Here is a 56136-nt window from a genome sequence, read left to right as displayed (position 1 = left end):
AACGGGACAGCAGTGACCGCCGCTACCGTCGGCAGCTCAGCAGGGCTCGCCGACGGGCTCGACTGCACGATCTGGACTACGAGCGCTCGTCGGGGTGGGCGATCCGGCGCAAGTCGAGATCTGTGATGCCTTCGAAGTCCACCGGGTTAACGGTCTAGAGGGGCAGGCCGTTGGCGATGGCCGTAGCGGCGATCATGTTTCCTCGGGAAAGCCGTATCGCACTCCGGGACCGCCTCGAGCATCGCCAATCTTCGCGATGAGCCGGCGGGCGCGCATGTCCGCGAGCAGGTTGCGCGCTCTGTACACGTCGATGTCGAACATCCGCTGGACCGTCTTGTTGGTGATGAAGCCGTACTCGCGAATGTGCTCGAGAACCTTGTCGTCCGAAGCATCGATCTGACGTCGGCGGTACGCGAGTGCGCGGGCCAGCCCCGCTACGGCCTCTGAGCGAAGGCGATAGGTCGGAGTCGGATGTTGTGCAGTTCGCCGAGTTGGTTCCGTGATTCGAGCCTCGGTCATGCGCTGGAGGACGCGCTGCGCCTCTGCCGGCGAACGCTGGATCGTTTCAGCCAACGCCAGAGCATCGACCGTTCGTTTCCGCCTCAGGACAGATAGCGCGAGCAACACTTCGACGTCTCGAGCGAGCGCCTCGGGAAGCTCGGTGATGTAGCGCACGAAGGACTTGTTGCCCGTACCACCCGCCAGCGTGGCCTGCACGAGTAGTTGCTCCGTTCGGAAGGTGGGCGGTTCCTTCCCGTTGCGCAACATCTCGCGGTACGCCCGGTCGATTCCTTGGCCCGTCCGTTCAGCCAGCTGCAGGAGAGCGACCGTTTCCGTCAGCAAACGGTTTCTCGGGGTCGACGGGTACGTGAGAATGTTGTCCGGCGAGACACCTGCTACGAACCCTCCCGGACTTGAAATCGTCAGCTGATCGCCCGTGTGCTCGATGTCGACCGTGCCATGGGTTTCGTACGACCGGTGGATCAACCCGTTGACTATCAACTCACGAACGGCATCGATTGGATAGTCCGACAGCGACAGCTGCACCCCTCCGGGCAAGTTGAAAGGTTCGATATAGCTGCGTCGTCCAACGGCATCGATGAGGAGTTCAATCGCCGCCAACATTGGGTCACGTCCCCGGAGCCGGTAGCTTGCCTCGGCGCCCGAGGTCGCTCGGTACTGATATGAGTAGCCGTACTCGGGTAGTTCGATCGCCAGGCGTTCGGGAGGGGCGAGCAGCAGTGCTCCGGCTCGGTTCACCGTATCTTCACCAGCGACGAGCCGGAGATCCGTCAGCAGCTGCGTGGTGGCGAGGGATGCCAGATCCTGTCGACCCGCTCGGCGAAGTAGCTGGCGAAGACGCTCGATCTCGAGGGCCGCTAGCTCGTCGAACCGGACCGTCGTCGCCTCGGCAGTCCAGTCGATGAGTCCCCGGGATGCCAGCACCTCTCGCTGTTGGTCCGGGGTGAACGGCAGACACTCGGTACCCATTCTCCTCGTGGCGAGGCCCGCGGAGTTCGAGCACGTGCCGACGGCGGGGGGTACAGAGATGACCATCAGCCTTCGCCCGTGCTCTTGGCGCTCCACGACGAAGCACGTCAGGCTCGGCCGGGTTCGGTCGAAGATCCCCTTCCGGACGATGTCGACGCCGAGATCACGCGGGACGTCGACGAACGCATCGGGGCCGCTTGCTTTGTCGTCGACCCCGAGCACGATGTCGCCGCCCCGCGCGTTGGCGAAGCAAACGGCGGCATCGGCCAGGAGACGCAGCGTTTCCTTCGGGTCACGCACCGGCTGCTTGAACTCAAGCGCGTCGCCTTCGAGCTGACCTGCTCGGGCGCCCATGGCGATGCTGGCCAGCGCCGAGTCCACAGAGGTGACAGTGACCACGGACTGGATGCTAACTGATACAGTCTGCAGTCACACCAGTCCATCAGTTTCTCGTCAGTTCCACAGGTCCACTGCACGCCGTGACCAGCGCGTGTCGCCGCTCGGCGAGGCACTCCGACGTTCCCCTGGAGTTGGGGATCTATGTGGCGCGCTCGGAGGGATTCGAACCCCCAACCTTCTGATCCGTAGTCAGATGCTCTATCCGTTGAGCTACGAGCGCAGGTGGGCTCAGAGACGTTAGCAGGCGTGCCCTACCGCTTCGAAGGCCAGACGTAGGGCAGGTCGTCGGGCACGTCGTCGAAGAACCGGGCGTACCACTCGGGGTCCTTGCGCAGGAGCGCCGACCGGTGGCTGCGGTGCAGCGCCTCGTCGCCCAGCCACTCCGGCAGCGCCCCGGCCGCCGCCAACCCCGCCTGCGGCCGCGGCGGCACCGGCACCCCGGCCGTCCCCAGGTCGGCCGCCATGGTCGCCTCGCACGTGTCGCCGTGCCCACGACGCACCCACTCCTCGCACACGGCCACCCCGTACGCCCCGAGGGCCTCCTCGCACCCCTGCCACATGACGACTGCCGGGTGGTGCTTCCACCCGTACGTCGGCCACGTCAGTGCCCGGATGATCTGCAGCGCCTCCACCCGCTGCTTGCCCAGCCGCCGCGGATCGAGCACGCGGGCGGAGGCAACGAAGTCGGGGTACGGCAGGAACGTTTGCGTCCTGCCTCTCTTCCCTACGCCGCCGGCAGCAAATAGTCCCCGAACTGCACCGCCCCGTCGGCACCGACGAACCGCACCCGCAGCACCACCGCCCGGTGCTTGCCGAACTCCATCGTCAGGTCGACCCGCTGCCCCCGTCGCACCGTCATCTCCTCGAAGGCGTCGCCCGATCCGGCCACCCCGCTGTCGACCGACACCTGCAGCCGCCCCGCCGCCAGCGCCTCGGCCTCGCCGCCCGTCCACTGCCCGTCGTACGACGCCATGCGCACGGCCACGCTGTCGGCGGCGGAGCCCACGACGTACCAGAGCGACCGCAGCTTCCGCACCATCACCACGCCCGACCCGCTGCCGTCGCCCTCCGGCGGCGTGCGGTACGGCACCTCGCCGCTCATCGAGTCGCCCTGCTGGAACTCGGCCACCGAGTACGCCACGTCCGGCCCCAGCCGCTCTCGCACGTAGGCAGCGGCCACGGCCCGCGGGTCGCCCAAGTCGTCACGGGCCCCCTTGGCCACCTCCGCCTCCAGCGCCTCCAACTCCGGCATCGACAACGCCGGGTACAACGCCACCACCGGCTCGTCGCCGGCGGGTGCCACCCGGGCCGTCGTCGTCGTGGTCGTCGGCTCGGGCGTAACAGTGGTCGTCGGCTGAGGCGGCGTCACCACCTGCACCGCCGAGTCGTCCTCCCGGGGCAGCAGGACCGCAGCGCCCACCACCAGCAGCACCACGGCCGCGGCCGCCAGCACCCACACCGGCCGCACCCGCCGCGACCCGGCCACGCCGGTCTCGGCCTCCAGCCGCGACACCAGCCGCTGCCACTCGGCCTCGCCCACCGACACGTCGGCCGCCCGACGTACCAACATCGACCGCACCTCGTCCTCGATGCTCATGGCGTCACCTCCTTGCGCAGCGCCGCCAACCCGCGAAACACAGCCGTGCGCACCGTCGCCTCCCGGCATCCGAGGATCTCGGCGATCTCCCGATCGGGCAGGTCCTCGTAGAACCGCAGCACGATCGCCGCCCGCTGCCGCTCCGGCAGCGTCTGCAACAGGTCCCACATCTCGTCGGCCACCAGGAAGGCATGCTCGGCCGACGCCGGCCGTCGGTCACGCTCCAGCACCTGGCGCCGCCCCCACGAGCGGCAGGCGTTCACCACCGCCGTGCGCAGGTAGGCCGACGGTTGCGTCACCCGCCCCCACGAACGATGCACGGCGATGAAGGCGTCCTGCACCAGCTCCTCAGCAGCGGCCCGGTCGCCGGTCAACAGGTACGCCAAACGCACCATGGGCTCGTGGCGCTCCCGATAGAGCTCCACGAAGGGACCGGACCACGGTTCCGCTTCGGCCATCGCCATCGACACTGACATCGACAGGGAGACGCCCGGGTGACCCCCGGCGTTCCGCGCCGATTCAGTCCAGGGCGACCCCGCTCAACGCCACCACCCGCGACACCTGGCGGCTGGCCGACTCCAGGTGCAACGACCCGCCCACCTCACGCAGCCGACGGGCCACGCCGATGAGCACGCCGAGGCCAGCGGCGTCGAGGAACGACAGTGCCGCGGCCCGCACCCGCAGCACCTTCACGCCGTCGTCGACCAGCGACGCCAACGTCAACCGCAACGACCGGCTGCTCGCGGTGTCGAGCTCCCCCGCCAACGTCACCAGCGCTTCGTCCCCCGAGCGTTCCACGTCGACGTGCATGCCTCTTCAACGCTCGAGGCCCGCCGCAGGTTTCAGAAAACCTCGGTGGGCCGCCCCGGGAAGTCGAGCACGACCTCGGCCGACGTCACCTCGCCCTGCGCCAGCAACGGCCCCAAGGCATCGGCCTCCAGTGGCCGGGCGAAGTAGTAGCCCTGGCCCAGGTCGCAGTCGAGCGAGCGCAGTTGCTGCAGCTCCTCGGGTAGCTCGATGCCTTCGGCCACCGTCTCCAGGTTCAGCGTGCGGCCCAGCTCCACGATGGTGCGAAGCAGTGCCCGCTTCTGCGACCCGTCGGTCACGCCGTCCACGAACGAACGGTCGATCTTGAGCACGTCGATGGGGAAGCGCCGCAGGTACGACAACGACGAGTACCCGGTGCCGAAGTCGTCGACGGCGATGCGCACGCCCAGCGCCTTGAGGGCGTTGAGCCGCACGATGGTGGTGACGTGGTCGTTCATCACCGCGCTCTCGGTGATCTCCAGCGTCAGCGCGGCCGGGTCGAACCCGGTGTCGGCCAGCACCTGGGCCACCGTGGCCACGATGTCCTCCTGCTGCAACTGGCGCACCGACAGGTTGACCGCCATCTTCAACGGCGGCTCCGACTCGTGCTCCTCGTGCCAGCGCTGGGCCTGGGCGCATGCCTCGCGCAGCACCCACTCGCCCAGGGGCACGATGAGCCCGGTCTCCTCGGCGATGGGGATGAACTCCATGGGCGGGACGAGCCCCCGCGTCGGGTGCTGCCAGCGCACCAACGCCTCGACGCCTGCGATGCGCCCCGTCTGCAAGACCACAGTGGGCTGGTAGTGCAGGACGAACTCGCCGTTCTCCACGGCGCGGCGCAGGTCGGCTTCGATGTCGAGCCGTTCGAGCATGGCCGAGTGCATGCTCGGGTTGAACAGCTCGTAGCGGTTCTTGCCCTCGGCCTTGGCCATGTACATGGCGACGTCGGCGTTGCGCAGCAGCTCGTCGGACGTGTTGTCGCCCTCGCCCACCATGGCGATGCCGACGCTGCCCCGCACGAACACCTCCTTGCCGTGCAGGCAGAACGGCTCCCGCAGCGACTCCAGCATTCGCTCGGCCACCACCGTGTAGTCGCCCGGCGACGCCAGGTCTTCCACCAGCACGGCGAACTCGTCGCCGCCGAGGCGGGCCGCGGTGTCGGTCGGGCGGATGCACTCGCTGATGCGGTCGGCCACGGCCACCAGCAGCTCGTCGCCTGCGTCGTGGCCCAGGCTGTCGTTGACCGCCTTGAACCCGTCGAGGTCGAGCAGCATCACGGCCAACGGCCGGCCCCGCCGCGCCGCCCGCGCCAGCGCGTGGTCGATGCGGTCCTTGAGCAGGGCCCGGTTGGCCAGCTTGGTCAGCGAATCGTGAAAGGCCTGATGAGCGAGCTGCTCCTCCAGCACCTTGCGTTCGCTGACGTCACGGGTGTTGAGGATGACGCCGCACACCTCGGGGTCGTCGAGCAGGCTGCTGACCGCGGTCTCGGCGTACCGCCACGAGCCGTCGGCGTGGCGCACCCGGCACTCGACCAACGTGCTGGTGCGGCCTTCCTCGGCGGCGGTGAGGATGAGCCCGAAGACCCGCCGGGCGTCCTCGGGATGGAGCAGCTCCCGCAGTTCGGTGCCCACGTGGATGCCGGGCTGGTAGCCGAAGACCCGCTCCACCGACGGGCTCTGGTAGCGGATGACGCCGGTGGCGTCGACCACGGTGACCACGTCGGACGAATGCTGCACGAACGCTGCGAACCGGGCCTGGCTCGCCATCTCGGCCTTGGCCACGTGCTCGGACCAACGGCTGCGCTCGGTGGCCCGCAGCAGCAGCCACGTCACCCCGGCCCCCACCAGGATCATGAATCGCAGCTGCGTGGTGGACCGGGCCACGCCCGCCCCGATGCACGGGACAGCGACGAGCGCCAACCATCGCCACATGCGGTCATTCGACTTCGACACTCGCGCTCCTCGGCAGGACTAGTTCTCGGGGTCGGCAAAGAACTAGTCGCACTTGAGCGAAAAAAAAAGCGGCCGGTCCCGGAGGTCCGGCCGCTACGCGGAGAGGGGGGGATTTGAACCCCCGGACCCCGGTTAGAGGTCAACTCATTAGCAGTGAGTCCGATTCGGCCGCTCTCGCACCTCTCCTCGGCGCCGCCAGTGTACGCGCCATCGGTAAGGTGGTTCATTGGCTTCTGCTCGCAGACCTGAGCCGGCGGTCGAGTTGCCGGGGGAAGCGCTGGCGTCGATCGGACACGACGTCATCCTCGACGCGCTCAGTGACGCCATCGTTGCAGCCGACGACGGCAACCGCATCGTCTACTGCAACCCGGCCGCCGAGAACCTCCTCGGGTGGCCCGCGGGCGAGTTGCGCGGCCACGCCCTGGTCGAGATCGTGCCGCCCCAGTTGCGCGATGCCCACCTCGACGGCTTCGCCCGATTCCTCCGCACCGGCACAGCCCGGCTGATCGGCACCGCCGTGCGGGTGCCGGCCCTGCACCGCGACGGCCACGAGATCGAAGTCGAGCTCACCCTCAGCGCCTTCGAGGCGGGCGAGGGCCGCCGGGTCTTCGTCGCCTCACTGCGCGACCTGTCGGACCGGGTGCAACTCGAACGCCAGCAGGCCATGACGAGCTATTTCCGGGCCACCTCCGACGTGGCCGTGCTGCTCGGGCTGAGCGGCACGGTGCACACCCTCGAAGGGGCGGCGCCGTTGGTGCTCGAAGCCATCGGCACAAGCCTGGGCTGGCAACTGGGCGCCCTGTGGCTGGTGGCCGACGACGGCGAGACACTCTGCTGCCAAGAGGTGTGGTGCGCGCCCGGCGTCGATGCCGAGGAGTTCACCCGCCTCACCCGCGTCACCACCTTCGCCCGCGGCACAGGCTTGCCCGGCGAGGTGTGGGAACGGGAAGCGCCGGTGTGGGTCGAGGACTTGGCCCAGGACGAGCGCTACCCCCGCTCGACGTTGGCCAAGGCCCTGGGCCTCCACGCGGGCTTCGCTTTCCCGATCATGTCGGAGGGCCGCTTCCTCGGCGCCATCGACTTCTTCCACGGCGAACGCAAGCCGGTCGACGCCGACCTCGTCGGCGTGGTGGCCACCATCGGCGGGCAGTTGGCCCAGTTCCTCGAACGGCGCCGGGCCGAGCAGGAGGTGCGCGAATCGGGGGAACGCTTCGCCGCCTTGGCCCAGACGCTGCAGGCCAGCCTGCTACCTCCGCACCTTCCCGAGATCCCCGGCCTCGAAGTGGGCGGGCGCTACCGCCCCGCCGGTCGGGGCGCCGAGGTCGGCGGCGACTTCTACGACCTCTTCCCCGTGCGGGGCACGGCGTGGGGCGTGGTCATGGGCGACGTGTGCGGCAAGGGCGCCGAGGCGGCGACGGTCACCGCCTTCGCCCGCTACACGTTGCGGGCCGCCGTCATGCGCACCCGCCGGCCTCGCAACGTGCTCGCCGTGCTCAACGAGGCAATGAACCGCCACGAGGCGGCGGGCCGGTTCATCACCGTTGCCTTCGCCACTGTGCGGCCGGCCGACGGCCACGCCGACGTGGTGGTGTCGCTGGGCGGCCACCCACCGCCTGTCGTCCTGCGCGCCGACGGCTCGGCCCGCGTCGTCGGCCGGCCCGGCACCATCCTCGGCATCCTCGAGAACCCCGCCCTCTACGACCACGCCGTCCACCTGAACCCCGGCGACGCCCTCGTCTTCTACACCGACGGCGTGACCGAAGCCCGGCGGGGCGACGAGCAGTTCGGCGAGGAGCGGCTGTTGCAGGCGGTGCAGTCGGCCGCCGGGCTCGCCGCCGATGCGGTGGCAGCAACCGTGGAGGGCGCCGTCGACGAGTTCCGCACGGGCGAGGCCCGCGACGACCTCGCCATCCTGGTGGTGCGTGTACCGAGCGGAGGGAGTGGGATTTGAACCCACGGAGGGTTGCCCCTCAAGGCTTTTCAAGAGCCTCGCATTCGGCCGCTCTGCCATCCCTCCCGGGCTGACGAGGTTACCGGGCGACCCGGTCGCGCAGTGCCGTGATCCATTCGTCGGCCGCCCGCCACGCCTCGTCGGCCTCCCGCCGGATGGCGGCGCCGTGCTCGCCCGCCGCCGGGTAGGAGCCGAGGAACTTCACGCCCGCCAGTGACGCGTGCAGGTCGCGCAGGCAATCGGCCACCACCTCGTCGGCCACGTGGCCTTCGAGGTCGATGATGAAGCAGTAGTCGCCCAGCGCCGTCTTGGTCGGCCTCGACTCCAGCTTGGTGAGGTTGATGGCCCGGGCCGAGAACTGGCCGAGGATGGCGTGCAGGCTGCCTGGGTGGTCGGTGCGCTGGAAGCACACGATGCTCGTCTTGTCGTGGCCGGTGGGCTTGGGCACGCCGTCGCGGCTGACGAGGACGAAGCGGGTGGCGTTCTCGGGGTGGTCCTCGATGTCTTCGGCCAGCACGTCGAGGCCGTAGAGCTTGGCGGCCAGGGCCGTGCCGACCGCGGCAGTGCCGGGCGGCCGCTGTTCGCCCACTTCCCGCACCGCTTCCGCCGTCGACAGCGCGGCCACCGCTTCGGCGTGCGGCAACGACTCGGCCAGGAAGCGCCGGCACTGGGCGATGGCTTTGGGGAACGACAGCACCCGCCGGATGTCGGCCAGCGCGGTGCCGGGCGGGCCCACCAGGTTGAGGTGCACGCCGATGACGACCTCGCGTTGGATGAGCAGGTCGTCGTGCTCGAAGACCAACGAGTCGATCGACTCGTTGACCGTGCCGTCGATGGCGTTCTCCAGGGCCACGAAGCCGTAGTCGACGTCGCCCGCCGAGGTGGCGGCCAGCACGTCGGGCATGGTGCGCATGGACACGAGCTCGGCCGACGCCAGGTCGGGCTGGGTCAGCAGTGCCTCTTCGGTGAACGTCCCCGGCGGTCCGAGGAACGCGACGCGCGCCATCGCAGGCAGGATAGTGACGCCATGGACGAGCCCGCCCTGAGAAAACTGCTCGACGACGTGCGATCGGGGGCGCTGGCGCCCGACGACGCGGTGAGCCGCTTGCGGCGGCTGCCCTTCGCCGACCTCGGCTTCGCCCGCGTCGACCACCACCGGGTGCTGCGGCAAGGGCTGCCTGAGGCGGTGTACGGACCGGGCAAGACCCCCGAGCAGTGCGCGGCGATCGTGGCCGAGTTGCTGGCCGAGGCCGACGGCGGCCCCGTGCTGCTGACCCGAGCGTCGGCGGAACAAGCGGCCGCCGCCTTGGCGCGCAACCCCGGCGGGGTCGAGACAGGGTGGACGTTGGTGTGGCGGCCTGCAGCCGTTCGCCCCGGGCGAGTGCTGGTGATGACGGCGGGCACGGCCGACCTGCCGGTGGCCGACGAGTGCGTGGCCACCATGACCGCCTACGGGTTCCGCCCCACGCTGGTGGCCGACTGCGGGGTGGCGGGCGTTCACCGGTTGCTGTCGACAGTCGACGACCTGGCCGCCGCCGATGCCGTCGTCGTGGTGGCGGGCATGGAAGGCGCGCTGCCGTCGATCGTCGGGGGGATCACCGCCGCGCCGGTGGTGGCCGTGCCCACCTCGGCGGGCTACGGCGCCGCCTTGGAGGGGGTGACGGCGCTGCTCGGCATGTTGGCGTCGTGCGCGGCGGGCATCACCGTCGTGGGCATCGACAACGGCTTCGGCGCCGCCTGCGCCGTGGCGCGATTGCTTCCGGTCGGCGAATGAGCGGCGCCGGCTCACCGAACTGGTCCAAGAATCCCGCGCCAGGGCGCGGGATTCCCGGACCAGAACGGGTGGCGTGGTTCCACTGCTTCTCCGGCATTGCGGGCGACATGGCGTTGGGCGCGCTGGTCGACGCGGGGGCGCCGCTCGACGATGTCGTCGAGCTCGTCAAGCGCCTGCCGGTGACCGGGTGGTCGGTGGAAGCCCACCCCGTGCAACGCGGCGGCATCGCCGCCACCCGCCTCGAGGTGCACGCCCGGGAGACCGGCGTCGTGCGCACGCACACCCACATCGTCGCCCTCGTCGAAGAAGCCCGCCTGCCCAACCGGGTGCGTGAGCGGGTGCTGGCCGTGTTCAACGCGCTGGCCGAAGTGGAGGGCCGGCTGCACCGGCGGCACCCCTCGCAGGTCCACTTCCACGAGGTGGGCGGCCTCGACGCCATCGTCGACGTGGTGGGCACGTGCGCGGCGCTGGAGCTGCTCGACGTCGACCGGGTGGCGGCCTCGCCGGTGGCCACCGGCACAGGCATGGTGCGCTCGGCCCACGGCGTGCTGCCCAACCCGGCGCCCGCGGTCGTCGAGCTCTTGCGGGGTGCGCCGACCTATGGCCGGGAGGTGACGGTGGAGCTGACCACGCCGACCGGCGCCGCCCTGCTGGCGGCCATGGCCGTGGAGTACGGGCCGCTTCCCGCCATGACCATCGAGGCCACCGGCTTCGGCGCGGGCACCCGCGAGCTCGACGGCCTGCCTAACGCCACCCAGGTGGTGATCGGCGAGGCGGCTGCCGCGGATCGGCCTGCCCATCCCGTTGTCGAGCTGTCGGCCAACGTCGACGACGCCACCGGCGAGGTGCTGGCCCACACCGTGGCCGCCCTGCTGGAGGCGGGCGCCCACGACGCATGGGTGGCGCCGGTGGTGATGAAGAAAGGGCGGCCCGGCCACGTCGTGCACGCCTTGGTCGACCCGGCCTTGGCCGACCAGGTGGCGCGGGTCCTGGCCGCCGAGACGGGTTCGCTCGGGGTGCGCGGCCACGTCCTCCAGCGGTGGACCGCACCGCGGTCGATCGAAGAGGTCGAGGTCGACGGCATGCCGGTGCGCGTGAAGGTGAGCCCCGGCCGGGTCAAGGCCGAGCACGACGACGTGGCGCGTGTGGCCCGTCGCACCGGACGGCCCTTGCGGGAGGTGGCCTTCCGGGCCGAGGCCGCCTTCAACGACCCCGACGAAGCGGGCTGAGCCGGCAGTTCGGTCAGCGGAAGACGACGGGGACGGCCTTGGTGTTGTCGGCCGTGCTCGTCTCGCCCTCCACCGGCCCAGCGGTGACAGTGATGGTGACGTTGGCACCGGGCACCGGCTTGAGTCCGCCCAGTGTCACCGCAGCCCGCTGGCCCGGGGCGAGGTCGACGAAGTCGCGGGCGGTGTCGCTCACGCCGTCGGCGGTGATGGTGGCCACCACGGGCACGCGGCGCTCGGGCTCGTTGCCGGTGTTGACGACGACGATTTGCAGCCGCAGCGTCTTGACCGACGGGAGCACGGCGGTGGCTCCTTCTGTGCCCACTGCGGCAGGTTCGGTGGTCACCAGCAGCACGCCGATGTCGTGCACCGGGGCCAAGGCCGCCGTGCTGCGCAGTGAGCGCACGATGGCGCCGACCTCGGCCTCGCTCCATCCGGCGCCGTCGGCTACCCAGGCCGACGGGGGCACCGAGGCGGTGGGGGCGCCGTCGACGCGCGGCAGCGAGTCGACGAAGATCCGGTAGGTGCCGTCGGCCGTCATGAGGTCGGTGCCGGCGCGGGCCAGGTCGGTGATGGCGGGCTCCGGCGGGTCGGTGCCGAGGGCTCGTCCCAGGGCGTCACGCACCTGGGCGGCGCCGCGGGCGCGGATGGCCATGGTGGAGACGAGCAGGCTGTGCGAGGTCTCCATGGAGTCGGGCGGCTCGGCGGCGCGCACCGCCCGCACCACGGCCTCGGCGTCGCCCACCACCTTGTCGAGGCGCCTGCTCACACCAGCACGGCCCAGGCGGGCGGCCTCGTCGCGCGCCTTGATCAAGTCGGCGCCTTGTTCGGTGGAGCGTTCGATCTGGGGGCGCACGGCGTCGAGGTAGGCAAGCTGGGCCAAGCGAGTCGACGGTCCTTTGGAGCGCGCCGACATGGCGCCGTTGACGGCGACGACGAGGAGGCTCAGGAGCAGCGCCAGGAACACCCAGCGCGGACGCCTGCGGCGACGGCGGGGGGCGAGAGCCATCGCCGCCCGACCCTAGTGGCTTCGTTCAGGCCGACGACTTGCGACCACGTGGCGGGGGCGGCCACGGGCCGTCGCTGTGCAGGGGGAAGCTCAGGACGAACGAGGCGCCGCCGCCCGATCGGTCGGTCACCCAGATGTCGCCGCCCTGCTCGCGCATGAGGCGGGCGGCGACGTACAGGCCGAGGCCGCTGCCGGGGGCGCCGTCGGCGGTCGAGCCTCGCCTGGCCCGCTCGAAGATCGCCTTGCGCTCGGCGGCGGGCACCCCCGGTCCGCAGTCGTCGACCAGCAGCACGGCCCAGTCGTCGCGCCGCTCGCTGCGGATGGTGACGGGCGACCCCGGGGCGTAGGCGCGGGCGTTGTCGAGCAGGCTGCGCAGCACCTGGGCGGTTTCCTTGGGGCGGCCGACGACGGTGAGGCGTTCGTCGACCATGCAGGTGACGTCGAGCCCGTTCGACCGTTCCATGAGGAGGACGGGGCTGATGGCTTCGAGCAGTGAGAAAGGTGCCGGCTCCTCCCGTTCCTGTTCGGCTACCAGTTGCTGCAGCCGGCCCACCTCGGCGCCGAGGGCCTGGGTGAGCGCCTCCATGGTCCCGGCGTCGAGGTCGTCGTGCGCCCGGTTGAGCAGGTCGGCCACGCCCCCGATGGCAAAGAGGGCGGAGCGCACGTCGTGGCGGCTTTCCTCCAAGGCCTGCTGCTCGGCCGCTCGTTGCGCCTCCAGCCGCTCGACGGTGGCGGTGGAGCGGCGCACCTCGTACTGCTGGCGGGCGAAGCCTTCCTGGAGCTCGCGGTTGACGCCCATGAGGACGAACAGCAAGGACTCCATGCGCAGGATGCGGCTGGCGGCCAGCCACAAGGTGCCCGCCGGGAAGGTGAGGGCGAAGGCGACGCGGGACTGCACGATGCCGAAGACCATGAGCCCGAGCCAGGCATGGAGCGTGCGGTGGCGGGCGCGGCCGTCGCGCCAGTAGGCGACGGCGAGGGGGAGGAGGACGGCGGCGAGCACGACGTGGGCTGCCGCCTCGGCGCCGGAGGGGACGGCCCGGTCGCGGCGGCCGGCCAGGACGTGGGCGACGCCGGGGTAGGCGGAGGAGGCGACGGCGGCGAGCACGACGAGCCCTGCCACCGCGGCGAGGGTGCGCCGGACCTGCAGGCGATGGAGGACCAGCGGCGCGGTGAGTAGTGCTACGGCGAGGACGAAGCCGACGGGGGCCACCAGTGTCACGGCGTGGCTGCGTTGGAGGTCGTCGGCGAGGCGGGGGACGGCGAGGTCGTCGAAGCCGATGGTCAGCACGCCGAGGGCGACGAGGCCGAAGCCGACGAACAGGTCGGTGAGCTCGTCGGCCAGGCGCCAGTGCATCATGCAGAGGGCGGCGACGACCACGGCGACGACGGCGGTCGAGGTGTCGACGATGTCGTCGAGCGAGGCCATGTCGGCCGTCTCCTGGTAGCCCGCCACTTCGAGGGCGGCGAAGACGAGCCAGGTGAGCGCGCTGATGACGAGCGTGAATGTCAGTGCTCCCCGGTAACGCGGCCGCGCAGGCAGGGGAGACGCGCCCCCAGGGCCTCCGAGTGCCGACATCAACATCCTCCAGGCTTCGACCGCCGCACCAGGGAACGGACGTTTCATGACGAGTTTGTCGCAAACCACGCTCGGTGACCATGGACCGAACGTGTCATTCCGTTCGGGCTAGTCCTGTCCGCCGTGTCCTGGGCGGTCCGGACCCGTACCCTGAGCGACATGGCCAACCCCGCTCTCAACGACAAGACGTTCGCTCCGGAGCGGTTGCGGACCCTCGGCGCCCCCACGTCGCCGACGACGATCGTGGGCATGACCCTCGACGGGGTCGTCCTGCGCTGCCTCGTGCTGTTCCCGGTCCTGCTGTTCACCGGCTGGGTGGGATGGCAGTCGGTCGACCGCACGGAGTTCGGCGGGGAGTTGCCGGGGTGGCTGTTGCCCGCCGTGCTCGTCGCCCTGGCGGTTGCCCTCGTCACCGTGTTCCGCCCGCGGGTGTCGCCCTACACGGCGCCGGTGTACGCCGCCGTCGAGGGGCTCGTGCTGGGCGCTGTCTCCGGCCTGTACGAGATCCGCTACGAAGGCATCGTCCTGCAGGCCGTGATGCTCACGGGCGCGGTGTTCGCCATCATGCTGGCGCTGTACTCCAAGCGCATCGTGAAGGTCGACGACCGCCTCCGCCGGGGCATCGTCGCCGCCACCCTCGCCGTGATGGTCGTCTACCTGGCCTCGATGGTGATGCGCCTGTTCGGCGCCGAGGTGCCCTTCATCCACGACGCCGGCCCGATGGGCATCCTGTTCAGCCTCGTGGTCGTCGGCATCGCCTCGGCCAACCTGCTCCTCGACTTCGACCTCATCGAACGAGGCGTGGCCGCCGGGGCGCCGAAGTGGATGGAGTGGTACGCCGCCTTCGGGCTGCTCGTGACCCTCGTGTGGCTCTACCTGGAACTGCTCCGGCTGCTGTCAAAGCTGCGCAGCCGGTAGCCGGCGACCGCCCACGGCGGCATTCGTCTATTGCCCTTCATAAGCACAGTGCTTATACTGTCGAAGTGCTTATGGATGCGCTCGCCGCCCTCCAAGCCGCGGGCGCCAAGGTGCGGCGGGTCGAGCGCGAACGCACGGTCCACGACGTCAACATCGACGCCGTCGTGGACCTCAGCTACGGCAAGGTGCGGGCCAGGTTCGCCGTGGAGGAGAAGCGCCGGGCGCCGTACCCGAACGAGCTGCCCAAGCTTCAGCCGATCCGGAAGTCACTCGCCGAAGTGGGTACGCCGATGCTGGTCGTCCCCTTCGTGTCGGAGCCGCTCGGCACCTCGTTGACGAGAGCCGGCTGGTCCTGGGCCGACACCACTGGCAACTTCGACCTCCGGTCTGAACATCTCGTGCTTCGCCAACGCTCGACGGCCACACCGCCGCGTGCCACGGCCAGCCGCCTCCCCCAGGGGTCGGGCAGCCTTGCCGTCATTCGGGCACTCATCGGATTGCCACGCGGGACCGACGACGGGCCCGGGGCTACTGCGCTCGCCAACCAGGTGGGCGTGTCGCAACCGCGTGCCTCGCAGGTCCTGCACGGACTGCTCGAACTCGACCTCGTCACCCGCACCCCCCAGGGGCGATGGTTGCCTGATCGCGAGGCACTGCTCGATCGCTTCTTGTCCGAGTACCGCGGGCCTGGGGGGTCGGAGCGCTACCTCTACAGCCTCGACCCACCGAACGAGGTCGCCGCGCGCGCGGCGCGGCGTACCGATCAGCGGTCGCTGGCGGTGTCCGCCGACGTGGCGCCGGACCTGCTGCTCGCGTGGCGTCGACCCAATGTGGTGATCCTCTACGCCCGTCAGTTCCTCGATGCCGACGAACTGAATCTGGTCGACGCGCAGGGCCGTCACGACGCAAACGTGATCGTCCGAAATCCCGCCGACATGTCGGTGTTCCCGACGCACACGCTGGTGGCCGACGTGGGGGGCGTCGGGATCCCGCTCGCCGATCCGACCCAGCAGGTCTGGGATCTGGAGAACCTCGGAGGCGCCGATCGACTCGAGGCCGCCGGCAAGTTGCGGGAATGGCTGCTCAACCGCCCCTGACGCGCCTCGTCCTTACAGCGGCCTCCGTCGCAGACGACCTCGGCTACGTCGCGCTGAGCGACCTCGCCGATGTGCTCGGCGCGTCGGCCTACCGGATCATCGGCGGCCACATGGTCACCGCCCTCGTTGCGCGCTGGCAGCTCGGGGCAGAGCTCTACCGGGAGACCGGCGACACCGATCTCGGCGTGGCGCCGGTGGTCGTCCGCGAGGGGGGCGTGATCGGCCGCCTGATCGAGCGCGGCTACGTCCAGGTCGAGGGAAACCGGTTCGCGCGACCGATCGATGACGTTCCGGTCACAGTGCGAGGAGCAGAAGGCGCCAGAAGCGTTGTCGTCGACGTCCTCGTCCCCTCATACCGGACGAGGGCGCGGACCAACCACCGCGTGTCGGACGATCTCGTGACGACCGAGGTGCCGGGCTTGGCGCTGGCGCTGCAGCGGGAGCCGGTCGTGCTCCACATGGACTTGCACCGGCTCAACGGCGAGCGGCTCGCCGTCGAGGTCGCGTTCCCCGACGAGGGCGCCGCGCTCACCCTGAAGGCCTTCGCATGCCAGGTGCGCGACAAGCCGACCGACGTCGTCGATGTCTGGCGCTGCCTCGAGGTCGCGTACGCCGCCCAGACGGAGGCGGCAGGGTTCGCAGGAGGCGAAGCCGCCAAGGCGGCGGCCGTCGTTCGTAGTCTGTTCGACAGCCGTGATGGAGCCGGCATGTCGGCACTCGTGAACGAACAGCGTCTGTCAGTGGCGGCCGCCGACGAGCGCTTTACGCGCATCCGAGCCCTGATCCAACGAGTGGTCCCCGTTGGGGGCGCGCCCCATGGCTAGGAACGACGACCCCACTGCGCCTCCCTCGGGCAATACGCTCCTGACTGTGGATCTGGTGAAGTCGAAGCAACGCGTGGCCGACCACGGGGAGGTGTTCACCCCCGCCTGGATCGCCGAGGCGATGCTCGATCTCGTCGAGGACGAGACCGAGCGGATCGACTCGCGCTTCCTTGAACCCGCTTGCGGGAGTGGCAACTTCCTGGTCCAGGTCCTGCGACGAAAACTCACCGCGGTCGAGCTGAAGTTCGGTAGATCCGATTTCGAGAGACGTCACTACGCCCTGCTCGGCCTCATGTGCATCTACGGCATCGAACTCCTCGAGGACAACGTCGCAGAGTGTCGCGACAACCTTCTGGAGATTTGCACCGAGTACCTCCGGCTCGACGACTCCGACGATTTGTACGAGGCCGCCGTCTATGTGCTATCGCAAAACCTCATCCACGGTGATGCGCTCACCATGCGAACCACCCTCGATCAGCCAATCGTCTTCGCCGAGTGGGGCTATCTCGGCAAAGGAAAGTTCCAGCGTCGTGACTTCCGCCTCGACGTACTCACCCAGTCGTCGGCGTTCAGCCGGGAGGGCACCCTATTCGCCGAACTCGGCAGGCACGAGATCTTCACGCCGACGAGGACGTACCCGCCTCTTACGGTGAGAGAACTGACCAGGTGACCACAGCGCAGGCAGGTCTCACTCTGCGCGGGCGGAATCCCGACGTGCTGACTTGCATCGCGAACCTGTCCAACGACGAGGTCTTCACCCCACCCGAGTTCGCCAACCAGATGCTCGACACCCTCGCCGATGCCTGGGCGGCCGACAACAACGGGGCGAACATCTGGGCCGACTCGACCGTCAGGTTCCTGGATCCTTTCACCAAGTCCGGCGCGTTCCTTCGTGAGATCACGAGCCGCTTGACGGCAGGGCTCCAGGACAAGATCCCTGACTTGCGACTGCGAGTCGACCACATCCTCACCAAGCAGGTCTTCGGCATCGCCATCACGCACATCACCAGCCTGCTGGCGCGCCGAAGCGTGTATTGCTCGAAGTCGGCGAACGGTCCGCATTCGATCGCCACGTCGTTCGCCAACGAGCACGGAAATATCTGGTTCGAGCGGCTGGAGCACACCTGGGTTGGCGGCACCGAGTGGGTGCTGACGGCCGACGAGGACGGCAACCAGATCAAGAAGCTCAAGAACGGCAGGTGCAAGTTCTGCGCTGCCCCGCAGCTCATCTTCGACCGAGAGCGTGCCTTGGAATCGCATGCGTACGCGTTCATCCACACTGACGACATCAAGGCTCGGATCGCTGAGCTATTCGGAGGCGATATGCAGTTCGACGTCATCATCGGCAATCCGCCGTACCAGATGACCGGCGGCGGCGGCGGGACGAACGACTCCTCGATCTACCACCTGTTCGTCCAGCAAGCCATGCGCTTGGAACCGCGCTTCCTGAGCATGGTCCTTCCCTCGAGGTGGATGGCCGGCGGTCGGGGTCTCGGCGAATTCCGGTCAGAGTTCCTGGCCGATCGGCGAGTCCGAACGCTCGTCGACTACGAGAACGCAAAGGAGCCATTCCCCACGGTTGGCATCAACGGTGGGGCGTGCTACTTCCTCTGGGACCGCGACAATTCCGGCTTGTGTCAGTGCACCTATCATCGCAGCGGAGCGGTTATAGGCCCTGAGCAGCGAGTGCTGGATGAGTTCGACATCTTCGTACGAGACCCGCGCGCCGTCTCCATCCTCAAGAAAGTGCTCAGCACCGAAGAGACGTCGTTCGAAGAGTTGCTTAGTGGAGATACTCCATTTGGGCTCGCATCCAACTTTTCGGACTACGTGCGCGATGCACGCCCGAGCCGAGGGCAGGTTCTTCTTTACGCCAACGTCGGGACGACCCGGGTCCGGGGAGCGACGGCTCGCAGCACCATCACCAAGAACGCTCATCTGATCGACGCATGGAAGGTGTTCCTCCCGAAGACCGGCTCTGGACGGGAGCGAGAGACCAGCGGCGTTGACTTGGTGCTCGGGCCACCGATTGTTGCGGAACCGGGCTCGGTCTGTACCCAGACCTACATCGTCGCGGGCCCGCTTGCCTCCGAGGAAGAGGCGAGAAGCGCCGAGTCATACCTACGAACGAGGTTTCTGCGCTTCCTGGTCTCGTTGAGGAAGATCAGCCAAGACACCCTTCGATCCGTGTATCGCTGGGTCCCGGTGCAGACGTGGGATCGTCAGTGGACCGATGCGGACCTCTACACGAAGTACGGCATCTCTGCTGCAGAGGTCGCATTCATCGAGTCGATCATTCGCCCGATGGAGCCGGTAGTTGGCTAGATCGATCGAGGAGATCCTCACACCAAAGCCTCAGGCACGACTTCACATCTACGCCTGGACGCCGGACGATCCGCCCGCCGCGTACGTCGGGTTGGTCAAGGTGGGGCAAACCACGCGCGAGGACGTCAACGTCCGGATCAAGCAGTCCCAGGGGCAGATGCAGCAGGCGTACACGTTGCATCTCGACGTCCTCGCCGCGCGCGAGGACGGATCGTTCTTCCGGGACGGCGATGTACGCCAGCGCCTGATCGACAAGGGTTTCGAGAACGTCGTCATCGGTGCGTCGCGTGAGTGGATGCGCTGCACGGCCGACGACGTCAAGACCGCGGTGATCGAGTTGCAGAAGGGGCTGCGGCTCACCGGCACGCATCACTTGACGTTCCCGTTGCGGCACGAGCAGGTCGCGGCAGTCGATAAGGCGTTCGGTTACTACAGCTCGATCTGGGCTGAGGACCCCGACGCCGTTCCGCGCTTCCTCTGGAACGCGAAGATGCGCTTCGGCAAGACCTTCACGGCCTATCATCTCGCCAAGAAGCTCGGTGCCAAGCGCGTCCTCGTCGTCACCTTCAAGCCGGCCGTGGAGGACGCCTGGAAGACCGACCTCGAGTCCCACGTCGACTTCGACGACTGGCAGTACCTCTCGCGTTCCTCGGGCAGCGACCCGACGCAGATCGATGCCGAGAAGCCCGCGGTGTACTTCGGCTCCTTCCAAGACCTCCTCGGTCGCGACGCGACCGGCAACCTCAAGGCAAAGAACGAATGGCTCCACGCCGTGAACTGGGACCTCGTCGTCTTCGACGAGTACCACTTCGGCGCCTGGCGTGACACCGCCAAGGAACTGTTCGAAGGCGAGGACGAGGCGGTTGCCAAGAAGGAAGAGAAGCTCGAGTACGCCGCCGGCCTCGAGACCGTGAACGAGGATTTGAGCGAGCTCTCAGAGGATGAGACGGAATTCCTTCCGATCACCACGAGGGCGTACCTGTACCTGTCGGGCACGCCGTTCCGTGCGCTGGCGACCGGTGAGTTCATCGAGGAGCAGATCTTCAACTGGACCTACACCGACGAACAGCGCGCGAAAGATGAGTTCGCCGCCGAGCACCCTGACGAGTGGAGCCCCTACGGGGCTCTGCCTCAGATGCGCCTGCTGACCTACCAGATGCCGGACGAGCTACTGGCGATAGCGAGCGGCGGCGAGTTCGACGAGTTCGATCTGAACGAATTCTTCGCTGCCACCGGCGCCGGCACGGGCGCGGGGTTCAAGCACAAGAACGACGTCCAGAAGTGGCTCGACATTATCCGGGGGTCCTACGCGCCGACCCAGGTCGACAACCTCAAGCTCGGCAGCCACCGCCCGCCGTTCCCCTACTCCGACGTCCGGCTGCTGCCCTACCTGCAGCATTCGTTCTGGTTCCTACCGAAGGTCGCCTCGTGCCACGCGATGGCAAACCTGCTCGCGGAGAAGCCGAACACGTTTTGGCACGACTACTCCGTCCTCGTCGTTGCCGGCGCGTCTGCCGGGATTGGGCTCGATGCCCTACCGCCGGTCCGCAAGGCGATCGGCAGCGGGTTCGATACGAAGACGATCACGTTGTCGTGCGGCAAGCTGACGACCGGCATCACCATCCCTCAGTGGTCATCGATCCTGATGCTGCGCAACGTCAAGTCCCCGGAGACGTACTTCCAGGCGGCGTTCCGGGTTCAATCCCCGTGGTCGATCATGAATCCTGACGGCGACGACCCCAACGAAGAGGAAGTTCTCAAGCCGGTCTGTTTCGTGTTCGACTTCGCGCCGACGCGCGCGCTTCGTCAGCTGGCCGACTACGGCATCGGTTTGTCGCCAAGCGAGCCGAACCCTGAGAGGGCCGTCGAGGAGCTTGTCTCGTTCCTGCCGGTGCTCGCCTATGACGGCTCGCACATGACGCAGGTCGATGCGGGCGGGATTCTCGACATCGCCATGGCGGGGACGTCGGCGACGCTGCTGGCTCGCAAGTGGGAGAGCGCGCTACTGGTGAACGTCGACAACGACACCCTGCGCCGCATCCTCGACAACCCCGAGGCCATGGCCGCCGTTGAGCGGATCGAAGGCTGGCGCGCGCTGGGCGACAACATCATCGAGACGATCATCAACAAGAGCGAGAAGCTCAAGGAGCTCAAGAACAGGGCCAAGGACGGCGACCTCACGGCCAAAGCGAAGAAGGAGCTCACGGAAGCGGAGAAGGAGTACAAGGCGAAGCGGAAGCTGGTGCAGGAGAAGCTGATCAAGTTCGCGACGCGCATCCCGGCGTTCATGTACCTCACCGACTTCCGCGAGAACGCCCTCCAGGATGTCATCACGAGGCTGGAGCCGGACCTCTTCCTCACGGTCACCGGTCTCACGGTGGAGGACTTCCACCTGCTGGTACGCCTGAAGGTCTTCAACACCGAGCAGATGAACCAGGCGGTGTTCGCGTTCCGCCGCTACGAGGACTCGAGCCTCGCCTACACCGGCATCGACTCGCATCCAGGCCTGACCCACTACGGCCTGTATGACACTGTGGTCGCGCGTGAGCATGAAGGAGCCGACGCGTAGACACCGGCCCCGTGCTGGTCGTTTCCCTCGCGTCGCGGGCGGTGGGCGACTGCGGACCGGCGGTCATGCCTCCGCGGCGACACCCAAGCCGGGGTAGGTGGCCGGACGGCGCCGTACGACGGCGGTGTGAAGCTGGCCGGATCTCATCGAAGACGATCGACGCGGGATGGATCGGAGCCCGGCGCACGCTGGTGGGCGAGGGGGGACTTGAACCCCCACATCCTTTCGGACACAGGAACCTGAATCCTGCGCGTCTGCCAATTCCGCCACTCGCCCGAGAAGCGATGCGAGGGTAGCCGATCCCGGGCAACCCTCCGACGGGGTCGGTGGGCCCCAAGCTGTCTCACCCCGTGGGTAAGGTACGACGGCCATGGGACTCCAGCAGTTCGAGCGTCGCCTCGAGCGCCTCGTCGAGGGGGTGTTCGCCAAGGCCTTCCGCAGCGGGCTCCAGCCCGTCGAGGTCGGACGCCGTCTGACCAGGGAAATGGACCTCCATCGCACCCACGGCTTGCACGGCGTGATCACCCCCAACGCCTTCGAGATCGCCCTCTCCCCGGCCGACCACCAGCGCTTCGAGCCCTTTGCCGACTCCTTGGTGCGCGACCTGGGCGAGATGGCCCGCCAGCACGCCCGCGACGAGGGCTACGGCTTCCTCGGCCCGGTCGAGATCACCTTGGAAGCCGACCAAGCGCTCACCCCCGGCATGTTCCTGGTCACCAGCGAGGTGCGAGAGGGCAAGGGCGGCGGCCCGGTGGGCTCGCTCCTCCTGGCCGACGGCAAGCGCATCAGCCTGGGCGACGACCCGGCCACCATCGGCCGCCTGCCCGACTGCGACATCGTGCTCGACGACCGCAACGTCAGCCGCCGCCACGCCGAGGTGCGCCGCATCCCCAACGGGTTCGTCGTGGTCGACCTCGACTCCACCAACGGCACCCGGGTCAACGGCGCAGGCGTGAAGGAGCGGCGGCTGGAAGAGGGCGACGAGATCACCGTCGGTTCCACCAAGATCAGGTTCGAGGCCTCGTAGCGGCGTGCCCGAAGACCTCCTGACAATCCTCAAGTTCGTCTTCCTGGCCCTGGTCTGGCTGTTCTTCGCCCGCGTGCTGCGCGCCGTGTGGGCCGAACTCTCCCCCGCCGCCGTCGCACCGCCCGCCTCTGCCTCGGCGGCAGCGCCCGCCTCACCCCGCGGCACCACCGCCCCCGCCCGGGTCAAGGTCGTCGACCCGCCCGACCGCCGGGGCCGCATGTACGACCTGGCCGACGAGGTGACGATCGGCCGGGCCTCGGGCTGCCAGATCGCCCTGGAGGACGACAAGGCCGTCTCCCAGCTCCACGCCCGCCTCTTCCGCCGCGACGGCCGCCTCTACCTGGAAGACCTCGGCTCCACCAACGGCACCTACCTCAACGCCAAGAAGGTCGCCGGCCCCGTCGCCCTCGCCCGCGGCGACCGGGTGCAAGTGGGGCGTACCGTCCTGGAGGTGACCAAGTGACTCGCCTGCGCTGGGGCTCGGCCACCGACGTGGGCCGGGTCCGCCAGAACAACGAGGACAACCTCCTCATCGCCTCGCCGCTGTTCGCCGTGGCCGACGGCATGGGCGGCCACGCCGCGGGCGAGGTGGCCTCCGGCATCGCCGTCGAGGCGCTCGGCAGCGGCTTCGACGCCAACCGCACGGCCAGCGGCCTGGCCGACGCCGTACGGGCCGCCAACCGGGCCGTGTGGGAACGGGCGCAACAGCAGTCCGACCTGCGGGGCATGGGCACCACCCTCACCGCCGTCGCCCTGGTCGACGACGACGGCCAAGACGTGCTCGCCGTGGTCAACGTAGGCGACTCGCGCGCCTACCGCCTCCAGGGCGGCGACCTCGAACAGCTCACCGAGGACCACAGCCTGGTAGAGGAACTGGTCCGCACCGGCCGCATCAGCGCAGCCGAGGCGCAGGTCCACCCCCAGAAGCACGTCCTGACCCGGGTGCTCGGCGTCGATGCCGACGTCGAGGTCGACTGCTTCCGGGTCATCCCCTACGAGGGCGATCGCTTCCTGCTGGCCAGCGACGGGCTGTTCAACGAGGTCGACGACCGCACCATCGCCTCGGTGCTGCGCAGCACCGCAGATCCCGACGAGGCCGCCGCCAAGCTGGTCGAGCTGGCCAAGGCCAACGGCGGCAACGACAACATCACCGTCGTGGTGGTCGACGTGGTCGACGACGACAACCGGGCCGAGAAGGCATCCGCGGCCCTGGCCGACGACGCCCCGCCACCCCTCGACTGGCGCGACCTCGAAGAAGACGACGACCACCGCCCCCGGCAGAAAGCCAAGGCACAGAAGGCGCAGCAGCCCAAGCGCCGCCGCATGACGGGCCGGGTGGTGGCCTTCCTGCTCATCCTGTTGCTGCTGCTCGGCGGGGCCGCCGGCGCAGTCGCGTGGTTCGCCCGGGGCAGCTACTACGTGGGCCTCGACGGCGACCGGGTCACGATCTACCAGGGGCGGCCCGACGGCCTGTTGTGGTTCGACCCGACGGTGGCCCGGCGCACCGACCTCACCACCGCCGACGTGGTCCCCGGTCGCCTCGACGCCTTGGAGAAGGGCAAGCAAGAGCCGTCGTTGGCCGACGCCGAGGAGTACGTCGAGAACCTGCGCGACGAGGCCGAGGCCCGCTTCGGCACGCCGTCGAGCGCACCGCCCACCTCGACGTCGTCTCCGACGACGTCCCCATGACGCCGAACCTGCGTAGGAATCGGCCCGGAAAACGGCGCGATCCCTACGCAACGTCGGGGTCGGCATGACCCGGTCGCCGCGCCGCGACACCGAGCTGGGGCTGCTCGTGCTCGTGGCCCTGCTCACCGCGGGCGCCTACGCCCTGGCCAGCCTGGGCCGCAGCGCCTCGTTGCCCGCCAACATCGGCCCCTTCCTCGGCATCATCCTCGGGCTGCTGCTCGCCGCTCACCTCGTCGTGCGCCGCCTCGCCCCCAACGGCGACGCCGTGCTGCTGCCGGTGGCGGGCCTGCTCAACGGCATCGGCTACGTCTTCATCGCCCGCCTCGACCGCGACCTGGCGGGCTTGCAGTCGACGTGGACGGCGCTCGGCATCCTCGCCTTCGTGGCCACCCTGGTGCTCGTGCGCCGGGCCCGCGACCTGGAGCGCTACCGCTACACCTTCATGCTGCTGGGCATCGCCCTGCTGCTCATGCCGCTGCTGCCGGTGATCGGCCGCAACATCAACGGCGCCCGCCTCTGGGTACGCGTCGGCCCCATGACGTTCCAACCCGGCGAGCTGGCCAAGGTCGCCCTGGCCGTCTTCTTCGCCGCCTACCTGGTGGAAAAACGAGAACTGCTGAGCGAGTTCCGCATCAGCCGCGGCCGCATGCCGCACATCCGGGTGATCGGCCCCATCCTCCTGGCCTGGGGCATGGCCATGGTGGTCATGACCGCCGAGCGCGACCTGGGCTCCTCGCTGCTGTTCTTCGCCCTGTTCATCAGCATGGTGTGGGTGGCCACGGCCCGCGCCGAGTACCTCGGCGTGGGCGGCGGCCTCTTCCTGGTCGGCGCCTTCTTCGCCTACACCACGTTCGCCCACGTGGCCTCCCGGGTGCGCATCTGGATCGACCCGTGGACCACCGCGTCTGGCTCGGGCTACCAACTGGTGCAGGGCCTCTACGCCATGGGCTCGGGCGGCTTCGGCGGCAGCGGCATCGGGCTGGGCGCGCCCGGGCGCATCCCGGCGGCGGCCACCGACTTCATCTTCGCCGCCATCGGCGAGGAGCTCGGCCTGCTGGGCACCGCCGCCATCGTGGTCGCTTACCTGCTGCTGGTGGGCGTGGGCCTGCGCATCGCCCTGCGGGCCGACCAGCCCTTCGAGAAGCTGCTGGCGGCGGGGCTCACCACCATCCTCGGGGTGCAGACCTTCATCATCCTGGGCGGCGTCACCCGACTCGTCCCCCTGACCGGCATCACCTTGCCGTTCGTCAGCTACGGCGGGTCGTCGCTCATCGCCAACTACATCCTGTTGGCCCTGCTGCTGCGCATCTCCGACCGACAGGCGGCGACCACCTGATGGACCGCCAGATCCGCCGCCTGGGCATCGTGCTCATGGGCTTGTTCGTGCTGCTGTTCCTGCAGCTCAACAACCTGCAGGTGCTGCAAGCCGACAAGCTGGCCAACGCCCCCGGCAACACCCGCAACGCCACCCGCGACTTCAGCCGTCCCCGCGGCATCATCCAAACGGCCGACGGCGTGGTGCTAGCCCGCTCGGTCGACGTCGACACCGCCTTCAAGCGCCAACGCCAGTACCCCGAGGCCGAGTTGTTCGGCCACGTCACCGGCTACTTCTCGTTCACCTACGGCAGCGACGGCGTCGAGCGCACCTACAACAACCTGCTGGCCGGCCGCGACATCAACGTGCGCGACTTCAGCGACGTGCTGGCCGACCGCGTAACCACCAACGACGTCACCCTCACCATCACCAAGCGGGTGCAGCAGGTGGCCCGTGATGCCTTGCAAGGCCGCAAGGGCGCCGTCGTCGCCCTCGACCCGACCAACGGGGCCGTGCTCGCCTTCTGGAGCTTCCCGTCGTACAACCCGCAGCCGCTGAGCGGCCACGACCAGAAGGCCGTGCAGTCGGCGTGGAACGCGCTGGAGGACGACGCCAACCAGCCCATGCTCCCCCGCACCTACCGACGCAGCTACGCCCCTGGTTCCACGTTCAAGGTCGTCACGGCGGCGGCGGCCCTCGAACAAGCGCCCGACCTGGCCACCAAGAGCTACCCCACCCTGCGCACCCTCGACCTGCCCCAGACCAACCGCGACCTGCCCAACTTCGGCGGGTCGTCGTGCGGCGGGGCGCTGCCCGCCCTGCTGAAGGTGTCGTGCAACACCGGCTTCGCCCAGATGGGCATGGACCTCGGCACAGACCGGCTGACCGACGAGGCCGAGCAGTTCGGCTTCAACGCCGCGCCCCCCATCGACCTGCCCGCCCCGGCCCGCTCGGCCTTCCCGGCCAAGAACAGCCAGCCCGGGCTGGCCCAAGCGGCCATCGGCCAGCAGGACGTGACCGCCACCCCGCTGGAGATGGCCCTGGTGGCCGCGGCGGTCGGCAACGGCGGGTCGATCATGAAGCCCTACGTGACGGCCGAGGTGCGCAACCACGAAGGACGGGTGGTGCAGTCGGCCGAGCCCGGCGAGTGGAAGCGGGCCATGTCGCCCGAGAACGCCGCCGCCCTGCGCGACATGATGATCCAGGTGGTCAACGGCGGCACCGCCACCCGTGCCGCCATCCCCGGCATCCAGGTGGCGGCCAAGACCGGCACCGCCCAGACCACAGGCGAGAACTCCCACGCCTGGATCATCGCCTTCGCCCCGGCCGAGGCCCCCAAGGTGGCCGTGGCCGTCATCGTGGAGAGCCAGCCGGGCCTGGGCGACACCGTCACCGGCGGGCGCATCGCGGCACCGATTGCCCGGGCTGTACTCCAAGCGGCGCTGGGCGCCCCCTAGGCTGGAACGGAACTCATGGCACAGCGCGCCCAGGTCTTCAACGGACGGTACGAGATCGTCCGACCCATCGCCCGCGGCGGCATGGCCGACGTGTTCCTCGCACGCGACCAGTTGCTCGACCGGCCCGTCGCCCTCAAGGTGCTGTTCCCCGAGCTGTCGGTCGACCGCTCGTTCGTCGAGCGCTTCCGCCGGGAGGCCCAAGCGGCCGCCAACCTGGCGCACCCCAACGTGGTGTCGGTCTACGACTTCGGCGAAGAGGACGGCATCTCGTTCATCGTCATGGAGTTCGTCGACGGCCGCACCCTCACGTCGGTGCTGCGCTCCGAGGGCACGCTGTTGGCCGACCGGGCCGCCACCATCGGCGCCGACGTGGCCGCCGCCCTGGCCTTCGCCCACCGCAACGGGGTGGTGCACCGCGACGTGAAGCCGGGCAACGTGCTCATCGACAACTCCGGGCACGTCAAGGTCACCGACTTCGGCATCGCCCGGGCCGCCAACTCCGAGGAGAACCTCACCCAGGCGGGCGCGGTGATGGGCACGGCCACCTACTTCTCGCCCGAGCAGGCCCAGGGCCACGACGTCGACGGCCGCAGCGACGTGTACTCACTCGGCGTCGTGCTCTACGAGATGGTCACCGGCCAAGCCCCCTTCACAGGCGACAACCCGGTGTCGATCGCCTACAAGCACGTGCAGGAAGTGCCGCCCACGCCCCGGTCGCTCAACCCGGCGGTGCCCCCGGCGTTCGAGGCCATCGTGCTGCAGGCCATGGCCAAGAACCCCGACCAGCGCTATGCCAGCGCCGAGGAGCTGCGGGCCGACCTGCTGCGATTCCGCCAGGGCCGGGCCGTGGCTGCCGTGCCGCCGACCGCGGCGATGGCCGCTACCAGCGTGCAGCAGGCCGTGGGGGGCGACCGCACCCGCATGGTCGCCGCCACCGAGATCGCCGATGCACCGTCGCCGCGCCGCACGGGCGCCTACGTGGCGCTGCTGTTGGTCATGCTCGCCGCGTTGGCCGTGCTGTTGTTCCTGCTCGGTCGCACCCTCGGCATCTTCGGCGGTGAAGGCGGGCCGGCCACAGTCACGGTGCCCAGCGTGATCGGCAAGACAGCCGACGAAGCCGAACGCATGCTGACAAGCAGCGGCCTGCGGGTGGAGCGCAAGCTCGAACACAACCAGGCGGCGCTCAACACAGTGTTCAAGCAGGACCCGGGCGGGGGCGAGAAGATCCCCAAGGACAGCCTGGTCACCATCACCATCAGCCAAGGCGAGGCGCTGGTGAAGGTGCCAAGCGTGGTGGGCGACAACGTCGACGACGCCACCGACGAACTGCGCACCGCCGGGTTCGAGGTGCAGACAACGTCACAACCCGACCGCTCGGCGCCCGCCGGGCGAGTGCTGTCGCAGGACCCACGGGGCGGTGCCGAGGCCCAGAAGGGTTCGGTGGTGAAGCTCGCCGTGTCGAGCGGCAAGCCCAAGGTCACAGTGCCCAACGTGGCCAACAAGGACGAGACAGCGGCCCGCGACGACATCGTGAACGCCGGGCTGAAGGTGAAGACCGTGCAAGAGGCGTCCGACACCGTGCCCCAGGGCAAGGTGATCCGCACCGACCCGACGGGCGGCACCGAGGTCGACGAGGGGGCGACGGTCACCATCTTCGTGTCGTCGGGCCCGGCTCAGGTCGACGTGCCCAACGTCGTGGGCATGACCGAGGAAGAGGCGACCAAGAAGCTCAAGGACGCGGGCTTCCAGGTGAAGGTGCAGACACGGCCGGTCACCGACGAAGAGGACGACAAGCGGGTGATCGACCAGGACCCCGATGTCGGCACCAAGCGCCCCAAGGGCTCCGTGGTGACGATCACCGTGGGCCAACTGGTAGGCGGCGGCTCGGACTGATCGCCCTGCTCGCCCACATCTCGTCCGGCGAGTCGTCGGCGAGACCTGGATTAGCGCGCGCTAGGGTCCCGCTCATGACACACACCAAACGCGGGATCATGGGCGCGCTGCTTGCGTTGCTCTTGCTACTAACCACCTCCTCCATCGCCAACGCCGGCGCGGGCGTATCGCGGTGGTGCTCCGATGAGAACCCGGCCCCCGGCGGCACAGAGGTCGGTGTCGTCGAATGGCCGGTTACGCTCGGCGCCGAGTTCGGCACCTCCAACGAGACCTACGTGATGCTCTGCTACAGCACCACGGCCGCAGATGACCCTTCGACTGCCGCCATCATCGGCGGTCGGGTTCTCATCATCGCCGAGCCGACCACACTGCTCCTGTGCCAGCGCGACACCAGTCCGACGGCCATCGGCCTGGAGTGCTCCTCTGGTGATCCCAATGCGTCCAGCCTGGGCAAGACGCTTTCGCTGCGTATCTCGGTGCAAAGCATCACAGTCGAGGTCGACCCGACCGGTGCCGAGCTCGGCACACCCGGTCCCCCCGCCTGCCTCCGCGGGGTTGCCATCTATACGCCCGCTGGCACCATTGGGCCGTTCGCGGGCGTCGGCGTCTGCTGAACTGCTCGATTGCCGCCCCCTGGCCGGCCCCTCGGCCGGCTAGGGGGCGGGCAAGCCGGCGGCCGCCAGGAAGTTGCGGAGCATCTCTTTGCCGTGGCCGGTGAGGATCGACTCGGGGTGGAACTGCACCCCTTCGATCGGAAGGTCCCGATGGCGCAGGCCCATGATCACGCCGTCGGTGGTCTCGGCCGTCACCTCGAGCACGTCGGGCACCGTGGCGGGGTCGACCACCAGCGAGTGGTAGCGGGTGGCCTCCAGCGGGTCGGGCAGCCCGGCGAAGACCCCGACCCCCCGGTGGCTCACCATCGACGTCTTGCCGTGCATGATCTCGGCCGCCCGCACGACCTCGCCGCCGAACACGGCGCCGATGCACTGGTGGCCGAGGCACACGCCCAGCACCGGCACGCCCGCAGAGCCCGCGGCCACGATCAAGTCGTTGGAGATGCCTGCGTCCTCGGGCCGCCCAGGACCGGGCGAGATGAGCACGGCGTCGGCACCCAAGGCCATGGCCTCGTCGACGGAGAGCGCGTCGTGCCGGTGTACGACCGGTTCGGCGCCCAACTCCCCCAAGTACTGCACGAGGTTGTAGACGAACGAGTCGTAGTTGTCGACGACGAGCACCCGGGGCCCGGCAGCAGCCATGGCAGCCAACGCTAGGCCGCCGGTCGGGCGTACCGCAGGTTGGTCGCCCCCTCGTAGGCAGGCACCTCCAGCGACGACTCCCTGGCCACCGAGAAGCGCAGCGCGAACGCCTTGGCATCGGCATGCAGCCGCCGCACCAGCCGGTCGGCGTCGAACCGGTCGCGCACGGCGCCCACCGCCACCACCTCGTACGGAGGCGAGTGCACCGTGCCGTTGAGCAGCAGCGTATTGCCCACGCACAACACCGCACTGGTGCCCACCAGGCGCTGGCCGTTGATGGCCATGGCCTCGGCTCCCGCCTTCCACAAGGCGTTGACCACGCCCTGCACGTCCTGGGAGTGGATCACCAAGTCGTTGACGTTGCCCGACGGCGATTCCGGCAGGTCGGAGTCGTCGAGCACCACCCGCAGCCCCGGCCCCCGCAGCGGCACCAGCCCGGCAGCCAGCGACGCCGCCCGCAGCTCCTCGTCGCGGGCCTCAGACCCCGAGGCCTGCCCGACCCGGTCCGCCCGCAAGCGGGCCACCCGCTCGCGCAGGTCGGCCACCCGGGCCCGCAACTCCTCGGCGGTGCGCTCCTCGCGTTCGATGAGGTCGACCAGCCGGTAGCGCTGCGGCAACCGCGCCTCGGGGTCGGCCGGGCGCGCCCGCACCGCGGTGGCGAGCACAAAGCCCATGAGCACACAGGCCACGGCGAGCAGCGAGCGCGAGCGGGGCATGACTATCCTCCCCCCATGCCTTTACTGCGACGACGCTCGAAGACCGAGGACGCCGCCGGCGACGGCAAGGGGGGCAAGGCCAAGGACGGCACGGCGAGCGGCCGGGTCACGCCCAAGGGCACCGGCCGGTACACGCCGCCGACGCCGAAGGAGTACAAGGTCAGCCCCCGCTGGGTGCCGGTCCTCATGCTCGTCTTCCTGCTGGCGGGGATGCTCGTCATCATCAGCAACTACATGCCCGGCGCCGGCCTGCTGCCCGGCGACACCGACAACAAGTGGCTGCTCATCGGGCTGGGACTCATCACCGCGGGCTTCATCACCGCCACGAAATACCGGTAATTACCGCCGTGTGAGTTCCCTCCCCAGCTTTGTCCACATCCTGGGGAGAACGTCATTCGATCGGCGGAGCGACGAGTTGCATGTCCTCCAGGCAGTGCCGCGGCGGCTCGGGGTCCTCGTCGGGGGCGGCGGTCATACGCAGTTCGGTCCCGCACATCGAGCACCGGAAGCGCAGGTTCACCTTGCGCAGCTCGCCGGGAGGCGGCGGCGGCGGGATGGGCTGGGCCAGCGCCCGTAGGACGGTCAGCCCGACCTTCATCACCACGAACACGATGATGACGGACACCACGATCTTGAACACCGCCCGTCAGGCTACGCCGCCGGGAGGTTGTGTACGGATCGCGCCGGAAAGCGGCACGATCCGTACACAGGTACCTGCTGCGGACTAGCCCAGGCGCTCGATGATGGTGGCGTTGGCCATGCCGCCGCCCTCGCACATGGTGAGCAGGCCGTAGCGGCCGCCGGTGCGCTCCAGCTCGTTGAGCAGGGTGGCGAGCAGCTTGGTGCCCGAGGCGCCGAGGGGGTGACCCAGGGCGATGGCGCCGCCGTTGACGTTGACCTTGCTCATGTCGGGGCGCAGTTCCTTCTCCCACGACAGCACGACGGTGGCGAACGCCTCGTTGATCTCCACCAGGTCCATGTCGCCGATGCTGAGCTTGGCCCGCTCCAGCACCTTCTCGGTGGCGGGGATGGGACCGGTCAGCATCATGATGGGATCGACGCCGGCCAGGGCGAAGGTGTGGAACCGGGCCCGGGGGCGCAGGCCCAGCTCGTTGGCCTTGTCCTCGCTCATGATCAGCGCGGCCGAAGCGCCGTCGGTGATCTGCGACGAGTTGCCCGCGGTGACGACGCCGTCGGGCTTGAAGGCGGGCTTGAGGTTGCCCAGCGTCTCCACCGTGGTGCCGGGGCGGATGCCCTCGTCGCGGGTGACCAGCTCGTCGGACTCGATGACGTTGCCGGTTTCACGGTCGAGGCGGCGCTCCCGCACAGGGATGATCTCGTTCTCGAAGCGGCCCTCGGCGGTGGCCTGCTCGGCCAACTGCTGCGAGCGGGCCCCGTAGGTGTCGACGTTTTCGCGGGTGAGGCTCCACTTCTCGGCGATCATCTCGGCCGAGATGCCCTGGGGCACCAGGCCGCCGCGCTCGGCGTAACGCTCCATGACCTTGGGGCCGAAGGGCAGGCTGCCGGGGGTGACCGACGCACCCATGGGGGTGGTGGTCATGACCTCGACGCCGGCGGCGATCACGATGTCGTAAGCGCCGGCCATCACGCCCTGGGCGGCAAAGTGGGCCGACTGCTGCGAGGAGCCGCACTGGCGGTCGATGGTGGTGGCGGGGACCGACTCGGGGAACCCGGCGGCCAGCACGGCGTTGCGGCCGACGTTGACGCTCTGGTTCCCGACCTGCATCACGCAGCCCATGATCACGTCTTCGACGAGCGCGGGGTCGAGGTCGTTGCGTTCGGCCAAGGCCTTGAGCACCTCGCCCGCCAAGTCGGCCGGGTGCCAGGCGGAGAGCTTCCCGTTGCGCTTGCCGCCGGCGGTGCGGACGGCATCGATGATCACTGCGTTGGCCATGTGGCCCCCTCTGTCGAAAGTAACTACTAGACCGGTCGGTCAAGTCTGTCCTGGCCGGTGTGGCTACTGCAACCGTGCGACGCAGCGGTAGCTTCCCGGCCATGAAGGACATGGACCGCTGGCTGGGCGACGGGGGCATGGCGATCATCGCCGGGATCGGCGCCGCCTTCCGTTCCTACGGGGAGGGCTGGGTCGACGGCGAGTGGGTGCCGACGCCGCTGGCCTGCAACCCGCACGGCATCGTGCAGGCGGGCGTGCACTCCGTCGTGCTCGACGCCGCCATGAACTTCGCCATCAACGCGGGCCTGTCGGGCCGCGACCGCACCCGGGCCACGTTGGAGATGAAGACCGAGACCATGCTGCCCGCCAACGCGGGCACCGCCTACGCGGTGCGCGGCGAGGTCGTGCGCATGGCCAAGCAGGTGGCCTTCGCCGAAGCGGCCGTCCGCGATGCGGACGGCCGCCTCGTCAGTCGTTCGACCGGGACGTTCTTGCTACACCGCGAACCTCAGCCCTGAGGCTGGGGGGTGGTGCGCAGGTACGGCTTCACCGTTGTGTAGCCGGGGAAACGCTGGGCGGCGTCTTCGTCGGATACGGCGCCGGTGATGATGACGTCCTCGCCCTGGTTCCAGTCGGCGGGCGTCGCCACCTGGTGCTTGGCCGTGAGCTGCAGCGAGTCGAGGGCCCGCAGGATCTCCTGGAAGTTGCGCCCGGTGGCCGCCGGGTAGGTGAGCGTCAGCTTGACCTTCTTGTCGGGGCCCACGACGAACACCGAACGCACCGTGAGGGTGTCGTTGGCGTTGGGGTGGATCATCCCGTAGAGGTCGGCCACGGTGCGGTCGGGGTCGCCGATGATCGGGTAGTTGGGGGCGGTGCCGGTGACATCGGCGATGTCCTTGCTCCAGTCGTGGTGCGAGTCGACCGGGTCGACGCTCACCGCGAGCACCTTGGTGTTGCGCTTCTCGAAGTCGTCCTTCAGCCGGGCCACCGCGCCCAGCTCGGTGGTGCAGACGGGGGTGAAGTCCTTGGGGTGGGAAAAGAGGATGCCCCAGCCGTCCCCGAGGTACTCGTGGAAGCTGATTGTCCCTTCGGTGGTGTCCGCTGTGAAATCAGGCGCTTCGTCGCCGAGTTGCAGAGCCATGTGGTGTCTCTCCTGGGATCCGGTCGCGTGCAATCGCGGTTCACGATAACCGACCCCTTCGGTCAGGAATTCCCCCCTCACGCGAAGCGCCGGGTAACGCGATTGAATAACGGGGTTCACTGAGCCCGCAGGGGGAACTTGCACCATGGCCACAGTCACCGCCGAAGACCTCGACAGGATGGCGGAGGGGGAGACCGTCCCCACCCAGTTCGCCAAGACCGTCGCCGAGCACGGCGACCTCGTCGCCCTCCGTTGGCGCAAGGCCGACGAGTCGTGGGGCGAGCTCACGTTCCGCGACTACGCCGAGCAGGCCTGCCGCGTGGCCGCCGGCCTGCGTGAGCTGGGCGTCGAGCCCGGCCAACGGGTCGTGCTCATGATGCGCAACCGGCCCGAGTTCCACATCATCGACATGGCCGTGATGCTGGCGGGCGCCACGCCCATCTCCATCTACAACTCCTCGGCGCCCGAGCAGGTGCAGTACCTGGCGGGCCACAGCGAGGCGGCACTGGCCATCGTGGAGGACATCGGGTTCCTCGAGCGCTTCCTCAAGGTGCGCGACGAACTGCCCGCTATCCGCACCATCGTGGTGCTCGACGACCCCGACCGCTTGGCGCCCGACGACGTCGTGCCCTACGCCAAGCTGCTGGAGGCGTCGCCGGTGTCGCTCGACGAGGCGTCGCAGATCGCCAAGCCCGACGACCTGGCCACCGTCATCTACACCTCGGGCACCACGGGGCCGCCTAAGGGCGTCATGCTCACCCACCGCAACATCGTGTGGACCGCCCAGACCTTGTTCGCCTGCTTCCAGCGCGACGACACCGCGGGCATGCGCATGGTGTCGTACCTGCCCATGGCCCACATCGCCGAGCGCATGACCTCGCACTACCAGGGCGCCCTCTTCGGCTACGAGGTCACCACCTGCCCCGACCCCAGCATGCTGGCCCTGTACCTGCGCGAGGTGCGGCCGCAGGTGTTCTTCGGCGTGCCCCGCATCTGGGAGAAGCTGCACTCGGGCGTCACCTCGGCCCTGGCCGCCGACCCCGAGAAGAAGCAGAAGTTCGAAGAGGCCGTCGCCGCATCCACGCCGATCGTGCAGAAGCGCGACGCAGGCCAAGAGCTCACCGAAGAGGAGCAGGGCACCTGGGACTTCCTCGACGCCGTGGCCTTCACAACGGTGCGCGGCCTGGTCGGCCTCGACGCCGTGGAGTTCGCCATCACCGGGGCGGCGCCCATCCCGCCCGAGCTCATCGTCTGGTACCGGGCGATCGGCGTGCCCCTGTCGGAGATCTACGGCATGTCGGAGAACACCGGCCCGCTCACCTGGGACCCCATCTACGTCAAGCCGGGCTACGTGGGCCGGGCGCTGCCCGGCGTCGAGGTGAAGCTGGCCGACGACGGCGAGGTGCTGGGCCGCGGCGGGCTCATCTTCCCGGGCTACCTCAACGACCCGGAGAAGACGGCCGAGGCGCTCGACGACGACGGCTGGCTGCACACCGGCGACATCGGGCAGTTCGACGACGACGGCTACCTCAAGATCGTCGACCGCAAGAAGGAGCTCATCATCACCGCGGGCGGCAAGAACATCTCGCCCGCCAACATCGAAGCGGCCCTCAAGGCCCACCCGCTGATCGGCCAGGCCGCGGTGATCGGCGACAACCGGCCGTTCATCTCCGCCCTCGTCGTGCTCGACCCCGAGGTTGCGCCCTCGTGGGCCAAGGAGCGGGGCATCGAGGCCGACACCATGGCGGCGCTCGCCGTCCACCCCGAGGTGGTGGCCGAGGTGCAGCGGGGCGTCGACGACGCCAACGCCCGGTTCAGCCAGGTGGAGCGGGTCAAGAAGTTCACGGTGCTGTCGGAGGAGTGGCAGCCCGATTCCGAGGAACTGACCCCGACCATGAAGCTCAAGCGGCGGGGCGTGAACCAGAAGTACGCGGCGGAGATCGAGGCGCTCTATTCGACTTGAGCGCCTCGGCGTCGGGCTGGCCGTTGCCGCGGCCTTCTCGTACGCCGTAACCGTGGTGTTGAACCGCTCGATGGCGGCCGACGGGCTCGATGCGTCGGCCGTCTTGAGCGTTCGCTTCTCGGTGGCAGGCGGCGCCCTGTTGTTGGTGCTCGCCGCGCAACGCCGTTCGCTGCTCCCTGCGCCGGGCGAGCGGTGGCGGGTCCTGCTCATCGGCGTGTTCGGCTACGGCATCGAAGCGGCGTTCTTCTTCGCCGCCTTGGAGCGAGGCACGACCGCCGCGGTGTCGTTGCTCTTCTACACGTATCCGGCCATCGTGACCGTGGCCGAGTGGGTGCTGGGCCGGGCACCCGCCGACCGGCGGCGAGTGGGGGCGTTGGTGCTGTCGTCAGGGGGCACCGTGCTGGTCATCGCCGCGGCGGGCGGCGTGTCGATCTCCACGACCGGCATCGCCATCGCCCTGTTGGCCTCGGCGTCGTTCGCCGCCTACCTGCTGAGCAGCGAACACCTCGTCCGCGAGACCGACGCCCTGACCACCGGGGCGTGGGTGGGGCTGGGGGCTGCGGCCTTCATGCTGGTGCGTGGGGCGCTGTCGAACGGCGTGGCGCCTGCCCCGGGTCATTGGCCGGAGTTGGTCGGCAACGGCTTGGCCACCTCGTTCGCCTTCGGGCTGATGTTCGCCGCCCTGCGACGCATCGGCGCCGGGCCGACGGCGGTGGTCATGACGCTGGAGGCCTTCTTCGCCATCGTGCTGGCCGCCGTGTTCCTCAACGAGGGGCTGCGGCCGCTGCAGGCAGTGGGCGGGGCGGCCATCCTCACCGCCACCGTGATCATCGGCCGAGCCCGACGGACACCAGCGGAAGTCTGAGTTTTACCCTACCGACTGGTAGGTAGGTAGAGTCGGTATATGGACGACGCCGCCCTTCTCGCCGCCCTGGTGCCCACCGTCGAGCAGCTCCTCGACCGACACCTGGCGGCCTCCAAGGAATGGTTCCCCCACGAGTTGGTGCCGTGGAGCCGCGGCCGCGACTTCGAGCCCGGCGTCGATTGGTCGCCTGAGGAGTGCGAGTACGAGCTGCCCGATGCCGTGCGCTCGGCGCTGTTCGTCAACCTGCTCACCGAGGACAACCTGCCGTACTACTTCGAGACGATCGAGCGGGTCTTCGGGGCCGAGGCGTGGGGCGTGTGGGCCCGGCGCTGGACGGCCGAGGAGATGCGCCATGCCACGGTGATGCGCGACTACCTGTTGGTGACCCGGGCCATCGACCCGGTGGCGCTGGAGCGGGGGCGCATGATGCAGGTGTCGGGCGGGGTCGTGCCCCAGCCCGCCTCGGTGGCCGACGGCATCGTCTACGTCACCCTGCAGGAGCTGGCCACCCGCATCTCCCACCGCAACACCGGCAAGATGATCCCCGACCGGGTGGGCTACGAGGTCATGGCCCGGGTGGCGGCCGACGAGAACCTCCACTACCTGTTCTACCGCGACGTGACCACCGCGGCCATCGAGCTCGACCCCTCGGCACTGGTGCTGGCCATCGAGCGGCAGGTGCGGGAGTTCGAGATGCCCGGCACCGGCATCCCCGACTTCGGCACGCACGCCATGGCCATTGCCAAGGCAGGCATCTACGACTTCGCCGCCCACCACGATCACATCCTCGTACCGGTCATCCTGCGGCACTGGAAACTCGAAGAGCTGACGGGGCTGAGCGACGAAGCCGAGGCGGCCCGGGCGCGGGTGCTGAAGTACATCTCCCGCGTGGGCATTGCCGCCAAGCGCTTGGCCCAGCGGCGGGCCGACCTCGTCGGCGCATCGTGAACCAACGCGTCGTGGCGGCGGCGGCCGCGCTGTTGCTGGTGGCGGGCGTGGCCGGTGCGTTGGTCGTCCGCGACGACGGCGACGGCGACCAGCACGTGGCGACGGATGCCACGACGTCGACCACCGAAGAGGTGACGACCACGACCACCGCCTCGACGTCCACCACGACCACGACGGGGGCCGCTGCCGTGGCTACGACGGCGGCGCCGACCACCTCGACCACCAAGCGGCCGACGACGACCACCACGGCCCGGGGCACCTTCACCATCTCGCCCACATCAGGCCCGGGCTACCAGCGCCTCGACGCCCGAGGCACGGGCTGCCGCGGCACCGACGCCACAGCGACGGTGTACTCGCATGCACCCAGCGGGAAGCGGGTCGGCGGCGACGGCGGCATGGCCGAGCCCGACGGCACGTGGTCGACACCCATCTCGGTGCCGCCCGACGAGGGGCCGGGCCGCTACAAGGTCGTGGCCACGTGCAACATCCCCGCGGGCGGCGGGTTCACCTACGCGGCGCAGTACTACACCGTCACCTCGTAGGAGTTGCGCGGCCGCCGAGACAGGCGCTGTGCTCATTGGTCGCCTCGCCTATCGGCTCGGCTCCTTGGTCAGTCGCCGAACTCCAGCATCTCCGAGAGGAAGTTCTTCTTCTTTTTCTTGTAGGGGTGCTGCTGCTTGTCCTCGCGGTCGCGTTCGTCGTAGCGGCGGCGGTCGTCGTCGTCCTTGTAAGGGATCGAGGGCAGCTCGCGCTCGGCCCGCTCGAGGATCTTGTCGAGCTCGCCGCGGTCGAGCCACACGCCGCGGCAGCGGGGGCAGTAGTCGATCTCCACCCCGCTGCGCTCCGACATCTGCAGCAGTTCGCCGTCAAGTGGGCAGTTCATGCCCGACGACGCTACCCAGCGTTCAGCAGCTTGTTTCGCCGGGCAGTTGGCCCCGCTCGCCGTCGACCACGTACTCCCGGGTGCAGTCGGGGCCGGCGCCGTTGTAGATGGCGGTGAGGCGCTCGAAGCCGAGCACGCTGACGATGTGGGTGGTGCTCATCTCGCTGGCGTGGCCGGCCAGGGGCGAGCGGTATGTCGGGTCGAGCTGGCCGCCGATGTAGCCGGTGGCGGTGGTCTCCCGCTCGGACTGCGGGCTCTTGAAGGTGACCGTGTAGGTCTGCGTGGGCACGCCGTTGGCGTTGAGCACGGCCCGCATGGTGGCCGACTGGTCGTATGTGACGAGCCCGTCGTCGACGCCGTGGACGAGCACGACGCCCTTGAGGCCGGCGGCCTTCATGTCGGCGGCCCTGGTGATGTTGGAGCGGTTGAGATAGGTGGCTGTCTGCTGCTCGAAGGTGCCGCCCATCTCCGCTTCGATGTCTGTCTGGGCGTTGCGGGCGAAGGCGTTGACGGGGGCGAGGATGCGAGCGCCTGTGTAGGTCTCGGCCACGGCGTTGGCGCCCTCGATGTCGACCCAGTAGTCGAACAGCGGCGTCGTGTTGTCCTCGCGCTTGGCGCCGGCGGCGGCCATGAGGCCGGAGGTGTTGCCACCCATGCTGACGCCGTAGTTCACGATGGTGCCGGTGACGTCGCACTCGGCCTGGAAGTACTCGGCGGCGGCGATGCCGTCCTCGGCGCCCTTGGTCACGTTCCAGCCCCGGGTGTCGGGGATGCCGGGCGCCTTCTCGGTGGTGAGGAAGGTGAGGCCCCGGTAGTCCATGGCGATGGTGATGACGTCGAGGTCCTGGGCCACCCGGCGCAGGTGGGCCTGCCACGAGTAGGAGCTGTGGCCGTAGCCGTGGGAGAAGACGACCAGGCCTGTGGGCGTCGTGTCGGGGAGGGCGTAGAACCCGGTGGCCGTCTCGCCTGCGACGGGGAGGTCGAAGCGGATGGCGGTGTCGGCGGCGTCGGTGCACGCCTGCGTGGGCGGCGGGGCCGTGGTCGTCGTGGTGGTGGACGACGAGGTGGTGGTCGTCGGCTTCTTGGCCGCACCGACCAGATCGGTTTGGCCCTTCGACCCGCCCTTGCCGGTGGCACTCGAGGAAGCGGCGAGGTCGCCGGAACCGGTGGATGTGGCAGCAAAGGCGGGAGCGACCACACCGGCTACAAGGGCGGCGCTCACCGCAAGACGTCGAATACGCATGAAGATATTTCTTCCCCGTGAGTCGGCGATCTTCCTCCTTTCATGATGAAGCACGTCCGCCGAAAATCACCCACATCCAACGATTACGGGTCGAAGCGTCCTACGAACCTTCAGACGACAACCAATTCGAGCGCGGGATCGAGGCGGAGAAGGTCATCCGGGTCGGACGTGACCACTCGTTGCCCGCTGCGGCGGGCACAGATCACCACGTGCGCATCGACAATGTCGCTGGTGCCGCTCGCCGCCAGCAAACGGCCCGCGCTCGTGGCGTCGACGCGGTCGAGTGGCATGACACGGGTCGTCGGCTGACGGATGAGCCGGGCGATTCGCGCCTGGCGTTCTGGGCGTCGAATGGCTTGCGCCAGCGCAGTGGCCGGGACAATGACCTCCGCACCTCTTTCAGCCGCTCGGGCCAGAAGCACGATCACCTGCCTGGCACCCCGGTCGAGGGCGATAAGCCCCCCGGCGTCGAGGGTGATGCCGGGAGTCACGCGGCCGGGCGCTTGTTGCGCTTTGCCGTCCCGATGATTTGATCGGCCCACGCTTTCTCGTCGGCCGAGAGTTCGCCACCGCTCTGGGTCAATGCTTCAGCGAGCATCGCTCCCCACCCGGCCACGTCGTCGAGCGCGATTCCCACGGCGTGCTGCACGAAGCCGGACACACTCGACGCCCGGCCTGCGTCGACCAATGCCCGGATGCGCTCGAGCTGGGCTTCCTCCAGCGTGATCGTGACCTTCTTGGTCGCCATACCGATCACCATACCTCGGTGACGTGCCGGCCGCAGGCAGAGTCGTTCTGGAACTCAGGTCACGGCGCGCAGCTCCTTCGGCGTCCACCGGGGCCAAGCCGGCTTCGACAGGGCGACACCGCGATCGAAGGATGCCACGACGCGGAAGGGCTCGGACGCCGAAGAGTTGTCGTAGACCGTTGCCTCGTCGACGAGTGGGATCGCCTCAGCCACGAGCGACCACAGGCGCGCGTAGCGGGACCGCACCTTCTCCTCGGGTACATCGTGGCCGTCGTTCTCGACTCGGTTCGCCACACGCGCCACGGCGAGATCCTCGGGGACGAGCACGACGTGCAGCATGACGAGGTAGCCCGCTTGAGCGGCTGCCCTGACGAGGTCGACCTTCGACTCGTGGGAAAAGACCGTCTCCGTGACGAACGATGTCCGCCCCGCGATGAGCTCGTTCCGGCGTTCGGTTGCCAGGCGAGACGCGTCGTAGGCGTGGGCGGCAACATCGTGGGGCCACTGGCTCGCGGCGATGACATCGGCGTTGACAAACTCGAGCTTGGTGACCGGTCCGATCACCCGGTCGTACAGCGTCGACTTCCCAGCACCGTTGGGGCCGGCGATGAGATGGAGAACCGGGTCCGCCATCAGTCGGCGGCGCGCACCTTCGACTTCCCCGTCTTTGCCGTGGGACCGCTGGCCGGCTTCTTCACTGCTCGTGGCTCGGCCGGCCCGCTGCGTTCGACGACGCTGCCCTTTTCGTCGAGCTCGACCCAGGTGCGGCCTGCGCGAGCGAAGTCCTCTGCGAGGTCGAGCCCGGCCCGGGCTTCGTCGATGCGCGCCGACCACTCGGCCCGCACGACCGCCTGCTCCTTGGGATCGAGGCTGTCGTAGGAGCGGCTGCCGGCGAGGACTGCGGCGATCTGCTTATGCGAGATGCTGGAAGACGCCTCGATCTCCCGACCGATCCGCGCCCAGTGGGCAACCTGCTGGGATGCGCTCCGGCTCTGCACGCTCCCGGCGAGCTTCGCCGAGGCGTACAGGTCGTCGTCGATCCGGGCCGGAGAGGTCGTCGCCATGGCTCTACTGTAGCAATCTGCAACAGTTCTCAACACGGCGAGTGGTGGACCCGGGTTGTCATCGGACGACCGCTGCCAGGTGATCCTAGGAGCGCCGTTGCGGATCGGCTCTCCGAACGGCAGGTGAGTGGACTACGCGCCTTTCGAGTGTGGTGCAGGCGTAAACTCGGTGGTGCGATGTCGACCCGTGCACCTCAACCGAGCCCAGGCGAGAGCCTCGAACTCTCCGTCGAAGAGTTGCTGCAACGCGCTCGCCCGCTGCCGTCGCACGAGGAAATGGTGATCGAAGACCTCACCGAGGAGGAAGGCGAAGCCTTCCTGGCTGCTCTCGAAGCGTGACCGCCCGAGCGCGCGGTCCGATCGTCATCGACACGAACGTCTTTGGCGCCGACCTCGTGCCAGGCTCGCCACTTGCCGACCGGTACGAGCCGGTGATCGTGGGGCGGCCCGCCTTCATCTCCTTCCAAACCGTTGCCGAGTTGTACTTCGGAGCCATCCAGCGTGGGTGGGGCCCGTCGCGCATGCTGAGAATGGAGGCGAAGCTCGCCCGTGTCGAGGTTGTGCACTCGGGTCCAGAACTCGTGCTGGTGCATGCACGTCTTCGGGTCGCTTGTCTCCGAATCGGCCATGCACTCGCCCAGCGCGCACACGAGGCAGACCGCTGGATCGCAGCAAGCGCACTGCGCCTCGGCGTGCCTCTCGTCTCCGACGACCAGATCTTCCGTGAGGTACCGGGACTCACGCTCGAAGCCGCCTCCAAAACCGGCTGACTTCCACCGCCTTGGTTCCGCCGGTTCGAGCAATGACAGGTTGTGGAGACGATGGGACTCGAACCCACGACTTCCTGCTTGCAAAGCAGGTGCTCTAGCCAACTGAGCTACGTCCCCGTACGGGGGACATGGTATCGGGCGGGCTAGCCGGTGGCGACGGCGGTTTCGGTGAGGCGGGCTTCGACGTCGGATCGGCGGACGAGGTAGCTGCGGCCGTAACGCTGCGCCGGGAGGCGATCGGCGTGGATCTCCTCGTACACGGCGGCGAGGGAGAAACCGAGTCGGTCAGCCACCTCGTCAGCCGTCAGCCATGCGGGGGTTCGAGGTGACATGGTGCCGCCGTCTTACCCGTTCTTCACATGCGCTCAAACCACTATTTGCCATGTGCCGGAATCGGGTACGTGGCGACCATGACCACCGACCACACCGACGACGGCGTCCTCGACCGCATGCGTGACGCCCCCGTAGGCACCAACGACCCCAACATCGTGGGCGATGTCGGCCCCACCGATGTCCCGCCGGGCCAGGACCCGCCTCTGGGCGAGGGCCCGATGGAAGACCCGCCCACCGACGACGCGCCGTCGCTCGACACCATGGAAGGGCCGACGACGTACGGCCAGCCGGTCGACCCCGCCTCCTAGTCCACAGCGATTCGCCGTTTTCCACAGGATGCGGGGGAGAACTCCCGAACCAGGCGTCGCATTCTGTGGAAAAGCGGCGGATTACGCGCCGGCGCCCTCGAAGGCGGCCGCCCGCACGCCTCGGCGCGCCAGTTCAGCCAGGAACGGCACCGGGTCGGCCACCAATTCCGACAAGCTGGCTGCCCCGGGCCGGGCCAGTTCGCCCCGGCCGGCAGCCAGCGCCGCCAAGGCGGCCACGGCACCGGCGGCCACCCCGGGGCGGTCGACAGCGCCGAAGATGCGCACGTCGCGCACGCCCGCGCGGCGCCCTCGGGCCTCCACCCGTACGGCACCGAGCAGGCCTTCGGGGTGCGGCGGGCGCAGCATCGGCAGCCGTGCCGTCAGCCGGTCGCGGCGGGTGGCCCCCACTCGGGCGGTGATCCGTTCGACGCCGGGGAACGCCGGCGCCAAGAGCAGGGCGTCGGGCAGCCCGGCCCGGTAGCAGTCCTGGGGGCCGATGGGGTCGGGGAACCAGCACAGTTCACGCCCTGACCCGCCCGGCCGCGACTGCCACGCCCCCTCACGCCAGTCGATCGCCCGCTCCGACAGCGCTCGATGGTGGCGACGGGCGCACGCAGGCCCCGCGGTGCCGGTCTTGGCCACGTGCAGCTCGTCGAGCTCGTCGAGGTCGGCCGCCGCGTGCTTGGCCAGCAGGCACGTGAGCCCCGGCGCGAAACCCGCCCCGACCACGACGTAGCGGTTGCGCTCCCGGGCCTCGGCGTCGAGCAGGAGGAGGCCCCGCACATCGGCCATGTCGTCGGACACGGAGACCACCGAGGCGCCCCGTTCGAGGGCTGTCTCGGCCGCAGCCCGGTGGTCACCCGGATGGGCCAGCACCACCACGTCGGCGTCGACGGGCCACGACCCGATCCTGGCCGGGACGCCGATCGACGCCACCACCGCGGCGATGCGGCGGGCATCAGTGTCGAAGACGAGAAGCGATTCGACGTCGTCGGACGGCACCAACTGGCGAGCCACCCGGGCGCCGACCGCACCCGCACCCACCAACGCGATGCGCACTAGCGGAGGTCGGGGCCTGACAACTCGCGCCAGCCCCCACGTTGGGGCGGCGTGCCACCGGTGCCGCGGAGGCGAAGCAGCCCGGCCAGCAGCCCGGCGGCACCAACAGCGAGCGCGAGACGGCGAAGGGCTTGCATAGGAGTGGGGCTAGGTGGAATCGAACCACCGACCTCAGCATTATCAGTGCTGCGCTCTAACCGACTGAGCTATAGCCCCAAGCCGAGTGCAAGACGATACACGCGCTCAGACGACCGAGCGGCGGGACGCGCCGGCGGTGTCTTCCTCCAGCATCGTCACCTCCACGCCGCCCACGATGTCGGCGGTGAGGTTGTAGACGACGGCCATCAGCACGTTCATGCCCGTGCCCAGCAGCACCAGGACGAGGCCGCCCACCGCCGACGAGGTGAACAGCTTGACCCCGGAGATGCGGAACGACTCGAGGGCGAACAGCTCCTTGATGAACTTCTCGACGTTGTCGATCACCCCGACCGACGAGGCCGCCACCCACAGCAGCGTGCCCGCCACCAGCACCACCACAAGCATGCTGGCGTAGAAGAGGGCCGAGAAGCGCAGGACCGTCCACGGGTCGATCTTGCGGATGACCCGCCGTACACGTCTCCCCTGCGCCACGGATCGGAGGCTACCCGCTGGCGACCGCCCCCCCGGGGACGCCGAAGTCAGGGTGGGCAGAGCTCGAAGTGGACGGGGTCGTCGGGGTACGGACGGCACAGCCCGGCCTGGCGGGCCACGGGCACCAGCGTGGGCAAAAAGGCCGAGGGCACGTCGACGGCCAGCCCCAGCTCGTGCTTGGAGCGCCCCGGGGGCGCCACCGGGAACGGGTTGCGGAAGCGGTTGGCCCACAGCGCTGCCTGCTCCGCCGTCGACCGCCGGCCCGAGGTGATGGGGATGGGGCGGCCGAGCAGCTGCTCGGCCCGGGCCAGCGCCGCCCGCAAGGCGGGAGCCAACCCTGCGGCGCCCTCCGGCTGCACCGGCCGTGCCCGGGCGGTGGCGACGGCCGGCCCCACGCTTACCCGCACCCGGGCGTCGTCGCCCACCCGGTCGAAGCCGAGCACCGACCCGCCGTTGGACCGGGCGACCGCCTCCGCGTCGGCGCGGTCACCGACGGCGCCCGCCAACGCCGCGGTGTCGGCCGCCGCCACCGCCCGGGCCCGCAGCACGGCGGCCCCGCCCAGCTTGCCCACCAACAACGACGCTGCGCCCAGGGCAACGAGCACAAGCGCGACGAAGGGCAGGGTCTGCCCCGATTGACCGCGACAGCGCGGCATGGTTCACCTCCGAAAGGACTGCGGGCTTACGGAGGGGGAAGTTGGTTTGGTGCGGCCTACTCGTCCTCGTCGGGCGAGAGGATGGGGGCCACCGAGGCGACGGTCTGGCCGTCGTCGAGGTTCATGACCCGCACGCCGGTGGCATCGCGGCCCTGGGACGAGATCTCCCGGACGGGCATGCGGATGGTAACCCCGCCGGACGACACCATGAAGATCTCGTCGTCGAGGGCGACCATGAAGGCGGCCACCACGTAGCCCCGCTTGGCCGTCAGCTTGATGCCCCGCACGCCTTGGCCGCCACGGGCCTGGCGGTTGAAGCGGTCGAGCTGCGTACGCTTGCCGAAGCCCGACTCGGTGACGATGAGGATGGCCGTGTCGTCGCGGGCCACGTCGCAGGAGACGACCTCGTCGCCCTCCTTCATGCGCATGCCCCGCACACCGGTGGACGACCGGCCCATGGGACGCACGTCGTCTTCGGAGAAACGAATCGTCATGCCGTTGCGCGACACCATGAAGATGTCGTCGCCGCCGTTGGTCTGGATGACCCGGACAAGTTCGTCGCCCTCGGAGAGGTTGATGGCGATGAAGCCTTCCCGGCGCGACTTGTCGTACTCGCTGAACGGGGTCTTCTTGACCGTGCCCTTGCGGGTGGCGAAGAACAGGTAGCGGTCGGACGGGTAGTCGCGGGTGTCGATGATGGCCTGGATGTGCTCGTCGGGGGCCAGCGGCAGGAGGTTGACGATGGCCGTGCCCCGGGCCGTGCGCTCCTTCATCGGCACCTCGTGGGCCTTGAGCCGGTACACCTTGCCGCGGTTCGAGAAGAACAACAGGAAGGCGTGCGCCGAGGTGTGGATGATGCGGGTGACGAAATCTTCTTCCTTGAGCTTGGTGCCCGCCACCCCGCGCCCGCCGCGGCCCTGCGTCTTGAACGCCGAGGCGTTGACCGTCTTGATGTAGCCCGTCTTGGTCATGGTGACCACCAGCGGCGCGTCGTCGATGAAGTCCTCGGGGGATTCGCTGCCCGGGTCGAAGGTGATTTCGGCCACCCGCGGGGTGGCGAAGCCGCTGCGCACCTCGGCCAGCTCGTCCTTGATCACCGTCAGCAGGCGGCCGCGGTCGTTGAGGATGGCTTCGAGCTCGGCGATGGTCTGGCGCAGCTTGGTCATCTCCTCCTCGAGCTCGGAGCGGCCCAGCCGGGTGAGGCGGCCGAGCGTCATGTCGAGGATGTGGTTGGCCTGCACCTCGGTGAACTCGAAGGGCGTCGCCATGAGCCGCTCGCGAGCCGCGCCCCGGTCGTCGGAGTTGCGGATGGCCTCGATGATGGCGTCGATCATGTCGAGCGCCTTGAGCAGGCCCTCGACGATGTGTGCCCGGTCGCGGGCCTTCTTCAGGCGGAACTCGGAGCGCCGGGTGACGACTTCGACCTGGTGGTCGACGTAGGCCTGCAGGGCCTGCACCAGGTTGAGGGTGCGGGGCACGCCGTCGACCAAGGCGACCATGTTGACGCCGAAGCTGGTCTGCAGCGGGGTGTGCTTGTAGAGGTTGTTGAGCACGACGTGGGCGTTGGCGTCGCGCTTGAGGTAGATGACGAGCTTGGTCTGGTTCTGAGCCGACAGGTTCTCGATGTCGCGGATGCCGTCGAGCTCCCGGGCGTCGACCAGGTCCTTGATCTTGGTGGCGATGGAGCCGATCGAGGTCTGGTACGGGATGGCGGTGACCACGATCATCGTGCCCCGCTTGCCGTCTTCGATCTCGGCCTTGGCCCGCATCTTGATGGAGCCCCGGCCGGTCCGGTAGGCGTCGAGGATGCCTGCCCGGCCCAGGATGAGGCCGCCGGTCGGGAAGTCGGGGCCCTTGACGAAGGCCATGAGGTCGTCGGGCGTGGCCTCGGGGTTCTCGATGAGGTGGACGGTGGCGTCGATGATCTCGCCCAGGTTGTGGGGCGGGATGTTGGTGGCCATGCCCACGGCGATGCCCTGGCTGCCGTTGACCAGCAGGTTGGGGAAGCGGGCGGGCAGCACCACCGGCTCTTGCTCGCGCCCGTCGTAGTTCCCGGTGAAGTCGACGGTGTCTTCGTCGATGCCGGCCAGCAGGTGTGTGGCCAGCGGGGCCAGGCGGCACTCGGTGTAGCGGGCGGCGGCGGCCGGGTAGTCGGGGGCGCCGTAGTTGCCGTGGAAGTCGATCAGCGGGTGGCGCAGGGAGAACGGCTGGGCCATGCGCACCAGGGCGTCGTAGATGGCCGAGTCGCCGTGGGGGTGGTATTTGCCCATGACGTCGCCGGTGACGCGGGCGCACTTGGTGTGGGGCCGGTCGGGCCGGACGCCCTGGTCGTGCATGCCCCACAGGATCCGGCGGTGCACCGGCTTGAGCCCGTCGCGGGCGTCGGGCAGGGCCCGCGACATGATGACGGACATGGAGTAGTCGAGGAACGACCGCTCCATCTCCTCCTGGATCTCAATCGGCTCGATCGACCCAAACGTCGTCCCCGACCCAGCCCCATCGTCATCGCCAGGCCCGCCCGGGATCATCACGTCACTCACAGCAACTCACTTCCGGTTTTCACTCTCACTTCGAGTCCAAGTCATGGGAACGGCGTCGCGCTGCGTGCTCACGCAACAGCGGCCGAGTCGGTGCGCCAGCCTCGGGTGGCCGGAAGGGAGGGGCCCGCCGGTGCGGAGCACCGGTGGGAGGGTGCCCTGGCGGACAGGCCCCGAGGCTCAAATATCAAGAAACCGCACGTCTTTGGCGTTCGTCACGATGAAGTGCTTCCGCAGCTCGACGTCATCGCCCATGAGGATCGAGAACACTTCGTCGGCGATCGCCGCCTGCTCGACGTTGATCTGCAGCAGGGTGCGGCGGCCGGCGTCCATGGTGGTCTCGCCCAGCTCGTGGTAGTCCATCTCGCCCAAGCCCTTCAGCCGGTTGAAGTCGGCCTTGTGGTTGGGGTGCTCGGCCAGGAACGCCACCCGGGCGTGCTCGTCCTTCAAGTACACCTTCTCCTTGCCCACCAGGGTGGAGAACAGCGGCGGCTGGGCCACGTAGACGTGGCCGCCCTCGACCAGTTCGTTCATCTGGCGGAAGAAGAACGTGAGCAGCAAGGTGCGGATGTGGCTGCCGTCGACGTCGGCGTCGCACAGCAGGATCACCTTGTGGTAGCGGATCTTGCTGACGTCGAACTCCTCGCCCACGCCGGCGCCGATGGCAGCGACCAGGGCCTGGATCTCGGTGTTCTTCAGCATCTTGTCGACGCGGGCTCGCTCGACGTTCAGGATCTTGCCCCGGATCGGCAGGATGGCCTGGTTCTCGGGGTTGCGGGCCTGGATGGCCGAGCCGCCGGCTGAGTCGCCCTCGACGATGAACAGCTCAGACTCCCGGGCGTTCTTCGACGAGCAGTCGGCCAGCTTGCCCGGCATGCCCGCGCCTTCCAGGGCCGACTTGCGCCGGATGAGGTCGCGGGCCTGGCGAGCGGCCGTGCGCGCCCGGGCCGCCTGGATGCCCTTCTGCACCACCTGGCGAGCCTCGGTGGGGTGTTCCTCGAACCACTCCGACAGCTTCTCGTTGGTGGCCCGCTCGACCAGCGAGCGCATGGGCACGTTGCCCAGCTTGCCCTTCGTCTGGCCCTCGAACTGGGGGTCCTGCAGCCGCACGGCGATGATGGCGGTCAGGCCCTCGCGGATGTCTTCGCCGGTGAGGTTGTCGTCCTTCTCCTTGAGCAGCCCCTTGCCACGGGCGTACTTGTTCAAGACGTTGGTGAGCGACTTCTTGAAGCCCTCTTCGTGCATGCCGCCCTCGCGGGTGGCGATGCCGTTGGCGAAGGAGTGGATGCCCTCGTAGAACCCGGTGTTCCACTGCAGGGCGATCTCGACCTCTTGGGTCTCCTCGGCCACGTCGAAGTAGGCGACCTTCTTGAACAGCGCCTCCTTGGAGGCGTTGAGGTGACGGCAGAAGTCGATGATGCCGCCGCTGTACTTGTAGGCCATCTCCTGCTGGTGGCCCGGGCGCTCGTCCGTGAAGCAGATCTCCAGGCCCTTGTTGAGGAAGGCCATCATCTGGAGCCGCTCGAGCACGGTCTGGGCCCGGAACTCGACCTCTTCGAAGATGGTGCCGTCGGGCCAGAAGGTAACGGTGGTGCCGGTGCGGTCGCGGGGCGCCTTGCCGACCACTTCGAGCTTGCCCTGGGGCTTGCCGCCCTTGGCGAACTCCATGCGGTGGTGGTCGCCGTTGCGGTCGATCTCGAGGATCAGCCGGGACGACAGGGCGTTGACGACCGACACGCCCACCCCGTGCAGGCCGCCCGAGACCTTGTAGCCGCCCCCGCCGAACTTGCCGCCCGCGTGGAGCACTGTGAGCACGACCTCGGCGGCCGACTTGTTCTTGTACTGCGGGTGGGGGTCGACGGGGATGCCGCGGCCGTTGTCGGACACCCGGCAGCCGTTGTCGGCCAGCAGGGTGACCTCGATGCGGTCGCAGTAGCCCGCCATGGCCTCGTCGACGGCGTTGTCGACCACCTCCCAGATGAGGTGGTGGAGCCCCGAGGGGCCGGTGGAGCCGATGTACATGCCCGGTCGTTTGCGGACCGGATCAAGTCCTTCGAGCACGGTGATGGCGTCAGCGTTGTAGCTGGCGGCCTTCGGCTCGGACGGTGCCTTCATCGCCACGGGGCGCGACCTTTCAACGGGTGCAGAGTCGAGGCAATTCCGGCGCGAAATCCCAGGTCAGCAGCCCGAATTGCAATGATGGCAGTTTACCAGAGGGGTGAGACAGAACCCGGCGTTTCAGCGCCTGCCGACGCGGATTTCCAGCCGCTCTGCCACGGGGGCCCCGACGGCCTCGCCGAGCTTGCCGAGCAGGTCGTCACCCAGCCACCGGAGCTGGGTGGCCCACACCGGGTCGTCGACCTCGACGATCAGCGCGCCCTGGCGCACCGCCACCGGCTTGGCGTGGCCCGCCACCGACTCCCCCACCACGTCGCGCCAGACGCCGAGCACCAGCGACAGCGTGGTGCGGTAGCGCCCCAGCGACTCGCTCAAGCGGCGGGGTTGCTCGCCCGCCGGGTCGGGCAACGGGCGCCAGCGGCTCACGACAGGGTGCCCGCAGCCACCCGCACGGTGGCGGCCACCACCGCGGTGGTCGGCACCGGGCTGGCCGTGGTCAAGATGGCCTGGCCCGCGGGCAGGTGGGCCAACAGGGCCTCGCTGCGGGCCGGGTCGAGCTCGGAGAACACGTCGTCGAGCAGCAGCACCGGCGTGGCCCCTGTGGTGTCGGTGACCACGGCGTGGGCGGCCAACTGCAGGGCGAGCGCCAGGGACCGCTGCTCCCCCTGCGAGCCGTGGGTGCGAGCGGGCAGGCCGCCGATGGCCAATGCCAGTTCGTCGCGGTGCGGGCCCACGGTGGTCACGCCCCGGCGCAGGTCGTCGGGGCGGGCCGCGGCCAGCGCCTCGGTGAGCAGGCCGTCCCACGACCGCTCCAGCGACATCGTCACGTCGGCCGAGGCGTGGGCCACCTGGTCGTAGGACTTGCTCACCACCGGCTCCAGGCGTCGCACCAGGTCCTCCCGGGCCTCGGTCAATGCCGTGCCCGCCGAGGCCAGCTTGGCGTCCCATACGTCGAGGGTGGCCTCGACCTCGGGGGTGAGCCGCCCGCCTGCCTGCTTGAGCAGGGTGGTGCGCTGGCGCAGCACCCGTTCCACATCGGAGCGCAGGGCGTCGAAGCGGGGGTGCAGGGCCACCAAGGTGTCGTCGAGGTAGCGGCGCCGCTCCGACGGCCCGCCCTTGATCAAGGCGAGGTCGTCGGGCGAGAACACCGTCACCCGCAGGGCGCCCAGCAGGTCGCGGCCTCGCTTCAAGGGCTGGCGGTTCACGAACACCCGGTTGCGGCCGACCGTGTTGATCTCGGCTTCCAACAACAAGTTCCGGCCCTCGCGCTCGCCCTCGGCCCGCACGACCGCCTGGCTGGCGCCCGCGCGCACCAGGGCGTCGTCCGGGGCGCCTCGGAACGACGACAAAGTGGCCAGGTAGGCGATGGCTTCGAGCAGGTTGGTCTTGCCCTCGCCGTTGGAGCCGACCACCACGGTGAGCCCGTCGGGGGCCGGAGCCAGCTCGGCCGACGTGTAACTACGAAAGTCGGTCAGCCACAGCCGGTCAACGCGCAACGCGCCCTCACGAGACCCGCACCGGCATCAGCAGGTACAGGTAGTCGTTGCCTTCGGTGGGGCGAATGACCGCCGGGCGCAGGGCGTCGATGGTCTCGAGCAGCACCTCGTCGCCGTTGATGGCCTCGACGCCGTCGATGAGGTACGCGGGGTTGAAGGCCACGGTGATCTCGGTGCCCTCGTACTTGGCGTCGACGTCCTCGGTGGCCTGGCCCACTTCCTGGGTGATGACCGTGAGCTCGATGCCGTCGGGGCGCAGGGCGATGCGTACCGGGGTGGTGGCGTCGCGCACCAGCAGCTTCACCCGGCGCACGGCGTCGAGCAGGGCGTCCTTGCCCACGATGAGCCGGTTGGGGTGCGTCGAGGGGATGAGCTGGCGGTAGTTCGGGAACTCGCCCTCGATGAGCCGCGTCGTCAACCGGACGTTGCCCACCTCGAAGCCCGCGTCGTGCTCGCCCAGGTGCAACGTCACCTGCTCGGCGCTGGCCAGCAGCCGTTGCAGTTCCGTGAGCGCCTTGGAAGGCACCAGGACCTTCTGGCCCTCCCGCAGCACCGTGTTGCCCGCCAGGTCACGCACGGCCAGCCGGTACGAGTCGGTGGCCACCAGCCGCAGGTTGGACTCCTCGGCGGTCATGAGCACACCGGTGAGGATGGGCCGGGCATCGTCGCCCGAAGCGGCCCGCACCACCTGGCGCAGCGCTTCGGCCAACTCGGCGGCGTCGAGGGTCACGCCGTCTTCCGCCGCGGGTGCCGGCAGCCGGGGGAACTCGGCGGCGGGCAACATGCGCACGGCGAAGTGCGAACGACCCGACGCGATGCGCACCTCGTCGTCGCCCGCCTCGATGGTGACCGCACCGGGGTCCATGGCCCGCACGATGTCGGCGGCCAGCCGAGCCGGGACCACGCATACACCGTCGGCGCTGCCCGACACCGACACGTCGACCTGGATGGTGAGGTCGAGGTCGGACCCGGCGACGTGCAACCGGTCGCCCGCCACCTCCATCCGCACGCCCGAAAGCACAGGGAGCGCCCCGCCCCGTCCGGCAACGGCGCGCCCTGCAGTGCTCAGAGCCTCCACCAAGACATCACGTTCGCAGCGGAGCTTCACCACACGCCTTTCATGTTCTTCAAAGAGAGAGAAATAAGAGAGGAGGTAATAAGGGCTGTGGACTGTGGACGGAGCGCCGTTCCCCCAGGTGGGACGGGGTTTCGTTGTCCGTCGCCTGTCCCCAGGATCGCACAGGCAGGCCGAGCCGAGCCGGGATGCCGGGGGACAACCGGTGCGCTGTCCCCGTAATTACAACGGTCCGACACGAGGTCATCCACCGCTTTTGATGCGATGGATCAGCTCGGTTACCTGGTCGTAGATCTGGCGCCGTTCCTTCATGAGGGCGGAAATCTTCTCTACGGCGTGGATGACCGTGGTGTGGTCGCGGCCGCCGAACTCCCGGGCGATGGCCGGGTAGCTGAAATCGGTGACCTCCCGGAACACGTACATGCCCACCTGGCGAGCGGTGACGAGAGGGCGCCGGCGGCTGGTGCCGCAGATCTCCTCGATGCTGAACCCGAAGGTCTCGGAGGTGGCGTCGAGGATGTGCTTCGGGGTGATCTGGCGGGGCTGGTCGTTGGCGATGAGGTCGGACAGCACCTTCTCGGCCAGCACCCGGTTCAGCGGCTCCCGGTTCAGCGAGGCGAAGGCCGAGACCCGGATGAGGGCGCCTTCGAGCTCGCGGATGTTGTCCTTCACGTGGGTGGCGATGAACTCCAGCACCTCGTCGGGCACGTGGTGCTGCTCGCCCCCCGCCTTCTTGCGCAGGATGGCCAGGCGGGTCTCGAGCTCGGGGGGTTGCACGTCGGTGATGAGGCCCGACAGGAACCGGCTGCGCAGGCGGTCTTCCAAGGTGGCGATCGACTTGGGCGGCCGGTCGGAGGTGATGACGATCTGCTTGGAGGCGCCGTAGAGGCTGTTGAACGTGTGAAAGAACTCTTCTTGGAGCCCTTCCTTGTTCTCCATGAACTGGATGTCGTCGACGAGCAGGACGTCGCACTCGCGGTAGCGCCGCTTGAACGCGGTGGTGGTGTTGGTGCGGATGGCGTCGACGAACTCGTTCATGAACGTCTCGGTGGAGACGTATCGCACGTGGCGGGCCGGGAAGTTCTGGCGCACGTAGTTGCCGATGGCATGCAGCAGGTGGGTCTTGCCCAGCCCGGCGAACCCGTGGATGAACAGCGGGTTGTAGCTCTTGGCCGGGGTCTCGGCCACCGACAGGGCGGCCGCGTGGGCGAAGCGGTTGGACGACCCGATGACGAAGGCCTCGAACGTGTAGCGGGGGTTGAGCGGGCTGTCCTCGGCCCGGGCGGCGGCCGCCGGGGGCGGCGGCACGGCGGGCGTTGTGGGCAGGGCTGTGGTCCAGTCGTTGCCGCCTAGGAGGCCCGACGATCCGTTGTCGTCGCCGGTCACCGCGTCGGTGCGCACGTCGAGGGTGATGGACCGGTCGGCACCGGTGGCATCGGCGAGCACGTCGCGCACCATGGGCAGGTAGCGGTTCTCCAACCGCTCCTTCACCAACGAGCTGGGCACGCTGAGCACGAGGTGGCCGTCGTCGGCCGACACGGGACGAACGCCGTCGAACCACGTTTTCCAGGTCGCCTCGGACACCTGGCTCCGAAGGGCGTCGGAGCACAGAATCCACAGCTGCTCTGCGTCTGTCACCAGCGTTTCCGTCTCCCCGACCGCCGAGTCGTCCACAATCTGTTCCACACCTGTGGACGACGTGGCCGGCCGTCTGAGCCAGTCCGCGTCCACTCGATCCGGGGCGGCCTCGGGGAAGGAGTAGACCGCCCGTCTGCCACCGATGTGCGGTGGAGCGATGGACGGTAGCACCGCCCTCGGCCCGAGGCGAGTGGCGCTGTGGAAAAGGCGCCGGCCTGCGGTTTTGTGCCCTCGGTTGCCCAGAGGGGTGCCGCGCCTCTACCCTGGAACGCCGGTCGACGACGGCTCGGCCATTGCCAGGAGTGACGGGTGAAGCGCACCTACCAGCCGAACAACCGGAAACGGGCGAAGAACCATGGCTTCCGCCACCGGATGTCCACGCGCGCCGGTCGCGCCATCCTCAAGGCCCGGCGCCTCAAGGGCCGCCACAAGCTGTCTGCGTAGTTCCCCCCGGCCCGGGCGTCGATGACCGGCCCCGTGTGGCGGGTTCGCAGCCGCGACACGTTCCTTGCCTTGCGGCGCTCGCGCCAACGGGTGCGACGGGGACCGATCACGGTAACCTTTGCGCCAGGCGAGCCTCCCGGTCCCCCGCAGGTCGCCTATGCCATCGGCCGCAAGGTCGGCGGTGCGGTTGTGCGCAATCGACTTCGCCGTCGATTGCGGGCCATTGTGGCCGAGCTCGCCCCTGCGCTCCGCCCAGGTGCGTACCTGCTGGGTGCGACCGCAGAGGCAACCAGGTTGTCGTTTCAGGAGTTGAGGACAGTCGTGGCCGAAGCGGTGCAGGCGATCTCGAGCGAGCAGCGGCGATGACGCCTGCGGCGCGCGCTGCCATCGCCTTTGTGCGGGCCTACCAGTGGGCCCGGGCGGGCCGTCCTTCTCCGTGTCGGTACTGGCCGACGTGTTCTGTGTACGCCGTCGAGGCTTTCGAGCGCCATGGGGCGCTGCGAGGCGGGTGGTTGGCCACTCGCCGGCTCGGACGGTGCCATCCATGGGGCGGCCACGGCGTCGACCCCGTCCCGGAATGAGGTAATTCGACGTGTTCCAGGCCCTGGCCGGCTTGCTGGCCTTCTTCTACGAGTTGGTGCCGTCCTACGCGGCGGCCATCGCCTTGCTCACCTTGTCGGTGATGCTCGTGCTGACGCCGCTGACGTGGAAGAGCACCCGTTCCATGCTGGAGATGCAGCGGCTCCAGCCCGAGATCAAGAAGCTGCAGGCGAAGCACAAGGGCGACCGCCAGAAGCTCAACGAAGAGATGATGGCGTTCTACAAGGAGCACAAGGTCAACCCGGTAGCCGGGTGCCTGCCCATGCTCCTGCAGATGCCCGTCTTCTTCGTGATGTACCAGGTCATCCAGGGGTTGAGCCGGACAAGCAACGGCGTGCCCAAGCCCAAGTACATCGGTGAGGACACCAAGCTCTACCAGGATCTGGTAGCAGATGGCGGCAAGATGATGGACTTCGGCATCGACCTGGCCCGCCGGGCCGCCGACGCCCACCCGTCGTTCGGCAAGGCGCTCCCCTACTTCGTGCTCATTGCCCTGGTGGTGATCACCCAGTACATCCAGACCAAGCAGATGCAAGGTCGCAGCGGGGCGCCGCCCAACCCGCAGATGGTGATGATGCAGCGGGTCATGCCGATCTTCTTCGGCTTCATCTCCTTCACCATCGCCGCGGGCGTCAACATCTACTTCTTGATCAGCTCGCTGTTCCGCATCACCCAGCAGACCCTCATGTACCAGTTCGACCCCGTGTTGAAGTCGCACGTGGCCCAGCAGGTGCGTGAAGTGGAGGCAAAGGCTTTCGAGAAGCCGCGGAACGAGCCCAAGGCGCTGGCCAACGGCAAGCCGGGCACCAAGAGCGCCAAGAACACCAAGGG

Annotated in this window: 58 protein-coding genes and 6 tRNA genes (1 of these 64 running past the window's edge); 28 read left to right on the top strand and 36 right to left on the bottom strand. The window is 68.9% G+C overall.

The genetic code is table 11. From position 1 onward, the window contains the following. Positions 1-192 precede the first annotated feature (192 nt). From VM938_13450 to VM938_13415, 8 genes are all read right to left on the bottom strand, one after another. On the bottom strand, positions 193-1890 hold the full coding sequence (locus VM938_13450; GenBank protein ID HVF76040.1) for an ATP-binding protein: 1698 nt from the start codon (positions 1888-1890) through the stop codon (positions 193-195). 144 nt (positions 1891-2034) lie between these two features. After that, positions 2035-2110: transfer RNA gene (locus VM938_13445), tRNA-Arg, on the bottom strand. 31 nt (positions 2111-2141) lie between these two features. Further along, positions 2142-2588 carry an MSMEG_6728 family protein gene (locus VM938_13440; GenBank protein HVF76039.1) on the bottom strand — a complete coding sequence of 149 codons (447 nt, stop codon included), beginning with the start codon at positions 2586-2588 and terminating at the stop codon, positions 2142-2144. A 26-nt stretch (positions 2589-2614) separates the two neighbouring features. Next, positions 2615-3487 carry a hypothetical protein gene (locus VM938_13435; GenBank protein ID HVF76038.1) on the bottom strand — a complete coding sequence of 291 codons (873 nt, stop codon included), beginning with the start codon at positions 3485-3487 and terminating at the stop codon, positions 2615-2617. After that, positions 3484-3945, bottom strand: coding sequence for a SigE family RNA polymerase sigma factor (locus VM938_13430; protein HVF76037.1), 462 nt, complete (start codon positions 3943-3945; stop codon positions 3484-3486). The genes VM938_13435 and VM938_13430 overlap by 4 nt, the downstream gene beginning before the upstream one ends. 61 nt (positions 3946-4006) lie before the next feature. Continuing rightward, positions 4007-4297: an STAS domain-containing protein gene (locus tag VM938_13425; GenBank protein HVF76036.1), complete on the bottom strand. Its 291-nt coding sequence runs from the start codon at positions 4295-4297 to the stop codon at positions 4007-4009. A gap of 32 nt (positions 4298-4329) precedes the next feature. Next, positions 4330-6246, bottom strand: a complete 1917-nt coding sequence (locus VM938_13420; GenBank protein ID HVF76035.1) for an EAL domain-containing protein — start codon at positions 6244-6246, stop codon at positions 4330-4332. Between the two features lie 98 nt (positions 6247-6344). Continuing rightward, positions 6345-6432, bottom strand: a tRNA-Ser gene (locus VM938_13415). Between the two features lie 40 nt (positions 6433-6472). Here VM938_13415 and VM938_13410 point away from each other — a divergent pair. Then, on the top strand, positions 6473-8197 hold the full coding sequence (locus VM938_13410; GenBank protein HVF76034.1) for a SpoIIE family protein phosphatase: 1725 nt from the start codon (positions 6473-6475) through the stop codon (positions 8195-8197). Here VM938_13410 and VM938_13405 read toward each other — a convergent pair. Both VM938_13405 and pheA read right to left on the bottom strand, forming a co-directional pair. Continuing rightward, positions 8179-8263: transfer RNA gene (locus tag VM938_13405), tRNA-Ser, on the bottom strand. The two genes, VM938_13410 and VM938_13405, sit on opposite strands and share 19 nt — an antisense overlap. Positions 8264-8276: 13 nt before the next feature. Beyond that, positions 8277-9203, bottom strand: coding sequence for a prephenate dehydratase (gene pheA / locus VM938_13400; GenBank protein ID HVF76033.1), 927 nt, complete (start codon positions 9201-9203; stop codon positions 8277-8279). A gap of 21 nt (positions 9204-9224) precedes the next feature. Between pheA and larB the strand changes: the two genes are divergently transcribed. After that, positions 9225-9971, top strand: a complete 747-nt coding sequence (larB, locus tag VM938_13395; GenBank protein ID HVF76032.1) for a nickel pincer cofactor biosynthesis protein LarB — start codon at positions 9225-9227, stop codon at positions 9969-9971. Positions 9972-10039: 68 nt separating this feature from the next. Beyond that, entirely contained in the window at positions 10040-11200 is a 1161-nt protein-coding gene (larC, locus tag VM938_13390; GenBank protein ID HVF76031.1) for a nickel pincer cofactor biosynthesis protein LarC, read from the top strand. A gap of 13 nt (positions 11201-11213) precedes the next feature. Here the strand turns inward: larC and VM938_13385 are convergent, their stop codons facing one another. Next, positions 11214-12206 (bottom strand): hypothetical protein, encoded by a 993-nt coding sequence (locus VM938_13385; GenBank protein ID HVF76030.1) that lies wholly within the window; start codon positions 12204-12206, stop codon positions 11214-11216. 25 nt (positions 12207-12231) lie between these two features. Next, positions 12232-13785: an ATP-binding protein gene (locus tag VM938_13380; GenBank protein HVF76029.1), complete on the bottom strand. Its 1554-nt coding sequence runs from the start codon at positions 13783-13785 to the stop codon at positions 12232-12234. A gap of 159 nt (positions 13786-13944) precedes the next feature. Here VM938_13380 and VM938_13375 point away from each other — a divergent pair, with 159 nt between their 5' ends. From VM938_13375 to VM938_13350, 6 genes are all read left to right on the top strand, one after another. Then, positions 13945-14703, top strand: a complete 759-nt coding sequence (locus VM938_13375) for a Bax inhibitor-1/YccA family protein (GenBank protein HVF76028.1) — start codon at positions 13945-13947, stop codon at positions 14701-14703. Positions 14704-14774: 71 nt separating this feature from the next. Further along, positions 14775-15800: a hypothetical protein gene (locus VM938_13370; protein HVF76027.1), complete on the top strand. Its 1026-nt coding sequence runs from the start codon at positions 14775-14777 to the stop codon at positions 15798-15800. Next, positions 15779-16624, top strand: coding sequence for a hypothetical protein (locus VM938_13365; protein HVF76026.1), 846 nt, complete (start codon positions 15779-15781; stop codon positions 16622-16624). The genes VM938_13370 and VM938_13365 overlap by 22 nt, the downstream gene beginning before the upstream one ends. Beyond that, positions 16617-17294 carry an N-6 DNA methylase gene (locus VM938_13360; GenBank protein HVF76025.1) on the top strand — a complete coding sequence of 226 codons (678 nt, stop codon included), beginning with the start codon at positions 16617-16619 and terminating at the stop codon, positions 17292-17294. The genes VM938_13365 and VM938_13360 overlap by 8 nt, the downstream gene beginning before the upstream one ends. After that, positions 17291-18949 carry an Eco57I restriction-modification methylase domain-containing protein gene (locus VM938_13355; GenBank protein ID HVF76024.1) on the top strand — a complete coding sequence of 553 codons (1659 nt, stop codon included), beginning with the start codon at positions 17291-17293 and terminating at the stop codon, positions 18947-18949. The genes VM938_13360 and VM938_13355 overlap by 4 nt, the downstream gene beginning before the upstream one ends. Then, positions 18942-21518, top strand: a complete 2577-nt coding sequence (locus VM938_13350; protein ID HVF76023.1) for a DEAD/DEAH box helicase family protein — start codon at positions 18942-18944, stop codon at positions 21516-21518. The genes VM938_13355 and VM938_13350 overlap by 8 nt, the downstream gene beginning before the upstream one ends. Positions 21519-21707: 189 nt before the next feature. On the opposite strand, the gene VM938_13345 is transcribed toward VM938_13350, so the two are convergent. Continuing rightward, a tRNA-Leu gene (locus VM938_13345) sits at positions 21708-21794 on the bottom strand. Between the two features lie 94 nt (positions 21795-21888). Between VM938_13345 and VM938_13340 the strand changes: the two genes are divergently transcribed. The 7 genes from VM938_13340 to VM938_13310 all read left to right on the top strand — a co-directional run bounded on the left by VM938_13340 (position 21889) and on the right by VM938_13310 (position 29513). Next, a complete protein-coding gene (locus tag VM938_13340; GenBank protein ID HVF76022.1) occupies positions 21889-22545 on the top strand; it encodes a DUF3662 and FHA domain-containing protein in 657 nt (218 codons plus the stop codon). A gap of 4 nt (positions 22546-22549) precedes the next feature. Next, complete coding sequence (locus VM938_13335; protein HVF76021.1) at positions 22550-23008, top strand: FHA domain-containing protein; 459 nt, start codon at positions 22550-22552, stop codon at positions 23006-23008. Continuing rightward, on the top strand, positions 23005-24234 hold the full coding sequence (locus tag VM938_13330) for a Stp1/IreP family PP2C-type Ser/Thr phosphatase (GenBank protein HVF76020.1): 1230 nt from the start codon (positions 23005-23007) through the stop codon (positions 24232-24234). The genes VM938_13335 and VM938_13330 overlap by 4 nt, the downstream gene beginning before the upstream one ends. A 64-nt stretch (positions 24235-24298) precedes the next feature. Further along, complete coding sequence (locus tag VM938_13325) at positions 24299-25570, top strand: FtsW/RodA/SpoVE family cell cycle protein (GenBank protein ID HVF76019.1); 1272 nt, start codon at positions 24299-24301, stop codon at positions 25568-25570. Next, positions 25570-27006: a penicillin-binding transpeptidase domain-containing protein gene (locus VM938_13320; protein ID HVF76018.1), complete on the top strand. Its 1437-nt coding sequence runs from the start codon at positions 25570-25572 to the stop codon at positions 27004-27006. The genes VM938_13325 and VM938_13320 overlap by 1 nt, the downstream gene beginning before the upstream one ends. Positions 27007-27021: 15 nt before the next feature. Beyond that, entirely contained in the window at positions 27022-28899 is a 1878-nt protein-coding gene (gene pknB, locus VM938_13315) for a Stk1 family PASTA domain-containing Ser/Thr kinase (GenBank protein HVF76017.1), read from the top strand. 74 nt (positions 28900-28973) lie between these two features. Next, the gene (locus tag VM938_13310) at positions 28974-29513 is read left to right on the top strand and encodes a hypothetical protein (protein HVF76016.1); all 540 of its coding nucleotides are present in this window, start codon (positions 28974-28976) and stop codon (positions 29511-29513) included. A 39-nt stretch (positions 29514-29552) separates the two neighbouring features. On the opposite strand, the gene VM938_13305 is transcribed toward VM938_13310, so the two are convergent. Continuing rightward, complete coding sequence (locus tag VM938_13305; GenBank protein HVF76015.1) at positions 29553-30155, bottom strand: aminodeoxychorismate/anthranilate synthase component II; 603 nt, start codon at positions 30153-30155, stop codon at positions 29553-29555. A gap of 11 nt (positions 30156-30166) precedes the next feature. Next, a complete protein-coding gene (locus tag VM938_13300) occupies positions 30167-30871 on the bottom strand; it encodes a DUF881 domain-containing protein (GenBank protein ID HVF76014.1) in 705 nt (234 codons plus the stop codon). 15 nt (positions 30872-30886) lie between these two features. Between VM938_13300 and VM938_13295 the strand changes: the two genes are divergently transcribed. Next, positions 30887-31210, top strand: coding sequence for a cell division protein CrgA (locus VM938_13295; protein HVF76013.1), 324 nt, complete (start codon positions 30887-30889; stop codon positions 31208-31210). A gap of 52 nt (positions 31211-31262) precedes the next feature. Here VM938_13295 and VM938_13290 read toward each other — a convergent pair whose 3' ends face one another. Both VM938_13290 and VM938_13285 read right to left on the bottom strand, forming a co-directional pair. After that, complete coding sequence (locus VM938_13290; protein ID HVF76012.1) at positions 31263-31511, bottom strand: hypothetical protein; 249 nt, start codon at positions 31509-31511, stop codon at positions 31263-31265. A gap of 84 nt (positions 31512-31595) precedes the next feature. Next, entirely contained in the window at positions 31596-32786 is a 1191-nt protein-coding gene (locus VM938_13285; GenBank protein ID HVF76011.1) for a thiolase family protein, read from the bottom strand. Between the two features lie 101 nt (positions 32787-32887). Here VM938_13285 and VM938_13280 point away from each other — a divergent pair, with 101 nt between their 5' ends. Further along, a complete protein-coding gene (locus tag VM938_13280) occupies positions 32888-33304 on the top strand; it encodes a PaaI family thioesterase (protein HVF76010.1) in 417 nt (138 codons plus the stop codon). On the opposite strand, the gene VM938_13275 is transcribed toward VM938_13280, so the two are convergent. Further along, positions 33295-33927, bottom strand: a complete 633-nt coding sequence (locus VM938_13275) for a peroxiredoxin (GenBank protein ID HVF76009.1) — start codon at positions 33925-33927, stop codon at positions 33295-33297. The genes VM938_13280 and VM938_13275 overlap by 10 nt on opposite strands. A gap of 145 nt (positions 33928-34072) precedes the next feature. Between VM938_13275 and VM938_13270 the strand changes: the two genes are divergently transcribed. The 4 genes from VM938_13270 to VM938_13255 are packed head-to-tail and all read left to right on the top strand — an operon-like array spanning position 34073 to position 38245. Then, a complete protein-coding gene (locus tag VM938_13270) occupies positions 34073-35890 on the top strand; it encodes an AMP-dependent synthetase/ligase (GenBank protein ID HVF76008.1) in 1818 nt (605 codons plus the stop codon). Next, positions 35880-36755, top strand: coding sequence for a DMT family transporter (locus VM938_13265; protein HVF76007.1), 876 nt, complete (start codon positions 35880-35882; stop codon positions 36753-36755). Before VM938_13270 ends, VM938_13265 begins: the two co-directional genes overlap by 11 nt. A gap of 39 nt (positions 36756-36794) precedes the next feature. Then, entirely contained in the window at positions 36795-37703 is a 909-nt protein-coding gene (locus VM938_13260; protein HVF76006.1) for an acyl-ACP desaturase, read from the top strand. Continuing rightward, positions 37700-38245: a hypothetical protein gene (locus VM938_13255; GenBank protein ID HVF76005.1), complete on the top strand. Its 546-nt coding sequence runs from the start codon at positions 37700-37702 to the stop codon at positions 38243-38245. The genes VM938_13260 and VM938_13255 overlap by 4 nt, the downstream gene beginning before the upstream one ends. Positions 38246-38313: 68 nt before the next feature. Here the strand turns inward: VM938_13255 and VM938_13250 are convergent, their stop codons facing one another. From VM938_13250 to VM938_13225, 6 genes are all read right to left on the bottom strand, one after another. Continuing rightward, a complete protein-coding gene (locus tag VM938_13250) occupies positions 38314-38586 on the bottom strand; it encodes a zf-TFIIB domain-containing protein (protein HVF76004.1) in 273 nt (90 codons plus the stop codon). Between the two features lie 22 nt (positions 38587-38608). Next, complete coding sequence (locus VM938_13245) at positions 38609-39829, bottom strand: prolyl oligopeptidase family serine peptidase (protein ID HVF76003.1); 1221 nt, start codon at positions 39827-39829, stop codon at positions 38609-38611. A gap of 110 nt (positions 39830-39939) precedes the next feature. After that, positions 39940-40320 carry a PIN domain-containing protein gene (locus VM938_13240; GenBank protein HVF76002.1) on the bottom strand — a complete coding sequence of 127 codons (381 nt, stop codon included), beginning with the start codon at positions 40318-40320 and terminating at the stop codon, positions 39940-39942. Next, positions 40317-40577: a hypothetical protein gene (locus VM938_13235; protein HVF76001.1), complete on the bottom strand. Its 261-nt coding sequence runs from the start codon at positions 40575-40577 to the stop codon at positions 40317-40319. The genes VM938_13240 and VM938_13235 overlap by 4 nt, the downstream gene beginning before the upstream one ends. A gap of 54 nt (positions 40578-40631) precedes the next feature. Next, a complete protein-coding gene (locus tag VM938_13230) occupies positions 40632-41210 on the bottom strand; it encodes a zeta toxin family protein (GenBank protein HVF76000.1) in 579 nt (192 codons plus the stop codon). Beyond that, positions 41210-41641 carry a hypothetical protein gene (locus VM938_13225; protein HVF75999.1) on the bottom strand — a complete coding sequence of 144 codons (432 nt, stop codon included), beginning with the start codon at positions 41639-41641 and terminating at the stop codon, positions 41210-41212. Before VM938_13225 ends, VM938_13230 begins: the two co-directional genes overlap by 1 nt. A 177-nt stretch (positions 41642-41818) precedes the next feature. On the opposite strand from VM938_13225, the gene VM938_13220 reads away from it, so the two are divergent. Both VM938_13220 and VM938_13215 read left to right on the top strand, forming a co-directional pair. Beyond that, the gene (locus VM938_13220; GenBank protein ID HVF75998.1) at positions 41819-41980 is read left to right on the top strand and encodes a hypothetical protein; all 162 of its coding nucleotides are present in this window, start codon (positions 41819-41821) and stop codon (positions 41978-41980) included. Beyond that, the gene (locus VM938_13215) at positions 41977-42411 is read left to right on the top strand and encodes a PIN domain-containing protein (protein HVF75997.1); all 435 of its coding nucleotides are present in this window, start codon (positions 41977-41979) and stop codon (positions 42409-42411) included. The genes VM938_13220 and VM938_13215 overlap by 4 nt, the downstream gene beginning before the upstream one ends. Before the next feature lie 43 nt (positions 42412-42454). On the opposite strand, the gene VM938_13210 is transcribed toward VM938_13215, so the two are convergent. Both VM938_13210 and VM938_13205 read right to left on the bottom strand, forming a co-directional pair. Beyond that, positions 42455-42528, bottom strand: a tRNA-Ala gene (locus VM938_13210). 26 nt (positions 42529-42554) lie between these two features. Continuing rightward, the gene (locus VM938_13205) at positions 42555-42743 is read right to left on the bottom strand and encodes a helix-turn-helix domain-containing protein (protein HVF75996.1); all 189 of its coding nucleotides are present in this window, start codon (positions 42741-42743) and stop codon (positions 42555-42557) included. Positions 42744-42821: 78 nt separating this feature from the next. Between VM938_13205 and VM938_13200 the strand changes: the two genes are divergently transcribed. Next, positions 42822-43052 carry a hypothetical protein gene (locus VM938_13200; GenBank protein HVF75995.1) on the top strand — a complete coding sequence of 77 codons (231 nt, stop codon included), beginning with the start codon at positions 42822-42824 and terminating at the stop codon, positions 43050-43052. 81 nt (positions 43053-43133) lie between these two features. On the opposite strand, the gene VM938_13195 is transcribed toward VM938_13200, so the two are convergent. The 10 genes from VM938_13195 to dnaA all read right to left on the bottom strand — a co-directional run bounded on the left by VM938_13195 (position 43134) and on the right by dnaA (position 54261). Beyond that, a complete protein-coding gene (locus VM938_13195) occupies positions 43134-44111 on the bottom strand; it encodes a hypothetical protein (protein ID HVF75994.1) in 978 nt (325 codons plus the stop codon). Between the two features lie 142 nt (positions 44112-44253). Then, positions 44254-44327 (bottom strand) — tRNA-Ile (locus VM938_13190). 27 nt (positions 44328-44354) lie between these two features. Further along, positions 44355-44741: a DUF3566 domain-containing protein gene (locus VM938_13185; GenBank protein ID HVF75993.1), complete on the bottom strand. Its 387-nt coding sequence runs from the start codon at positions 44739-44741 to the stop codon at positions 44355-44357. 47 nt (positions 44742-44788) lie between these two features. Beyond that, complete coding sequence (locus VM938_13180) at positions 44789-45397, bottom strand: M15 family metallopeptidase (GenBank protein ID HVF75992.1); 609 nt, start codon at positions 45395-45397, stop codon at positions 44789-44791. 56 nt (positions 45398-45453) lie between these two features. After that, positions 45454-47925, bottom strand: coding sequence for a DNA gyrase subunit A (gene gyrA, locus VM938_13175; protein HVF75991.1), 2472 nt, complete (start codon positions 47923-47925; stop codon positions 45454-45456). A gap of 189 nt (positions 47926-48114) precedes the next feature. Beyond that, positions 48115-50049, bottom strand: coding sequence for a DNA topoisomerase (ATP-hydrolyzing) subunit B (gene gyrB / locus VM938_13170; GenBank protein ID HVF75990.1), 1935 nt, complete (start codon positions 50047-50049; stop codon positions 48115-48117). Positions 50050-50172: 123 nt separating this feature from the next. Next, positions 50173-50478, bottom strand: a complete 306-nt coding sequence (locus VM938_13165; protein HVF75989.1) for a DUF721 domain-containing protein — start codon at positions 50476-50478, stop codon at positions 50173-50175. Continuing rightward, positions 50475-51548, bottom strand: coding sequence for a DNA replication/repair protein RecF (locus tag VM938_13160; GenBank protein ID HVF75988.1), 1074 nt, complete (start codon positions 51546-51548; stop codon positions 50475-50477). The genes VM938_13165 and VM938_13160 overlap by 4 nt, the downstream gene beginning before the upstream one ends. A gap of 7 nt (positions 51549-51555) precedes the next feature. Then, positions 51556-52656, bottom strand: a complete 1101-nt coding sequence (dnaN, locus tag VM938_13155; GenBank protein HVF75987.1) for a DNA polymerase III subunit beta — start codon at positions 52654-52656, stop codon at positions 51556-51558. A 210-nt stretch (positions 52657-52866) separates the two neighbouring features. After that, positions 52867-54261, bottom strand: a complete 1395-nt coding sequence (dnaA, locus tag VM938_13150; GenBank protein ID HVF75986.1) for a chromosomal replication initiator protein DnaA — start codon at positions 54259-54261, stop codon at positions 52867-52869. 309 nt (positions 54262-54570) lie between these two features. Here dnaA and rpmH point away from each other — a divergent pair, with 309 nt between their 5' ends. The 3 genes from rpmH to VM938_13135 form a co-directional block, all read left to right on the top strand. Next, positions 54571-54705 carry a 50S ribosomal protein L34 gene (gene rpmH / locus VM938_13145; protein HVF75985.1) on the top strand — a complete coding sequence of 45 codons (135 nt, stop codon included), beginning with the start codon at positions 54571-54573 and terminating at the stop codon, positions 54703-54705. 362 nt (positions 54706-55067) lie between these two features. Then, positions 55068-55286: a membrane protein insertion efficiency factor YidD gene (yidD, locus tag VM938_13140; protein HVF75984.1), complete on the top strand. Its 219-nt coding sequence runs from the start codon at positions 55068-55070 to the stop codon at positions 55284-55286. An 11-nt stretch (positions 55287-55297) separates the two neighbouring features. After that, positions 55298-56136: the 5' portion of a YidC/Oxa1 family membrane protein insertase gene (locus VM938_13135; GenBank protein ID HVF75983.1), read on the top strand. 67 nt of this gene lie beyond the right edge of the window; 839 of the gene's 906 nt are visible here — the first part of the coding sequence; the start codon lies at positions 55298-55300; its stop codon lies off the right edge, out of view.

The sequence above is a fragment of the Acidimicrobiales bacterium genome (assembly GCA_035536915.1).
In the GTDB taxonomy this organism is placed as follows: Bacteria; Actinomycetota; Acidimicrobiia; order Acidimicrobiales; family JAHWLA01; genus JAHWLA01.
The sequence above is the reverse complement of the archived record's forward strand: the minus strand, read 5'-3'. Positions and strand labels throughout refer to the sequence as shown.

Excerpts from the sequence above, each read along its gene's own strand:
- VM938_13275 (HVF76009.1), bottom strand. The coding sequence starts at position 33,927 with ATGGCTCTGCAACTCGGCGACGAAGCGCCTGATTTCACAGCGGACACC.
- VM938_13375 (HVF76028.1), top strand. The coding sequence starts at position 13,945 with ATGGCCAACCCCGCTCTCAACGACAAGACGTTCGCTCCGGAGCGGTTG.
- gyrB (HVF75990.1), bottom strand. The coding sequence starts at position 50,049 with ATGAAGGCACCGTCCGAGCCGAAGGCCGCCAGCTACAACGCTGACGCC.
- VM938_13425 (HVF76036.1), bottom strand. The coding sequence starts at position 4,297 with ATGCACGTCGACGTGGAACGCTCGGGGGACGAAGCGCTGGTGACGTTG.
- VM938_13285 (HVF76011.1), bottom strand. The coding sequence starts at position 32,786 with ATGGCCAACGCAGTGATCATCGATGCCGTCCGCACCGCCGGCGGCAAG.
- VM938_13380 (HVF76029.1), bottom strand. The coding sequence starts at position 13,785 with ATGTCGGCACTCGGAGGCCCTGGGGGCGCGTCTCCCCTGCCTGCGCGG.
- VM938_13430 (HVF76037.1), bottom strand. The coding sequence starts at position 3,945 with ATGGCCGAAGCGGAACCGTGGTCCGGTCCCTTCGTGGAGCTCTATCGG.
- VM938_13320 (HVF76018.1), top strand. The coding sequence starts at position 25,570 with ATGGACCGCCAGATCCGCCGCCTGGGCATCGTGCTCATGGGCTTGTTC.
- larB (HVF76032.1), top strand. The coding sequence starts at position 9,225 with ATGGACGAGCCCGCCCTGAGAAAACTGCTCGACGACGTGCGATCGGGG.
- VM938_13270 (HVF76008.1), top strand. The coding sequence starts at position 34,073 with ATGGCCACAGTCACCGCCGAAGACCTCGACAGGATGGCGGAGGGGGAG.
- VM938_13220 (HVF75998.1), top strand. The coding sequence starts at position 41,819 with ATGTCGACCCGTGCACCTCAACCGAGCCCAGGCGAGAGCCTCGAACTC.
- VM938_13300 (HVF76014.1), bottom strand. The coding sequence starts at position 30,871 with ATGCCCCGCTCGCGCTCGCTGCTCGCCGTGGCCTGTGTGCTCATGGGC.
- VM938_13310 (HVF76016.1), top strand. The coding sequence starts at position 28,974 with ATGACACACACCAAACGCGGGATCATGGGCGCGCTGCTTGCGTTGCTC.
- VM938_13250 (HVF76004.1), bottom strand. The coding sequence starts at position 38,586 with ATGAACTGCCCACTTGACGGCGAACTGCTGCAGATGTCGGAGCGCAGC.
- VM938_13260 (HVF76006.1), top strand. The coding sequence starts at position 36,795 with ATGGACGACGCCGCCCTTCTCGCCGCCCTGGTGCCCACCGTCGAGCAG.
- VM938_13230 (HVF76000.1), bottom strand. The coding sequence starts at position 41,210 with ATGGCGGACCCGGTTCTCCATCTCATCGCCGGCCCCAACGGTGCTGGG.
- VM938_13205 (HVF75996.1), bottom strand. The coding sequence starts at position 42,743 with ATGTCACCTCGAACCCCCGCATGGCTGACGGCTGACGAGGTGGCTGAC.
- gyrA (HVF75991.1), bottom strand. The coding sequence starts at position 47,925 with ATGATCCCGGGCGGGCCTGGCGATGACGATGGGGCTGGGTCGGGGACG.
- VM938_13245 (HVF76003.1), bottom strand. The coding sequence starts at position 39,829 with ATGCGTATTCGACGTCTTGCGGTGAGCGCCGCCCTTGTAGCCGGTGTG.
- VM938_13365 (HVF76026.1), top strand. The coding sequence starts at position 15,779 with ATGGCTGCTCAACCGCCCCTGACGCGCCTCGTCCTTACAGCGGCCTCC.
- VM938_13435 (HVF76038.1), bottom strand. The coding sequence starts at position 3,487 with ATGAGCATCGAGGACGAGGTGCGGTCGATGTTGGTACGTCGGGCGGCC.
- VM938_13385 (HVF76030.1), bottom strand. The coding sequence starts at position 12,206 with ATGGCTCTCGCCCCCCGCCGTCGCCGCAGGCGTCCGCGCTGGGTGTTC.
- VM938_13325 (HVF76019.1), top strand. The coding sequence starts at position 24,299 with ATGACCCGGTCGCCGCGCCGCGACACCGAGCTGGGGCTGCTCGTGCTC.
- pheA (HVF76033.1), bottom strand. The coding sequence starts at position 9,203 with ATGGCGCGCGTCGCGTTCCTCGGACCGCCGGGGACGTTCACCGAAGAG.
- VM938_13235 (HVF76001.1), bottom strand. The coding sequence starts at position 40,577 with ATGGCGACCAAGAAGGTCACGATCACGCTGGAGGAAGCCCAGCTCGAG.
- yidD (HVF75984.1), top strand. The coding sequence starts at position 55,068 with ATGACGCCTGCGGCGCGCGCTGCCATCGCCTTTGTGCGGGCCTACCAG.
- VM938_13305 (HVF76015.1), bottom strand. The coding sequence starts at position 30,155 with ATGGCTGCTGCCGGGCCCCGGGTGCTCGTCGTCGACAACTACGACTCG.
- VM938_13370 (HVF76027.1), top strand. The coding sequence starts at position 14,775 with ATGGATGCGCTCGCCGCCCTCCAAGCCGCGGGCGCCAAGGTGCGGCGG.
- VM938_13280 (HVF76010.1), top strand. The coding sequence starts at position 32,888 with ATGAAGGACATGGACCGCTGGCTGGGCGACGGGGGCATGGCGATCATC.
- VM938_13340 (HVF76022.1), top strand. The coding sequence starts at position 21,889 with ATGGGACTCCAGCAGTTCGAGCGTCGCCTCGAGCGCCTCGTCGAGGGG.
- VM938_13295 (HVF76013.1), top strand. The coding sequence starts at position 30,887 with ATGCCTTTACTGCGACGACGCTCGAAGACCGAGGACGCCGCCGGCGAC.
- VM938_13360 (HVF76025.1), top strand. The coding sequence starts at position 16,617 with ATGGCTAGGAACGACGACCCCACTGCGCCTCCCTCGGGCAATACGCTC.
- VM938_13180 (HVF75992.1), bottom strand. The coding sequence starts at position 45,397 with ATGCCGCGCTGTCGCGGTCAATCGGGGCAGACCCTGCCCTTCGTCGCG.
- VM938_13225 (HVF75999.1), bottom strand. The coding sequence starts at position 41,641 with ATGGCGACGACCTCTCCGGCCCGGATCGACGACGACCTGTACGCCTCG.
- VM938_13200 (HVF75995.1), top strand. The coding sequence starts at position 42,822 with ATGACCACCGACCACACCGACGACGGCGTCCTCGACCGCATGCGTGAC.
- pknB (HVF76017.1), top strand. The coding sequence starts at position 27,022 with ATGGCACAGCGCGCCCAGGTCTTCAACGGACGGTACGAGATCGTCCGA.